General features: G+C 63.5%; 61 protein-coding genes and 1 tRNA gene (2 of these 62 cut by a window edge). 40 read left to right on the top strand and 22 right to left on the bottom strand.

The window, feature by feature from the left end; all coding sequences use genetic code 11:
* The 3 genes from AB0N72_RS20115 to AB0N72_RS20105 form a co-directional block, all read right to left on the bottom strand.
* Positions 1-457, bottom strand: partial view of an alpha/beta hydrolase gene (locus tag AB0N72_RS20115; RefSeq protein WP_363934646.1) — the 5' portion only. Its footprint begins 377 nt before the window's first position; 457 of the gene's 834 nt are visible here — the first part of the coding sequence; it begins with the start codon at positions 455-457; the stop codon falls past the left edge of the window.
* Positions 458-521: 64 nt separating this feature from the next.
* Complete coding sequence (locus AB0N72_RS20110) at positions 522-1,376, bottom strand: alpha/beta hydrolase (RefSeq protein ID WP_363934648.1); 855 nt, start codon at positions 1,374-1,376, stop codon at positions 522-524.
* A 9-nt stretch (positions 1,377-1,385) separates the two neighbouring features.
* Positions 1,386-2,282, bottom strand: coding sequence for an alpha/beta hydrolase (locus AB0N72_RS20105; RefSeq protein WP_363934650.1), 897 nt, complete (start codon positions 2,280-2,282; stop codon positions 1,386-1,388).
* A gap of 75 nt (positions 2,283-2,357) precedes the next feature.
* Here AB0N72_RS20105 and lysS point away from each other — a divergent pair, with 75 nt between their 5' ends.
* The 6 genes from lysS to AB0N72_RS20075 all read left to right on the top strand — a co-directional run bounded on the left by lysS (position 2,358) and on the right by AB0N72_RS20075 (position 10,913).
* Positions 2,358-3,887, top strand: a complete 1,530-nt coding sequence (lysS, locus tag AB0N72_RS20100) for a lysine--tRNA ligase (RefSeq protein WP_363934652.1) — start codon at positions 2,358-2,360, stop codon at positions 3,885-3,887.
* 2 nt (positions 3,888-3,889) lie between these two features.
* Positions 3,890-4,063: a hypothetical protein gene (locus tag AB0N72_RS20095; protein ID WP_363934653.1), complete on the top strand. Its 174-nt coding sequence runs from the start codon at positions 3,890-3,892 to the stop codon at positions 4,061-4,063.
* 129 nt (positions 4,064-4,192) lie between these two features.
* Entirely contained in the window at positions 4,193-4,516 is a 324-nt protein-coding gene (locus AB0N72_RS20090) for an Lsr2 family protein (RefSeq protein ID WP_363934655.1), read from the top strand.
* A gap of 347 nt (positions 4,517-4,863) precedes the next feature.
* Positions 4,864-7,356, top strand: coding sequence for an ATP-dependent Clp protease ATP-binding subunit (locus tag AB0N72_RS20085; protein WP_363934657.1), 2,493 nt, complete (start codon positions 4,864-4,866; stop codon positions 7,354-7,356).
* Positions 7,357-7,518: 162 nt separating this feature from the next.
* Positions 7,519-8,745 carry a glycosyltransferase gene (locus AB0N72_RS20080; protein ID WP_363934658.1) on the top strand — a complete coding sequence of 409 codons (1,227 nt, stop codon included), beginning with the start codon at positions 7,519-7,521 and terminating at the stop codon, positions 8,743-8,745.
* 65 nt (positions 8,746-8,810) lie between these two features.
* Positions 8,811-10,913, top strand: coding sequence for a S9 family peptidase (locus AB0N72_RS20075; protein ID WP_363934659.1), 2,103 nt, complete (start codon positions 8,811-8,813; stop codon positions 10,911-10,913).
* Between the two features lie 21 nt (positions 10,914-10,934).
* Here the strand turns inward: AB0N72_RS20075 and AB0N72_RS20070 are convergent, their stop codons facing one another.
* Positions 10,935-12,173 carry a Fic family protein gene (locus tag AB0N72_RS20070; RefSeq protein WP_363934661.1) on the bottom strand — a complete coding sequence of 413 codons (1,239 nt, stop codon included), beginning with the start codon at positions 12,171-12,173 and terminating at the stop codon, positions 10,935-10,937.
* Between the two features lie 150 nt (positions 12,174-12,323).
* Here AB0N72_RS20070 and AB0N72_RS20065 point away from each other — a divergent pair, with 150 nt between their 5' ends.
* From AB0N72_RS20065 to AB0N72_RS20025, 9 genes are all read left to right on the top strand, one after another.
* Positions 12,324-12,833: an amino-acid N-acetyltransferase gene (locus AB0N72_RS20065; RefSeq protein ID WP_363934663.1), complete on the top strand. Its 510-nt coding sequence runs from the start codon at positions 12,324-12,326 to the stop codon at positions 12,831-12,833.
* Between the two features lie 218 nt (positions 12,834-13,051).
* Positions 13,052-14,440 carry an FAD-binding oxidoreductase gene (locus AB0N72_RS20060; protein WP_363934665.1) on the top strand — a complete coding sequence of 463 codons (1,389 nt, stop codon included), beginning with the start codon at positions 13,052-13,054 and terminating at the stop codon, positions 14,438-14,440.
* Positions 14,441-14,454: 14 nt separating this feature from the next.
* On the top strand, positions 14,455-14,643 hold the full coding sequence (locus tag AB0N72_RS20055; RefSeq protein WP_363934666.1) for a hypothetical protein: 189 nt from the start codon (positions 14,455-14,457) through the stop codon (positions 14,641-14,643).
* Between the two features lie 146 nt (positions 14,644-14,789).
* A complete protein-coding gene (dhaK, locus tag AB0N72_RS20050) occupies positions 14,790-15,791 on the top strand; it encodes a dihydroxyacetone kinase subunit DhaK (protein WP_363934668.1) in 1,002 nt (333 codons plus the stop codon).
* A 2-nt stretch (positions 15,792-15,793) separates the two neighbouring features.
* Positions 15,794-16,456: a dihydroxyacetone kinase subunit DhaL gene (gene dhaL, locus AB0N72_RS20045; protein ID WP_363934830.1), complete on the top strand. Its 663-nt coding sequence runs from the start codon at positions 15,794-15,796 to the stop codon at positions 16,454-16,456.
* Entirely contained in the window at positions 16,453-17,151 is a 699-nt protein-coding gene (gene dhaM / locus AB0N72_RS20040) for a dihydroxyacetone kinase phosphoryl donor subunit DhaM (protein ID WP_363934670.1), read from the top strand. Before dhaL ends, dhaM begins: the two co-directional genes overlap by 4 nt.
* A gap of 89 nt (positions 17,152-17,240) precedes the next feature.
* Positions 17,241-17,417, top strand: coding sequence for a CsbD family protein (locus AB0N72_RS20035; protein ID WP_018780110.1), 177 nt, complete (start codon positions 17,241-17,243; stop codon positions 17,415-17,417).
* Between the two features lie 103 nt (positions 17,418-17,520).
* Positions 17,521-17,781 (top strand): DUF4235 domain-containing protein, encoded by a 261-nt coding sequence (locus tag AB0N72_RS20030; RefSeq protein WP_363934673.1) that lies wholly within the window; start codon positions 17,521-17,523, stop codon positions 17,779-17,781.
* A 2-nt stretch (positions 17,782-17,783) separates the two neighbouring features.
* On the top strand, positions 17,784-18,143 hold the full coding sequence (locus AB0N72_RS20025) for a VOC family protein (protein WP_363934675.1): 360 nt from the start codon (positions 17,784-17,786) through the stop codon (positions 18,141-18,143).
* Between the two features lie 42 nt (positions 18,144-18,185).
* On the opposite strand, the gene AB0N72_RS20020 is transcribed toward AB0N72_RS20025, so the two are convergent.
* Positions 18,186-18,698, bottom strand: coding sequence for a VOC family protein (locus AB0N72_RS20020; protein ID WP_363934677.1), 513 nt, complete (start codon positions 18,696-18,698; stop codon positions 18,186-18,188).
* Between the two features lie 164 nt (positions 18,699-18,862).
* Here AB0N72_RS20020 and AB0N72_RS20015 point away from each other — a divergent pair, with 164 nt between their 5' ends.
* The 3 genes from AB0N72_RS20015 to AB0N72_RS20005 all read left to right on the top strand — a co-directional run bounded on the left by AB0N72_RS20015 (position 18,863) and on the right by AB0N72_RS20005 (position 20,587).
* Positions 18,863-19,012 (top strand): hypothetical protein, encoded by a 150-nt coding sequence (locus AB0N72_RS20015; RefSeq protein ID WP_363934678.1) that lies wholly within the window; start codon positions 18,863-18,865, stop codon positions 19,010-19,012.
* 73 nt (positions 19,013-19,085) lie between these two features.
* Positions 19,086-20,018, top strand: coding sequence for a helix-turn-helix domain-containing protein (locus tag AB0N72_RS20010; RefSeq protein ID WP_363934680.1), 933 nt, complete (start codon positions 19,086-19,088; stop codon positions 20,016-20,018).
* A complete protein-coding gene (locus tag AB0N72_RS20005; RefSeq protein ID WP_363934682.1) occupies positions 20,015-20,587 on the top strand; it encodes a nitroreductase family protein in 573 nt (190 codons plus the stop codon). Before AB0N72_RS20010 ends, AB0N72_RS20005 begins: the two co-directional genes overlap by 4 nt.
* 42 nt (positions 20,588-20,629) lie before the next feature.
* On the opposite strand, the gene AB0N72_RS20000 is transcribed toward AB0N72_RS20005, so the two are convergent.
* The 3 genes from AB0N72_RS20000 to AB0N72_RS19990 form a co-directional block, all read right to left on the bottom strand.
* The gene (locus AB0N72_RS20000) at positions 20,630-21,985 is read right to left on the bottom strand and encodes a cation:dicarboxylase symporter family transporter (protein WP_363934683.1); all 1,356 of its coding nucleotides are present in this window, start codon (positions 21,983-21,985) and stop codon (positions 20,630-20,632) included.
* 154 nt (positions 21,986-22,139) lie between these two features.
* Positions 22,140-22,622, bottom strand: coding sequence for a hypothetical protein (locus tag AB0N72_RS19995; RefSeq protein WP_363934684.1), 483 nt, complete (start codon positions 22,620-22,622; stop codon positions 22,140-22,142).
* A 31-nt stretch (positions 22,623-22,653) separates the two neighbouring features.
* Positions 22,654-23,604 (bottom strand): A/G-specific adenine glycosylase, encoded by a 951-nt coding sequence (locus AB0N72_RS19990; protein ID WP_363934686.1) that lies wholly within the window; start codon positions 23,602-23,604, stop codon positions 22,654-22,656.
* 124 nt (positions 23,605-23,728) lie between these two features.
* Between AB0N72_RS19990 and AB0N72_RS19985 the strand changes: the two genes are divergently transcribed.
* Positions 23,729-24,424, top strand: a complete 696-nt coding sequence (locus tag AB0N72_RS19985) for a hypothetical protein (RefSeq protein ID WP_363934688.1) — start codon at positions 23,729-23,731, stop codon at positions 24,422-24,424.
* Positions 24,425-24,472: 48 nt separating this feature from the next.
* On the opposite strand, the gene disA is transcribed toward AB0N72_RS19985, so the two are convergent.
* The 5 genes from disA to AB0N72_RS19960 form a co-directional block, all read right to left on the bottom strand.
* Positions 24,473-25,549 (bottom strand): DNA integrity scanning diadenylate cyclase DisA, encoded by a 1,077-nt coding sequence (gene disA, locus AB0N72_RS19980; protein ID WP_363934689.1) that lies wholly within the window; start codon positions 25,547-25,549, stop codon positions 24,473-24,475.
* Positions 25,550-25,774: 225 nt separating this feature from the next.
* The gene (locus AB0N72_RS19975) at positions 25,775-26,398 is read right to left on the bottom strand and encodes a Pr6Pr family membrane protein (protein ID WP_363934691.1); all 624 of its coding nucleotides are present in this window, start codon (positions 26,396-26,398) and stop codon (positions 25,775-25,777) included.
* 54 nt (positions 26,399-26,452) lie between these two features.
* On the bottom strand, positions 26,453-27,826 hold the full coding sequence (gene radA, locus AB0N72_RS19970) for a DNA repair protein RadA (protein ID WP_144653216.1): 1,374 nt from the start codon (positions 27,824-27,826) through the stop codon (positions 26,453-26,455).
* 10 nt (positions 27,827-27,836) lie between these two features.
* A complete protein-coding gene (locus AB0N72_RS19965; protein ID WP_363934693.1) occupies positions 27,837-28,562 on the bottom strand; it encodes a phosphatase PAP2 family protein in 726 nt (241 codons plus the stop codon).
* A 54-nt stretch (positions 28,563-28,616) separates the two neighbouring features.
* On the bottom strand, positions 28,617-29,744 hold the full coding sequence (locus tag AB0N72_RS19960) for an FUSC family protein (protein WP_363934695.1): 1,128 nt from the start codon (positions 29,742-29,744) through the stop codon (positions 28,617-28,619).
* A gap of 249 nt (positions 29,745-29,993) precedes the next feature.
* Between AB0N72_RS19960 and pstS the strand changes: the two genes are divergently transcribed.
* From pstS to pstB, 4 genes are all read left to right on the top strand, one after another.
* A complete protein-coding gene (gene pstS / locus AB0N72_RS19955; RefSeq protein ID WP_363934696.1) occupies positions 29,994-31,115 on the top strand; it encodes a phosphate ABC transporter substrate-binding protein PstS in 1,122 nt (373 codons plus the stop codon).
* A 135-nt stretch (positions 31,116-31,250) separates the two neighbouring features.
* A complete protein-coding gene (gene pstC / locus AB0N72_RS19950; protein ID WP_363934697.1) occupies positions 31,251-32,183 on the top strand; it encodes a phosphate ABC transporter permease subunit PstC in 933 nt (310 codons plus the stop codon).
* Positions 32,184-33,287 carry a phosphate ABC transporter permease PstA gene (gene pstA / locus AB0N72_RS19945; RefSeq protein ID WP_363934699.1) on the top strand — a complete coding sequence of 368 codons (1,104 nt, stop codon included), beginning with the start codon at positions 32,184-32,186 and terminating at the stop codon, positions 33,285-33,287.
* A 61-nt stretch (positions 33,288-33,348) separates the two neighbouring features.
* Positions 33,349-34,128, top strand: coding sequence for a phosphate ABC transporter ATP-binding protein PstB (gene pstB / locus AB0N72_RS19940; RefSeq protein WP_039239203.1), 780 nt, complete (start codon positions 33,349-33,351; stop codon positions 34,126-34,128).
* A 90-nt stretch (positions 34,129-34,218) separates the two neighbouring features.
* Here the strand turns inward: pstB and AB0N72_RS19935 are convergent, their stop codons facing one another.
* Both AB0N72_RS19935 and AB0N72_RS19930 read right to left on the bottom strand, forming a co-directional pair.
* Positions 34,219-35,235 carry an inorganic phosphate transporter gene (locus tag AB0N72_RS19935; RefSeq protein ID WP_363934701.1) on the bottom strand — a complete coding sequence of 339 codons (1,017 nt, stop codon included), beginning with the start codon at positions 35,233-35,235 and terminating at the stop codon, positions 34,219-34,221.
* Position 35,236: 1 nt separating this feature from the next.
* On the bottom strand, positions 35,237-35,854 hold the full coding sequence (locus AB0N72_RS19930; protein ID WP_363934702.1) for a nuclease PIN: 618 nt from the start codon (positions 35,852-35,854) through the stop codon (positions 35,237-35,239).
* A gap of 197 nt (positions 35,855-36,051) precedes the next feature.
* On the opposite strand from AB0N72_RS19930, the gene AB0N72_RS19925 reads away from it, so the two are divergent.
* The gene (locus AB0N72_RS19925; RefSeq protein ID WP_363934703.1) at positions 36,052-36,780 is read left to right on the top strand and encodes a hypothetical protein; all 729 of its coding nucleotides are present in this window, start codon (positions 36,052-36,054) and stop codon (positions 36,778-36,780) included.
* 234 nt (positions 36,781-37,014) lie between these two features.
* Here AB0N72_RS19925 and AB0N72_RS19920 read toward each other — a convergent pair whose 3' ends face one another.
* Positions 37,015-37,674: a hypothetical protein gene (locus tag AB0N72_RS19920; protein ID WP_363934705.1), complete on the bottom strand. Its 660-nt coding sequence runs from the start codon at positions 37,672-37,674 to the stop codon at positions 37,015-37,017.
* 239 nt (positions 37,675-37,913) lie between these two features.
* Here AB0N72_RS19920 and AB0N72_RS19915 point away from each other — a divergent pair.
* A tRNA-Lys gene (locus AB0N72_RS19915) sits at positions 37,914-37,986 on the top strand.
* Between the two features lie 198 nt (positions 37,987-38,184).
* Positions 38,185-39,708 carry an alpha-N-arabinofuranosidase gene (locus AB0N72_RS19910; protein WP_363934707.1) on the top strand — a complete coding sequence of 508 codons (1,524 nt, stop codon included), beginning with the start codon at positions 38,185-38,187 and terminating at the stop codon, positions 39,706-39,708.
* 9 nt (positions 39,709-39,717) lie between these two features.
* Here AB0N72_RS19910 and AB0N72_RS19905 read toward each other — a convergent pair whose 3' ends face one another.
* Positions 39,718-40,092 (bottom strand): hypothetical protein, encoded by a 375-nt coding sequence (locus tag AB0N72_RS19905; protein WP_363934709.1) that lies wholly within the window; start codon positions 40,090-40,092, stop codon positions 39,718-39,720.
* Between the two features lie 121 nt (positions 40,093-40,213).
* Positions 40,214-41,026, bottom strand: coding sequence for a GAF and ANTAR domain-containing protein (locus tag AB0N72_RS19900; protein WP_363934711.1), 813 nt, complete (start codon positions 41,024-41,026; stop codon positions 40,214-40,216).
* 212 nt (positions 41,027-41,238) lie between these two features.
* On the opposite strand from AB0N72_RS19900, the gene AB0N72_RS19895 reads away from it, so the two are divergent.
* Together AB0N72_RS19895 and AB0N72_RS19890 are read left to right on the top strand one after the other, a co-directional pair.
* The gene (locus AB0N72_RS19895) at positions 41,239-42,243 is read left to right on the top strand and encodes a LacI family DNA-binding transcriptional regulator (RefSeq protein WP_363934713.1); all 1,005 of its coding nucleotides are present in this window, start codon (positions 41,239-41,241) and stop codon (positions 42,241-42,243) included.
* Positions 42,244-42,276: 33 nt separating this feature from the next.
* Positions 42,277-43,377 (top strand): alanine racemase, encoded by a 1,101-nt coding sequence (locus AB0N72_RS19890; RefSeq protein WP_363934715.1) that lies wholly within the window; start codon positions 42,277-42,279, stop codon positions 43,375-43,377.
* Here the strand turns inward: AB0N72_RS19890 and AB0N72_RS19885 are convergent.
* The gene (locus AB0N72_RS19885; protein ID WP_363934717.1) at positions 43,374-43,895 is read right to left on the bottom strand and encodes a flavin reductase family protein; all 522 of its coding nucleotides are present in this window, start codon (positions 43,893-43,895) and stop codon (positions 43,374-43,376) included. The genes AB0N72_RS19890 and AB0N72_RS19885 overlap by 4 nt on opposite strands.
* Before the next feature lie 197 nt (positions 43,896-44,092).
* On the opposite strand from AB0N72_RS19885, the gene AB0N72_RS19880 reads away from it, so the two are divergent.
* From AB0N72_RS19880 to AB0N72_RS19825, 12 genes are all read left to right on the top strand, one after another.
* On the top strand, positions 44,093-44,395 hold the full coding sequence (locus tag AB0N72_RS19880; RefSeq protein WP_363934719.1) for an urease subunit gamma: 303 nt from the start codon (positions 44,093-44,095) through the stop codon (positions 44,393-44,395).
* A gap of 8 nt (positions 44,396-44,403) precedes the next feature.
* A complete protein-coding gene (locus tag AB0N72_RS19875; protein ID WP_363934721.1) occupies positions 44,404-44,757 on the top strand; it encodes an urease subunit beta in 354 nt (117 codons plus the stop codon).
* A complete protein-coding gene (gene ureC / locus AB0N72_RS19870; protein WP_363934723.1) occupies positions 44,754-46,484 on the top strand; it encodes an urease subunit alpha in 1,731 nt (576 codons plus the stop codon). The genes AB0N72_RS19875 and ureC overlap by 4 nt, the downstream gene beginning before the upstream one ends.
* 7 nt (positions 46,485-46,491) lie before the next feature.
* Positions 46,492-46,968, top strand: a complete 477-nt coding sequence (gene ureE / locus AB0N72_RS19865) for an urease accessory protein UreE (RefSeq protein ID WP_363934724.1) — start codon at positions 46,492-46,494, stop codon at positions 46,966-46,968.
* A gap of 144 nt (positions 46,969-47,112) precedes the next feature.
* A complete protein-coding gene (locus tag AB0N72_RS19860; protein ID WP_363934726.1) occupies positions 47,113-47,781 on the top strand; it encodes an urease accessory protein UreF in 669 nt (222 codons plus the stop codon).
* 13 nt (positions 47,782-47,794) lie between these two features.
* Positions 47,795-48,412 carry an urease accessory protein UreG gene (ureG, locus tag AB0N72_RS19855; RefSeq protein WP_363934728.1) on the top strand — a complete coding sequence of 206 codons (618 nt, stop codon included), beginning with the start codon at positions 47,795-47,797 and terminating at the stop codon, positions 48,410-48,412.
* Between the two features lie 251 nt (positions 48,413-48,663).
* Entirely contained in the window at positions 48,664-49,365 is a 702-nt protein-coding gene (locus AB0N72_RS19850; RefSeq protein ID WP_363934729.1) for an urease accessory protein UreD, read from the top strand.
* A complete protein-coding gene (locus tag AB0N72_RS19845; RefSeq protein WP_363934731.1) occupies positions 49,365-50,411 on the top strand; it encodes a nickel transporter in 1,047 nt (348 codons plus the stop codon). Before AB0N72_RS19850 ends, AB0N72_RS19845 begins: the two co-directional genes overlap by 1 nt.
* Positions 50,412-50,514: 103 nt before the next feature.
* Positions 50,515-51,024, top strand: coding sequence for a sigma-70 family RNA polymerase sigma factor (locus AB0N72_RS19840; protein ID WP_363934733.1), 510 nt, complete (start codon positions 50,515-50,517; stop codon positions 51,022-51,024).
* Between the two features lie 50 nt (positions 51,025-51,074).
* Positions 51,075-52,076: a hypothetical protein gene (locus AB0N72_RS19835; protein ID WP_363934735.1), complete on the top strand. Its 1,002-nt coding sequence runs from the start codon at positions 51,075-51,077 to the stop codon at positions 52,074-52,076.
* A gap of 216 nt (positions 52,077-52,292) precedes the next feature.
* Positions 52,293-52,490: a hypothetical protein gene (locus AB0N72_RS19830; RefSeq protein ID WP_363934737.1), complete on the top strand. Its 198-nt coding sequence runs from the start codon at positions 52,293-52,295 to the stop codon at positions 52,488-52,490.
* Positions 52,487-52,717 (top strand): hypothetical protein, encoded by a 231-nt coding sequence (locus tag AB0N72_RS19825; protein ID WP_363934739.1) that lies wholly within the window; start codon positions 52,487-52,489, stop codon positions 52,715-52,717. Before AB0N72_RS19830 ends, AB0N72_RS19825 begins: the two co-directional genes overlap by 4 nt.
* Positions 52,718-52,790: 73 nt before the next feature.
* Here AB0N72_RS19825 and AB0N72_RS19820 read toward each other — a convergent pair whose 3' ends face one another.
* The 3 genes in view from AB0N72_RS19820 to AB0N72_RS19810 are tightly spaced (at most 11 nt apart) and all read right to left on the bottom strand, a layout consistent with a single transcriptional unit that may run on beyond the window.
* The gene (locus AB0N72_RS19820) at positions 52,791-53,825 is read right to left on the bottom strand and encodes a beta-propeller fold lactonase family protein (protein ID WP_363934741.1); all 1,035 of its coding nucleotides are present in this window, start codon (positions 53,823-53,825) and stop codon (positions 52,791-52,793) included.
* Positions 53,826-53,836: 11 nt separating this feature from the next.
* Positions 53,837-54,667 carry an aldo/keto reductase gene (locus tag AB0N72_RS19815; protein ID WP_363934742.1) on the bottom strand — a complete coding sequence of 277 codons (831 nt, stop codon included), beginning with the start codon at positions 54,665-54,667 and terminating at the stop codon, positions 53,837-53,839.
* Positions 54,664-55,642: the 3' portion of an NAD-dependent epimerase/dehydratase family protein gene (locus AB0N72_RS19810; protein ID WP_363934744.1), read on the bottom strand. Its footprint extends 47 nt past the window's final position; only the last 979 of its 1,026 coding nucleotides appear in the window; the start codon falls outside the window, past its right edge; it ends in the stop codon at positions 54,664-54,666. Before AB0N72_RS19810 ends, AB0N72_RS19815 begins: the two co-directional genes overlap by 4 nt.

Genomic DNA, 55,642 nt, shown 5'->3' with positions numbered 1-55,642 from the left:
GGGCGCGGTCGTAGTCTCCCGCCGCCGTCGCACGTTCATAATCGGGCGTCCACTCGGCTTTGACGCTGTGGTTCACTGAGACGGCGGGATCGTAAACCGCCAGCCGCTCCACGGGGAGGGTGCGTGCTGCGTGCAATGCCACTGCACCGCCGAAACTGTGGCCAAACACATCCGTGCTGGAGGTGTGCTTCATGACGGTCTCAAGATCCCGTATATCGGCTTCCAGAGTGTAATCCTCGGCCTGGGGGGATGAGTCGCCACGCCCACGCCGGTTGAACGTGTGGACCGGCCGGCCGAGTGCTTCGCTGAGTTTCTGGGCGAAGCGCGTGTAGTCCGAGGCCGTCACCATGGAGGCAGGAACCACCACGACGCCGGAACCTGCCGATGCAAGCCCAGCACCCGTGGTGAGTACTTCGAGGTGTCCGCCGTCGTGGGTCATGATGATGTCGCGCGTCATGTCTTGAGCCTAACCGAGGCACCTGACAGCGGGCCGCATGCCCACCCCGTATGTGGACAACGAATCAGCTTTTGAAGTACCCCGAAATATCCGAAACCAGTTCGTTGACGGCCGCGGGGACGGAACCGTGGAAGCCCTTGGGGGAGACTTCCAGGGTGCTGCCCGGTACGGCCCTGTTCAGCCTCGCTGCAGTGACCTTGTAGAACTGCGGGCTCTTTTTGCCCACCATGAAATGCGTATTCGAGGGAAGCACCGCAAAATCCTGGGGCGTGTCGGCATCTTCAAAGGCGGCCTTGAGCTCGCCCACGCCGGAAGCCAGGAGTTCGCGGAACAGTTTGTTCACTTTGGTCCGCGAAACCACGGCCATGAGCCCGGCAAGGATCGGCTCGGGTACGCGCGCCAGGGCTGTTCCAGGCTGCATCCCCCGCCTCATGCGCGCCATGGCACGGTTCACGTCGCCCTTGTCGACCGCATCCGCGAATCCGGCCAGCCAGTCGGTGTCCATGCTTCCGTCGATGTTGACGGCGGCGTCGTAGACAGCCAGTTTGTCAGGTTCGTGGGCAGTTCCCGCGAAGGCCTGGGCCGCGTTCAGCGCGACCGAGCCACCAAGGCTATGGCCAAGGATGTTGCGCGCACCGGTGGCGTCCATGATGGTGCGGACATCCTCTACTTCCGTGGCCATGGAGTAATCGTGCGGCTGTTCAGTAGAGTTTCCCCGGCCGCGGCGGTCGTACACGTCCACGGCCCAGCCATCACCGAGGCCCTTGGCCAGGGCAATCGAGAATGGCCGGTAGATGAGGGCCGTGAGGAACGCGCCGCCGATCAGCACCACTCTTCGTTCCCCGGGCGCCTCTTCCGCGCCGTAACTGTACAAGGCGAGCCGGCCGCCGTCGTGCGTCTTGATCCCGCGTTCCTTCACCGGAACATCCTAGGGGGTATTCACCGTTCCGGCCGGGAGGTTGTTCCCCGAAAGGAACCGGGCGATCCGCGCCGCCAGGCGACGCCCGGGGCGCAGGGGCCCCTCATGGAATTGCAGGGGCACAACCGCGAACTCGATGGCAGGCACCGCACCTGCCAGCGCGCGGCCGGTTTCAGCAAAGTACGACGGACTCCAGCCACCACTGAGCATGAGCGTGGGCGTGGAGAGTTTCTTGAAGTCGTTGAGGTGTGCGTCGGCGTCCAGGACCGCACGCATTTCCACGACGGCGGTGGGCAGCAGGGAGCGCATCTCCAGGCCGAGCCGGGTTTGGGCCGAGAGAACGCTCAGCGTACGCAGGGCCCGCATCGGAAGGTAGGAAATCGGCCCGGCAGTGCCCAGACCCTGAACCAGATGGGCCCATGCGTGGTCCAGCTGTCCGGCGGTGACAGCCTCCTCCAGCTCCGGCCGCCAGCGGCTGCTCAGGTTACCGGACAGGGAGACTGCGGCGTCGTAGGTGACCAACTTGTTGATGTTGGCCCGCCTGGCGGCTTGGAGCGCCACGAAGCCGCCATAACTGTGCGCCACAACGTCGGTGGAACCGCTCTTTTCCATGACTGCCTGGAGGTCGGCGATCTCGGTGTCAACGGAATACCCCGCGGGTTGCGGGGCAGAATGGCCGCGGCCGCGGCGGTTATAGCTGTGGACCGGACGGCCCAGCAAAACACTCAGGGTCCGGGCGAAGGGCCAGTAGAGGGAATCGGTCACCAAAGTGCCGTGGACAAGCACGACGCCGGCCGGTTCCGCAGGTGCCTGCGAACCGGGAATCGAAGCAGCCGACGCCGGCCTGAAGCTGTGCACCTCAAGCTGGCCGCCGCCGTCGTGCGTCTCAACCGTCCATGTCTCCACCGTCCGAGTCTATGCTTTTCCCCGTCGGGGAAGTCCGGAAGTGAAGGTCCGTAATCAACGGTAAACTTAAGGACTGTGACTTCCGCAAACACCCCAGCCCTGAACACCTCCGCAGAGCCCATCGATGCCAGCGAGCAAATGCGCATCCGTATGGAGAAGCGCGCCAAGCTGATCGAGCGCGGCACCGAGGCCTATCCGGTGGGTGTTGAGCGGACCCATTCCCTGGGCGAGATCCGCGAGAAATACGCGCATCTCCAGGCTGATGAGACCACCGGGGACGTCGTAGGCGTTACGGGACGCGTGGTGTTCGTGCGCAACACCGGCAAGCTCTGCTTCGCGACGCTCCAGGAAGGCGGCGTGGACGGCAAGGGCGTACGGCTGCAGGCCATGCTGAGCCTGGCGAACGTCGGCGAGGAAGCCCTTGCGGACTGGAAGGCCTTGGTTGACCTGGGTGACCACGTGTTCATCAAGGGTGAGGTCATCTCCTCGCGCCGCGGCGAACTGTCCGTGATGGCCGATTCCTGGTCCATGGCCTCCAAGGCACTGCGTCCGCTTCCCGTCCTGCACGCGGAGCTGAACGAGGAAACCCGCGTCCGCCAGCGCTACGTGGACCTCATGGTCCGTGACGAAGCCCGCGAGATGGTCTACAAGCGTGCCGCCATCACCCGTTCGGTCCGCGATACCCTGGACCGCCACGGATATGTGGAAGTGGAGACTCCCATCCTGCAGCTGGTCCACGGCGGTGCCACAGCCCGTCCGTTCGAAACGCACATGAATGCCTTCGACCAGAAAATGACGCTCCGCATTGCCACCGAGCTTTTCCTTAAGCGCGCAGTAGTGGGCGGAATTGACCGTGTGTACGACATGGGCAGGGTCTTCCGCAACGAAGGCGTGGACTCCACCCACAGCCCGGAATTCACCACCCTCGAATGCTACGAAGCATGGGCCGACCAGTTCGTCATGGCCGAGCGCATGAAGGAAATCATCCTGAATGTGGCAGACGTTGTTGGTACCCGCACCATCCAGACCGAAGCCGGTGAAATAAACCTCGACGGCGAATGGGCCTGGCTTGCGGTTTACCCGGGTATTTCAGAAGCAGTGGGCGTGGAAATTACTCCCGACACCACTGTGGAAGAGCTCTTGGCGATCGCCGCCAAGCACGACGTCAAGGTGGACCCGAAATGGGACGCCGAGAAGATCGTCGTTGAACTTTTCGGGGAAATCGTTGAACCCACGCTCCTTAATCCCACATTTGTGTACGACTACCCGCCCTCGGCCCAGCCGCTGGCGCGCCCGCACCGCGAGGATGGCCGGCTGATCGAGGCATGGGACCTCATTATTGGTGGCATGGAGCGCGGTACTGCATTCTCGGAACTCATTGACCCCGTGATTCAGCGCGAACGCCTCACCGAACAGTCGCGCCGCTCGGCCGCCGGTGATGAAGAAGCCATGCAGTTGGACGAGGACTTCCTCCGCGCCTTGGAATATGGTGCCCCGCCCATGGGTGGAATCGGGCTCGGCATTGATCGTTTGGTCATGCTGTTTACCGGCGCCGGTATCCGCGAAACCATTCTGTTCCCCTTGTTGAAGCCTGAAGGACACTGATCATGGAGTACATCGCAGTCCTGGCGCCCTCAGTGGTGGTGGGTTTGATTTTCTGGTTTGCCATGAAGTCCATCTTCAATGCGGACAAATCAGAGCGTCAGGCCGAAGCCCGCGCCCAGGAGGAGGCCAATTTGAGAAATCAGGGCCCGGCCCCGGAAGGTCCAGCCACAAAATAACCCGAAATTGGCTTCCGCTAAGCAAAGGAATCCAATTGTGCTTTGACGCGCGTGCTTGCCGTGACAGATAATCAAGAAAGAAACCCGGGGAATTTCTGATTATCCAACCCTCCGAATGAGAGGCAACTCATGGCACAGAAAGTAAAAATCATCCTCGTCGATGACCTGGATGAAGGGGCTGCGGACGAAACTGTCCGATTCGGCCTGGATGGTGTGAGCTACGAAATGGACCTGTCGACGGCCAACGCAGCTTCCCTTCGGAAAGCCCTGGAACCTTACGTCGCCAAGGCCCGGAAGACCTCTGGCCGCGCAACGCGGGGCCGTGCAACAACGGCACGCAACCAGGATTCCGCGCAGATCCGCCAGTGGGCTCGTGACAACGGTTACACAGTCAACAGCCGCGGGCGTATTCAGGCGGAAATTCAGGAAGCTTACCAAAAGGCCAATTCCTGATTCATCACTTCAATGCCCCGGCAACTGCTGCCGGGGCATTCGTTGTTTAAGCCCGGTTTTTGTGCGCCACATGGCCCATGGCTGGGAATTTTCTGTGAATCCACGGTCGCACGGAAAGACGCTTGGTGCCCTTATTGCCGTTCACCCGGACCGCAGAGGGTGGCGCCCTGGTGATCTGCTGCTCCGGCGGGCATCACGCGGGAGGGTCCCACCGCCGTCGTCCCTGGTCAAGGGCAGTCCCTGTTTTATTCCGTAAGGGCGTCATGTTTCCCCTGTGGCGAACACGCCCCAAAAGTGTTGCCCGGGCACGTAGCATCAAAGTACGTCGTAGCTAGGAGTGTGGCGAAATGTTTGAGAGATTTACGGACCGTGCCCGTCGCGTGGTCGTCCTTGCCCAAGAAGAGGCACGGATGCTCAACCACAATTACATCGGTACCGAGCACATCCTCTTGGGTCTGATCCACGAGGGTGAAGGCGTTGCTGCCAAGGCGCTCGAGTCCCTGAGCATTTCGCTCGATGGCGTTCGCGAGCAGGTGCAGGAGATCATCGGCCAGGGCCAGCAAGCCCCGTCCGGCCACATCCCCTTCACGCCGCGTGCCAAGAAGGTGCTTGAGCTTTCGCTCCGCGAAGCACTGCAGCTCGGCCACAACTACATCGGTACTGAGCACATCCTGCTTGGCCTCATTCGCGAAGGCGAAGGCGTGGCCGCCCAGGTGCTGGTCAAGCTTGGCGCGGACCTGAACCGGGTCCGCCAGCAGGTCATCCAGCTGCTCTCCGGCTACCAGGGCAAGGAAACCGCAGGCAGCGGCTCCGGCCAAGGCCAGCCCGAGGGTACCCCCGCCGGCTCGGTGGTGCTGGACCAGTTCGGCCGCAACCTGACCCAGGCTGCCCGCGAGAACAAGCTCGATCCTGTGATCGGCCGCGAGCAGGAGATGGAACGCGTCATGCAGGTCCTCTCGCGCCGTACCAAGAACAACCCCGTGCTGATCGGTGAGCCAGGCGTCGGCAAGACGGCCGTCGTCGAAGGCCTCGCCCAGGCGATCGTCCGCGGCGATGTCCCGGAGACCATCAAGGACAAGCAGCTCTACACGCTGGACCTTGGTTCCCTGGTTGCCGGCTCCCGCTACCGCGGTGACTTCGAAGAGCGCCTGAAGAAGGTCCTCAAGGAAATCCGCACCCGTGGCGACATCATCCTGTTCATCGACGAGATCCACACCCTCGTTGGTGCAGGTGCAGCCGAAGGCGCCATCGATGCTGCTTCCATCCTGAAGCCAATGCTTGCCCGCGGCGAACTCCAGACCATTGGAGCCACCACCCTGGACGAGTACCGCAAGCACATTGAAAAGGACGCCGCCCTTGAGCGTCGTTTCCAGCCGATCCAGGTCAAGGAACCCTCTGTCGCGCACGCGATCGAGATCCTCAAGGGCCTGCGGGACCGTTACGAGGCCCACCACCGCGTAACGATTACCGACGGCGCACTTGCCTCGGCCGCGCAGCTTGCCGAACGCTACATCTCGGACCGCTTCCTTCCGGACAAGGCGATCGACCTCATCGATGAAGCCGGCGCACGCCTGCGCATCCGCCGCATGACTGCTCCGCCGGAGCTGAAGGCCATGGATGAGCGCATTGCCGACGTCAAGATGGAGAAGGAATCCGCCATCGACGCCCAGGACTTTGAGGGTGCCGCCTCGCTGCGCGACAAGGAGCAGAAGCTCATTGCCGAACGCGCAGAGAAGGAGCGCACCTGGAAGTCCGGCGGCATGGATGACATCTCCGAGGTTGACGAAGACCTGATTGCCGAAGTTCTGGCGAACTCCACCGGCATCCCGGTCTTCAAGCTCACCGAGGAAGAGTCCTCGCGGCTGCTCAAGATGGAAGAAGAACTCCACAAGCGCGTGGTCGGCCAGGACGAGGCCATCAAGGCCCTGTCGCAGGCTATCCGTCGCACCCGTGCCGGCCTGAAGGACCCAAAGCGTCCCGGTGGCTCGTTCATCTTCGCCGGCCCCACCGGCGTCGGAAAGACCGAGCTCGCCAAGGCGCTTGCCGAGTTCCTGTTCGGTGAAGAGGACGCCCTCATCACGCTGGACATGTCCGAGTACTCCGAGAAGCACACGGTTTCGCGTCTCTTCGGTGCTCCTCCGGGCTACGTCGGCTACGAAGAAGGCGGCCAGCTGACCGAGAAGGTCCGCCGGCGTCCGTTCTCCGTAGTCCTGTTCGATGAAGTTGAGAAGGCTCACGCCGACCTGTTCAACTCGCTGCTGCAGATTCTGGAAGACGGCCGTTTGACCGACTCCCAGGGCCGCGTGGTGGACTTCAAGAACACCGTGATCATCATGACCACCAACCTTGGTACCCGCGATATCTCCAAGAGCGTGGCCACGGGCTTCCAGTCCGGCACGGACACCCAGACCGGCTACAACCGGATGCGTGCCCGGGTCACGGAAGAGCTCAAGCAGCACTTCCGTCCCGAGTTCCTCAACCGTGTTGACGACGTCGTGGTGTTCCCGCAGCTCACGCAGGACGAGATCATCGAGATCGTGGACCTGTTCGTGACCCGCCTGGAGCGTCGCCTCAAGGACAAGGACATGGGCATCGAGCTCACGCCTGCCGCCAAGGTGCTCTTGGCTACACGTGGGTACGACCCCGCCATGGGTGCCCGGCCGCTGCGCCGGACCATCCAGCGCGAGATCGAGGACCAGTTGTCCGAGAAGATCCTGTTCGGCGATATCCACCCGGGCGACATCGTTGTGGTGGACGTCGAGGGCGAAGGTGACGACGCCAAGTTCACTTTCGAAGGCAACGCCAAGCCGCGCATCCCGGAGATTGCTCCGACCGCGTAGGTTGAATACGGCGAACAGCTGAAGCCCCGCTCATTCCGAAAGGACTGGGCGGGGCTTTCCTTTTCCTTCCCACCCCCCGCTGGAGTTTTTGTACACCTAATGACGTTAAGGTGGCTTGATAAGGGCGTTATCTGTACAAAAACTCCAGCGGGGGAGGGACGAATGCGCGTTTTGATGGTGGCTCCCGGTACGCGGGGGGACGTCGCGCCCATGGCCGGGTTGGGCAGCCGCTTGCAGGATCTGGGTTACGAGGTAGCGATCGCTGCCAACCCTGCGTACTCGCCACTTGTCGTGGGATCCGGGTGCGAATTCCGGCCGCTTCAGGGCGACCTGGCGCAGCTCATCAAAAGGCCGGCCCCGGGAGCGAAGGCAACGTCCGGAAGCCTGGTTGCGTTTTGGCGGCAGCTTGGCGAGTACATGGACAACGCGGCCAGGGGTACGCTCGCGGCCGTTGAGGCGGGCGCTGACGTGGTCCTGGCCAACTCTGTGTCGCCCTACGCCTACGACGTCGGGGAGGCATTTGGCATCCCTGTCATCGGCGCCCATCTGCAGCCCACGGAACCGAGTTCGGCCTACCCGCCGGTGATCATGAACTCGGCCCGAAGCCTGGGCGCATGGGGCAACAGGATCATTGGGGAGCGCGCCGCCAGCGGACCTGCCCCTTACGACGGACCCAGCGCGCGCCTTCGCAAGGAACTGGGTCTGGGCAAGCAAAGCCGTGCTGCCGCAGAGCGTCGCAGGCGGAAGGCCAGGGCGACCATCCTTCATGGCATCAGCCCTACGGTTCTCCCGAGGCCGGCTGATTGGCACGACGGCCTGGTCATGGCCGGATACTGGTGGCCCGCAGCTAAACATGACTGGCATCCGCCCGTGGACCTGGTGGACTTCCTGGAAGCTGGGCCGCCCCCGGTGTTTGTCGGGTTCGGGAGCAGTTCCGACGTTGATTCGGGCATCATTCTCGAGGCCACGCGCCGCGCGGGTGTCCGGGCCGTAATCCAGGGCGCGGAGGGTGCGTTTGGCGACGATGCGGTTGGCGTCGGGGATGTGCCGCACGAGTGGCTGTTCCCCCGCATGGCTGCGGTGGTTCATCACGCGGGCGCAGGGACGACGGCGGCCGGCTTCCGGGCGGGCGTGCCTGCGGTGGCCGTTCCGGTGTACACCGATCAACCCTTGTGGGCCTCGCGGGTTGCCGCCCTGGGCGCCGGCCCTCGACCGCTTCCGCACAGGAAGCTCACTCCCGTGCGCCTCGGCGAGGCCATCGCGGAAGCCGTCACCACGCCGTCGTACCGCCTGAGATCCAAGGCAATCGCGACCGCGATCGCCGCCGAGGACGGGACAGCCGCCGTAGTGGAGGTGCTGCGGAAGCTGCCTCAACAAGGCAATATGTGAAAGTACTGTTTCACTGTAAGTGAACGCACCTGTGATGCGGAGCACATTCAGTGTTGAATCAGAGCATGGACTCTGCTGACACCCACGCCAAGGACGCCCAGCCCGAAACCCCCTTCCACGATCTGGACCACTACCTGTCCATCCCGCGGATTGGTGGCCTCACCCTCAGCCCCGATGGCCAGCGGCTGGTCACTACAGTTACCACGCTGAACGCCAAGGGGACCGAATTCGCCACTGCCCTGTGGGAACTCGATCCTGCCGGTCGCAACCACGCCCGCCGCATCACGCGCAGCTCCAAGGGCGAAGCCGGCGCCGTCTTCGCTGCGAACGGCGACCTCTACTTCACCTCCGCCCGCCCTGACCCGGAGAGCCCGGACGCGGACCCCGTCAACGCGCTGTGGCTGCTTCCCGCCGACGGCGGAGAAGCCCGTGTGATCCATTCGCGTGCGGGCGGCATCAGTTTGGTCATGACCGCGAAGAATGCAGACGCAACATTCATCAACGCCGAGGTCCTGGCCGGCTCCACCGATGAAGGGAATGACGAGGAACGCAGGAAGGCACGCAAGGACAACAAAGTCTCCGCCATCCTGCACAGCGGCTACCCCGTCCGGTACTGGGACGCCGACCTTGGGCCCGCCGAACCGCGGATCTTTGCAGTGGAACCGGGGGAGGACAAGGAACCCGGCAAGCCTTCAACGGTGGATGCCACCGCGCCGCTCCAGCTCCGGAACCTGACGCCCGGCGTCGGCGGTGCGCTGCGGGAAGCGAAAACCGTGGTGAGCCCTGACGGCAAGACCATCTACACCAGCATGGCCAAACCCTTGGCGAAGGCGGACAGCCGCGAGGTCCTGGCCGCCATCGATACCGCCACCGGCGCGGTCAAAGTGCTGCTGGACCACGAGGGAATGAGCTATTTCCCCGGTCCAGTCAGCCCGGACAACCGCACCCTGGTGGTGGAAAGCGAGAGCGACACCACTCCCACCCAGGCGCCACAGGTGAAACTGCACCTGCTGAACGCGGCGGGCGGAGAGACCACGGACCTTGAACCGTTGGCCCACCACTGGGACCGCTGGGCGACCGCGCTCGCTTGGCTCCCGGACGGCTCTGCCATCCTCGCCAAAGCGGACGACGACGGCGCGTCGCCGGTTTTCCGGATCGACGTCGCTGACGGCGGCGTGACGCAGGTGACGAAGGACGGCGCGGCGTATACCGACGTCGTGGTTTCCCCGGACGGAACCACGGCGTATGCGCTGCGCAGCTCCTACGAGTTCCCGCCCGAAGCGGTGCGGATCGACCTCGCCAGCGGTGAGGTGGTCCGGCTTCCGGCGCCGGCGGAACGGCCCGAATACAAGGGCCGCCTTGAGCGCGTGGAGACTAAGGCCGACGACGGTGCTCGCGTCCCTGCCTACCTCGCCCTTCCGGAGGGCGCCTCAGCCGGGAACCCCGCCCCGCTCTTGCTGTGGATCCACGGTGGACCCTTGGGTTCGTGGAATGCCTGGACCTGGCGCTGGAACCCTTGGCTGTTGGTGGCCAAGGGCTACGCTGTGCTGCTGCCGGATCCCGCCCTGTCCACGGGTTACGGCCAGGAATTCATCCAGCGCGGGTGGGGCGAATGGGGACGCAGGCCATTCACGGACCTGATGGCCATCACGGATGCAGTGGGGGGCCGGCCGGATATTGACCAGACGCGCACTGCTGCCATGGGTGGCTCGTTCGGTGGCTACATGGCCAACTGGGTCGCCGGACAAACGGACCGCTTCAAGGCGATCGTCACCCATGCGAGCTTGTGGGCGCTGGACCAATTTGGGCCCACCACGGATGCGGCCCAATATTGGCTGAAGGAAATGACCGTTGAGATGGCCATGGCCAACTCCCCGCACCTGAACGTGGGCAATATCAAGACGCCCATGTTGGTGATCCACGGCGACAAGGACTACAGGGTGCCGATTGGCGAGGGCCTGCGCCTTTGGTACGAGCTCCTGTCCTCATCGCAGTTGCCTGCCGATGACAACGGCCAGAGCCCCCACCGCTTCCTGTACTTCCCGGACGAAAACCACTGGGTGCTTCAACCGCAGCACGCAAAGGTCTGGTACGGAGTGGTTGAGCACTTCCTGGCCAAGCAGGTGCTGGGTGAGGACGTCGCGCTGCCAGAGGAGTTGGGCGTCTAGGCAGCTCGGGAGGCTGAGTGATCAGCCTCCCGACATCCGCCGGATGTTGGCGGCGTAGGAGTCGAGGACTTCAAGAACCCCGTGGTGCTGCCAGACGCGCTTGCGGCCGTGGCCTGAGGTCTCAGCGAGCACTCCACGACTGCTAAGCGCATCCAGCGCACGAAGTGCTGCCATCTCTCCGAGACCGAGTTCGGTCATGAGGAACTTCGTGTTGACCGCGGGCTGGCCAATAAGTGCCGGCAGGACCCGCCAGGCCGCCGCGTCGGCCCGTAGGCCTGCCAACTTCGCGCGGGACTCTTCGAGCTGGGCTGCAAGGTCGTCGACGAGCCGTGATCCGGTAGTTGCGGCGATCCGGGCTGCCCCCGCGAACCCGCGGACAATGGGTCCGGCGTCCCCTTCCCGGAATGACCCGAGTGCAGAGAAGTAGTGTGCTGTGTCGACCAGAAGGCCGGCCGAGATCGGTACGGCTGTGGAGCCGACGAGGCCCTTGTTGCGGAGAATCGACTGAGCCAGTGCCCGCCCGGTTCTGCCGTTTCCATCAGGGAACGGGTGGATAGTTTCGAACTGCGCGTGGCTGACGGCCACCTGAACGAGCACAGAGACGTCCTGGCGGCGGATGAACTCAACCAAGTCCGTAACCGCGCCGTGAATGCGGTCATGGTGCGGGGCCACGAATTCGGCGGTTCGAGGTCCGGCCTGGCCGGGGCCGATCCACACTTGCTCATCCCGGAAGCGACCGGCCCCGACCGGGTCGAATCCAGGCTGGTGGAGCATCAAGGCCTTGTGCATCGCAAGGATGGAGTCTTCACTGATGTTGTCGGCCAGCTGGAGGGCCGCCTCCATGGCCCGGACGTTTCCGACGACGGTTAGCGCGTTGGTCTTGTGGCCGGCGTCGATCTCGGCGAGGGCAAGCTGTTTCGCCGATGTTGTCAGCTGCTCAATCTGCGAACTGGATGCCGACTCCGTGCGCAAGAGGATTGCCGTCATCGGACCAAGCGCGGGGTTGTCCGTACCCAGCGTCTGCTGGGCGTGCTTGTCGAAGTTCACGAGCTGACGAGTCGCGTCTTCGACGTCGGCGGCATCTTCGCCGGAAACTTCGGGTGTCCAGTGCGCGATATTCGCCGTAACGGCGGCTTGGTAAGGGCCGGTCTGACGCTCGACCTCTGCGCGTGAGTACATCCCGGGCACGCGAGGCTTCCAGTCGAAGGTCTCAAACGAGACCGGATCAACTGCAAGGCGCGGTTGCGGAAATGCGGACATGGTCCCACCATACCAACACTTAAGATATTAAGTGTTGGTATAAGACGCACGTTTCAACACTTAGCCCCATAGATGTTGGTTACTGCCGTGTGGGGCCCACGCTTGCGTTCATGAAGGGGTCACCCCCGCGCATCTCGTTAGGATGGGGGAGTGAATTCGACCTTCAGCCTTCGCCCTGCCCGCACCAGTGACGTGGCGGCTATCAAGAGGCTCGTGGCGCCCTTGGCTGAAGAGCGGATCCTCATGGCCAAGGAAACAGTGGCCTACTACGAGAGCCTCCAGGAATTCCGGATTGCCGAGTCCAGCGACGGCGAGGTCATTGGTTGCGGCGCCCTGCACGTGATGTGGGAGGACCTGGCCGAAATCCGCACACTGGCGGCCGCCGACTCGTGGCGTGGCCGCGGCGTGGGTCATGTCCTGGTGGAGAACCTGCTGGAAGAAGCCAAAGCCCTTGGAGTCAGCCGCGTCTTCTGCCTGACCTTCGAAGTGGAATTCTTCAAGCGCCACGGCTTTGAGGTCATGGCCGACCAATCGGCGGTGGACCCACAGGTGTATTCAGAACTCCTGCGCTCGCATGATGAAGGCGTGGCGGAGTTCCTGGACCTGGCCCGGGTAAAGCCCAACACCCTGGGCAACACCCGCATGATCAAGCAGCTCTAGGCCGCACCGGCGCACTCCCTCCACGTCTGTTGGACGTGTAATTTTCCTTGCCCGATTATGGGTGATTTAAAACCTCTTCTCTTATCTAAAGTTGATGGATAAACTGATCAAGGCTTGCTGGGGAAGCTTCCACTACTCGGTCAATGTGAGAGAAGATCATGCAGTCCCACGCGTCCTTTTCAGATGTTTCAGAACTCCAACTCAGTGTTCGCGGTCCAGTGTTCACGCCTACCGATCCCGGTTTCGCCGCAGAAGTAGCGGCCTTCAATTTGTCCACACAGCACCAGCCGGACCTCGCCTTCGGCGCCCTCGACGCAGAGGACGTTGCGGCAGCGGTCCGTTGGGCTGCAGAACGCAAAATGCCCGTTTCCGTTCAGTCCACCGGACACGGCGCCACCAACGCCATTGAAGGTGGCCTGCTCATCAGTACCCGTCGGATGCTCGAACTGAGCATCGATCCCGTCGAGAAGACGGCACGCGTAGGCGCAGGTGTCCGATGGCGGGCGGTGGTGGATCACGCCGCAACCTTCGGTTTGATGGGGCTCTGCGGTTCCACAACCGACGTCGGCGTGGTGGGTTACACGCTGGGCGGCGGGCTGCCCATCCTGGGCCGCAAGTACGGTTTCGCCTCGGATCACGTCATCGCCTTTGAGCTCGTCACCGCGGACGGAACGCAACGCCGAGTGACCAAGGACGAGGACTCTGAGCTGTTCTACCTCCTGCGCGGCGGCAAGGGAAACCTGGGCATTGTCACTGCCATGGAATTCCACTTGTTCCCAAGCTCAGACCTCTTTGCCGGCGGCCTGTACTATGACGGCGAGCACGCCCCCGCGGTCCTGGAGAAGTTCAGCGAATGGGTGCCGGAGCTGCCCAAGGAGGCATCGGCGTCGTTGGCTTTCCTGCGGTTGCCGGACATGGACATCGTTCCCGAGCCGCTTCGCGGCAAGTTCGTAGTTCACCTGCGCTACGCCTACCAAGGCGATGCGGCCGTTGCCACGCAGCTGCTTGAACCGATGCGCCGGAGCGCCCCATTCATGATGGACGGAACCGGGCCCCTGGACTCCACCCAGCTGGACATGGTCCACCAGGATCCGGAGCAGCCCGTGCCCGTGCGGGAGCGCGGTTTCCTCCTGGACCGGCTCGATGAGGACGCCAAGGCCGCCATCCTCCGGCACTTTGGACCCGGGGTACCCAGCCCTGTGCTCATGGCCGAAATCAGGCTCCTGGGCGGGGCTTTGGCCGCCTGTGCCGATGGTGAAGACAGTGTCGGGGCGCGCGATGCCGCCTTTAGCTTCTTCATGGCCGGCATGATGGTCCCGCCGGTGGCGGAGCTGCTTCCGTCAGTGTTCGACGCCGTTCGCGAAGACCTGCGCGACGCCTCCAATGGCGGGACATTCGTTAACCTCCATGGACACTTCGTGGACGCTGAGGACAGGGAACGGCCGTGGGGCCCAAGTATCCGTGAGCGCCTCCGCAAGGCCAAGGCCGAAGTGGATCCGCACAACATGTTCAGCTTTGGGCACGTCGTTGGGTTGCCGGTCATCGACCAGGCCGTCCTGCTGGAAGACGTTGCCACTGCAGGCGGCGACGCCGTGCTGAACAGCTGAAGGGGATGCGGACAATGGACCATAGGGTCACGTTCCCGGATTTCTCCGCTTTCCAGATCGACCTTCCCTACGGTGCGTGGCCGCATGACGCCTCCTGGGCGGGGGACAGGCATTCCGATCCGGACCTCTACTCGGCGTTCTGGCCGGAGTTCCGGCCGAGCCAGGAGACGGGCGAAGTGACGGCGCCTCCCGGCGAGGAGTAGCGGCCCGAAAATCCACACGGCAGGGACGGTCAGAAGGGCTGTCCCTGCCGCTATTTAAGTGCCCTTCCAGCACTGGAAGACCTACCGGGGTCCCGGCCGCCGGTAGTAGGGTCAGAGCACCAGCCACAGCACGCCAGGAGCATCCAATGAAAAAGCTCATCAATGATCCGCGGGCAGTGGTGGACGAGTCCGTTGAAGGATTCGGCATGGCGCATGCCGACATCGTGGACGTCCACCCCGAGCCCAAATACGTCGTCCGCAAAGGCGCCCCGGTTGAGGGCAAAGTTGCCCTCGTTTCCGGTGGCGGCAGCGGCCACGAACCGTTGCACGCAGGTTTTGTCGGGCTCGGCATGCTCGACGCCGCTGTCCCCGGCGCAGTCTTCACCTCACCAACCCCGGACCAGATCATTCCGGCCACCGTCGCGGTCGACTCAGGCGCCGGCGTCGTGCATATCGTGAAGAACTACACCGGTGACGTCCTGAACTTTGAAACCGCAGCCGAAATGGCGCAGGCCGAAGGCGTGCGCGTCCGTTCAGTGCTGGTCAACGACGACGTCGCGGTGGAGGACTCGCTGTACACGGCCGGGCGCCGCGGGGTTGGCGGAACTGTCCTGGTGGAGAAGATTGCCGGTGCCTCGGCGCAGCGCGGAGACGACCTTGACGCCGTCACCGCCGTCGCCGAACGGGTAGTGGCCAACGTGCGGACCATGGGTGTGGCCCTGTCCGGTTGCACAGTGCCACACGCGGGAACACCGAGCTTTGAGCTGGCCGATGACGAAATCGAAATCGGCATCGGCATCCACGGAGAGCCTGGCCGGCACAGGATTGCCATGGAAAGCGCGGATGCCATCACGGACCGGCTGCTTGATCCCGTGCTGGAGGACCTCGGCCTGGCTTCGGGCGAGAAGGTGCTGTTGTTCGTCAATGGCATGGGCGGGACCCCGCAAAGCGAGCTGTACATCGTCTACCGGAGGGCTGCGCAGGTCCTCGCCGAGCGGGGCGTCACGGTGGAGCGCTCGCTGGTGGGCAACTATGTGACGTCCCTGGAAATGCAGGGCTGTTCAGTATCCGTGCTGCGCCTGGACGAAGAGATGACCAGGCTTTGGGATGCTCCCGTCCACACAGCAGCCCTGCGATGGGGGGCCTGAGCATGGGCCTGGGCACCACGTGGGCACAGGACTGGTTGAGGTTGTCGGCCGAGGCGATGGCCGAGCACAGGGTGGAGCTCATTGAGCTGGACCGTGCCATCGGCGACTCCGACCATGGCGAGAACATGGACCGCGGATTCCAGGCAGTGCTGCAGAAGCTCGCTGAAACTCCGCCCGAAACTCCTGGTGCTGCGTTGAAGGCCGCCGCCATGGCGCTCATGTCCAAAGTAGGCGGCGCTGCCGGTCCCCTGTACGGAACGGCCTACCTGAGGGCGGCAACATCGTTGGGGGATACCGCCGACGTCGACGCGGACGCGCTCGCGGCAGCCCTCACCGCTGCACGGGATGGCGTGGTGGCGCGCGGCAAGGCTGAGCTCGGCGACAAGACAATGATCGATGCCTGGACTCCTGCGGTGGAGGCTGCCGTGAAGGCGGCGCAGGGCGGCGCGGAGCCCTCGGCCGTGCTGGAAGCTGCTGCGCAAGCTGCCGAGGCAGGGGCCAAGGCGACGGATCCGTTGGTGGCGCGCAAGGGCCGGGCCAGCTACTTGGGGGAGCGTAGCGCCGGCCATCGTGATCCGGGGGCGGCGTCAACCGCGCTGCTCTTGCGGGCGGCTGCTGACGCAGCGGCCGGCTCTCCCGGCCGGACGGGAGCAGACGCCGGATGACGGTTGGGATCGTAGTTGTTTCGCACAGCAGCAAGATCGCTGAAGGAGCTGTTGAACTCGCCGCACAGATGGCGCCCGACGTCGAACTCGTCGCCGCCGGGGGCACTGACGACGAGCGGATCGGGACCAGCCTGGAGAAGGTGCTGGCCGCCGTCGAGCAGTCGTTGGTGGATTCCGGTGGTGACGGTGTGGTGGTCTTGACCGACTTGGGTTCGGCGGTGATGACGGCTGAGTCGGCGGTGGAATTTGCCAGCAATCCCGACGCCGTGCAGCTGGCGGATGCACCCTTGGTGGAGGGGCTCGTGGCTGCTGCAGTCGCCGCGCAAGGAGGTGCCGGCGTCGACGATGTGCGCAAGGCGGCCGAGGCTGTCAGCTTCGGCGCCGTGCCTGAACCGGCCCGACGCGCTGACCTGCCCGAAGCGTACGGCCAGGATGAGCCCGATGCGAGCGGCGACTTCGAACTGATCAACCCCATGGGTATCCACGCGCGGCCCGCGGCGAAGATCGCCGGCGGCCTATCCGGGCTGGACGCCGAGGTGACGGTGAACGGCGTCGACGGCATGTCCATCATGGCGCTGATGGCGCTCGCTGCAGGGCAGGGGTCCAGCCTCCACGTGGAAGCCCGCGGCAAGGACGCCTCCAAAGCGGTTGAATACGTGGGGCGGCTGGTGAAGGAGGGCTTCGGAGAGCTCTAGTTTTCAGCGATTTTCGTCCAAATATTGCTAAGTACACTGATTAGTGATGTTGTAGAGGTACAAGGTTCCTACGACGAAAGAGGTGCGACATGGGTGCTGACGACAAGATGGAGAATGCAGGCGAGAAGCTTGGCGGCAAGGCCAAGGAAGCTGCCGGCAAGCTGACCGACGACAAAGGCCTCGAAGCTGAAGGCAAGGGCGACCAGGTCAAAGCAGACCTCAAGGGCGCTGGCGAAAAGGTGAAAGACGCATTCAAGAAGGACTAGGAATGTGGACAGGGCCGCTGCGGTTGCAGCGGCCCTGTCTTGTTTTATGAACTTCTTGTGCGAAGCGCCGCTCCGGCGGTGCGCTGATTGATGGAGGACTTTCGTGAACATAGTGGTAAAGCTGCTTGGACTCGCCGTGAGCCTGGGCGCTGGAGCGATCGCCAACAAGACGCTGGAGGGCCTTTGGGAGAAGAAGACCGGCAAGCCAGCGCCCAAGGACGGCACTGACCTCAACGACTCCTTGCCAGGTGTCCTGGTGTTCGCCATTGTGTCTGCCGGCGTTGGCGCAGTGGTTCACGTCCTTACCCAACGGGGCACCAAGAGCGCCCTGGCCCGCATGAAAGAGACCGCAGACGAGGTTTAACCATGGCTATAGCTAAATTCCCGAGTGTTGTCATCGATTGTCCCGACGCTGCCGCCTTGGCCGGCTTCTACAGCGAGCTTTTTGGCTGGGAAGTAGAGGACAAGGGCGATTGGTTCGACATCCGCCCCAGCGACGGCAGCAACTGCATCTCGTTCCAGCAGGTGGATGTGTACCAGGCCCCCGTGTGGCCCGGGCAGACCATCCCGCAGCAGATGCATCTGGACATGGTGGTGGAGGACCTGGACAAGGGCGAGGAAGTCGCACTGTCCCTCGGTGCGACCAAGGCTGACCACCAGCCGGGTGAAACATTCCGGGTACTTCTTGACCCGGCCGGACACCCGTTCTGCCTCTGCCTTAGCTAGCCGCTGGGCCAGCTAGCTGCTGGGCCAGCCAGCTGCTGGCCGCTAGCCCTGCTGGGCGGCCCATTCCTCCACCCGGCGGTTGCTCTCCTCCTCGGAAAGGTCTTCTACGCGCGTCATGATGGACCAGCGAACGCCGAAGGGATCGCGGATGCTGGCGTACCGGTCACCTGAAACGAATGTGGTCAGAGGCTCGCGGACGGTTGCTCCGGCTTGCTCTGCCTTCTGGACCAAACTGTCCGCGTCGGCGCAGTAGAGCCCCATGGAGTAGCAATCGTCCTCGCCGTCCGGTGCCGGAACCAGGTGATAGCCGGGGTTTGGCTCCCCGAGCTGAAGGTGGCCGTTTCCGAAGTCCAACTCAGCATGGACCACCACGCCTCCCATCTCGGTCTCGCCCACGACGCGGGCACCGAAGACGTCGCGGTAGAACATGATGGCTTCCTTCGCGTTGGGCACGGCGAGGAACGGCGTGAGGCTGGTCAGGCCGTTGGGTACGCCATGGGTGGTGTGCTGGCCGTGGGCGGCAGTGGTTGATTCTGTGTTTGCTGTATCCGTCATGGCTATGACGCTACGCGCCCCGGGTGCCGTGACGCTTGCAGATTTGCGACAGCTTCCATCCCCGGGGTACACCCGGCACCGACCAAATACACGCGCGGAATGAAGGGACAACGGTGATGAAGGACCCACGGCGATCAGCTCGGAATCTTCTCCGGCGGGACACCGTGACGATTGAACGGTTGTGGATGAGCTATTGGGCCGAAGGCGGAAGCGCCGGCCTCCTGGAGCTGGATGCCTACGTGCATGAAGCGTTGAGGCCCCCTGCTTTCGAGCTGAAGCTCATCGGATGGGCCACGGAAGAACTTCAAGGCTGACAGCTGCAGCGTGTGCCCATTGCGCGGGAGGGGTATATTCGTCGCTGACACCGGCACGCGGAAGGGGGTCCTGGTGGAGAGCTCCTTCAAGGGCATCCTTTATCCGGCGCGGTTGCCCACCTTCCATCGCTTTGCGGCCCCCGACGCCGTTGCCCACCTGGTCCAGTGGTTTTGGCTCCCGGAATGGGATATCGAGCCGGGCCGGTCGTCCCGTCAGCACGTGATCGCCTACCCAGCCTCCAATCTGGTGGTCCAGGGCGACGCCGTCGAGTTCTCCGGCCCCACAACCCGGGCCGCGCACCGCGACCTCACCGGCAAGGGTTGGGCAGTGGGCGCCCTGCTCCGCCCCGCCGCCGTGCCGCTCTTCACCGACGACCCCGGTGCCCTGCGCGACCAGGAAACAGCGTTGCCGTTGGAGAAACTTCACGCCGCCGTCTCGGCGGCCATGGATGCGCCTCCCGATGAAGAAACGCCCGACGGCGGCTCCCGCCGTGAGCGCGCAGTGGGCGCCTACGTTGGGTGGTTGGCTTCCCTGGAAGTTGTCCCATCCGAGGAAGCGCTGCTCGCAAACCGTATGGTGGACGTCATTGCTTCCGAACCGGACGTACTCCTGATCGAGGACGTGGCGCGTCGTTTGGCGGTCTCACCGAGGACCCTGCAGCGGGTCGCGAAGAAGTACGTGGGACTCAGCCCATCGGCGCTGATCCGGCGTCGAAGACTGCAGGATGCTGCGGAGCGCGCCCGGTCCGATCCATCAGCGGACCTGGCCGCGATCGCCGTCGAACTTGGCTATGCAGACCATGCGCACCTGAGCAACGACTTCCGGAGGTACCTGGGGTTCACGCCGAGTATGTACCGGAGGACAGCGGGGGAGCGGACCCCCCGATGCCCCGATGACTGGACAGGTGTAGGGGTCGGCAGATCGGCGGTGGCAGTTCCCCTTCAGCATCGATGCCGGTGTCGAAGGATTTGTTCGGGCAAGGGATGCCACAGACTGTATGCATGACGGTCTGTGAAGTGCCTTCCCATCCAGAGGTCCATCCCGCCTTGCTGAGCCGGTTCAGCCCCGTCCGGTTTGATCCGGCGGCGACGGCCACATCGGCACAGCTCGACACACTGCTCGATGCCGCACGCAAGGCACCTTCGGCTGGAAACTCCCAACCTTGGATGTTTATTGCGGGCCTACGTGGAGACGGGGTGCATTCACGGATCGTGCGGCATCTGGCCCGGAGTTCATTGGTATGGGCTCCGTCAGCGTCGCTACTAGTTGTAAACGTTGCCCATGTGCTCGTTGAGGACACCAACGACTGGGAGTATTCGGAATTCTCTCGATACGACCTCGGCCAGGCAGTAGCGCACATGACCATCCAGGGGCTGTCGATTGGGTTGGATGCGCACCAATTCCGCGCCTTCGACCGCGCAGCGGTAGCCGCGGAGTTCGCGGTACCGCCGCACTGGGAAGTCACGTCGATGACGGCGTTCGGCGTCGCTGCCCATGCGGCTGGTGACGTCACCTCGCCCGGCACAAGCAGGGACCGTGCCAGCAGAAGCGAAATTACCTGGGCACGCGCTTAACTGATCATGAGTGGACGCGGCGCCGCCCGTTCCGCTTCTCCGTCAGGACGCCGGAACCGTTGCCGCGGACCCGGCCGGAACCGTTGCGGGGGACACGGCCGGAACCCTGCCCTCAAATGCCTCCAGCATGGCCTGCCTGTCGAACTGTCCTTCCCACTTGGCAACCACGAAGGTGGCGACGCAGTTGCCGAGCAGATTGACCACAACACGCATGGAGTCCATCAACCGATCAGCTCCCAGCAGGAGGGCCACGCCGGCAACGGGGAAGATGCCCAAGGCGCCCGCCGTCGCGGACAAGGCAAGGAAAGCTGACCCAGGCACGCCGGCCATGCCCTTGGATGTCAGCATCAGTACCCCGAGTGCAGCCAGCTGCTGCCCGAGGTCCAGGTTGTGGCCGAAGGCCTGGGCGAGGAAAAGCAGGGAGATGGACAGGTAGAGCGCTGCGCCGTCGAGGTTGAAGGAGTATCCGGTAGGAACCACCAGTCCCGTGGTTGCCCGGGAGCAGCCCGCGTTGGTCAGCTTGGTCATGATGCGGGGAAGCACGGATTCCGTGGAGGCCGTGCCCAAGGCCAGAAGGAACTCCTCGCGGGAGTACTTGATGAACTTCCACAGCGGGACACGAGGATAAACCCAGGCCACGACGAACAACAGGGCGATGAAGACCAGCGCGGAGCCGTAACATGCCGCGATCAGGAGGGCATAAGTGCTGAGCGAACTGAGGCCGTACTGGCCGATGATGAAGGCCATGGCACCGAAAGCACCCACCGGGGCCACCCGCATGACCCACGCCATGATCTTGAAGAAAAGCTCCAGGGTCGTCTCCATGACATCAATGACGGGCTTGCACTTCTCGCGGCCCACCACCACGATGGCCGCTCCAAAGAAGACGGCGAAGCACAGGACCTGAAGCAATGAGTTTGAGGCGAAAGCCCCCACCACGCTGGTGGGGATGATGCCCAGCAGGAATTGTCCCGCATCCTTGGGCGGTGCGGTGGTGGTCTTGGCGTTCACGGCGTCCGCGCTCAACGTGGCGGGATCGATGTTCAGGCCCGCGCCCGGCTGCACGATGTTGGCCACCACAAGGCCAAAGGCCAACGCGAAGAGGGTGGCGGCGGTGAAGTAGACCAGGGCCTTCACGCCTACCCGGCCTACGGCCTTTACGTCTCCCACTGCCGAGATTCCCGTAACGATGACCAGGAAGATCAGCGGGGCGATGATCATCTTGATGAGCTGGATGAAGCCATCGCCAAGTGGGCGAAGAGCGGATCCAAGGTCAGGCCAGAGGTAACCTATGGCGATCCCCAACACGACCGCCAGCAGGATCTGGAAGAACAAGGACTTGTACAAAGGCTTCTTCGCCGCTTGGCTCACGGGGGAGCCGGATGTTGGGATCTTCAAAATGGCGCCTATCTGTGCGATGGCCGTGCAGGGTCACGGCCCGGGGTCACACAAGACGCTATGGAAGGGTTGTTTCCGGAATGCTAATTCCAAGGTCCGGCTGTGTTTAATATCGGAATGAAGTTTCCACAATGTGGAAGTAATAGATTGAGGATCACCGCTGCCGCAACCCCGTAGCATCCAGCAATACGCCAGCCGAAATAAACCGCCCACACTGCTCGCCGAAGGGGTATCGGCCTTGGGGCGTGAACTCCACGGTGCGGACGGGAAGCACGACGCCGGACGGCGAGGTGCCGGTCACCGTCACCTCGAGCGGAGACTCGCTGATTGCCGGCAGCTCAAGGAAGCCCTGGAGGGTTCCATCAGGAGACGACCTTGCCGAGCACACCCCATCCGGTGTGCAGCTTTCGTCCGCGGTCACTGCCCCGGGATTCAGCATGACGTTCTTTTCGGTGCAGGCATCGTACTGGCAGGCTTTCAGCCGCAACGAGCCAACCTGGTTGGCGTAGTCGGCCGCGACGGTCACAGACACTCCCGCCACCTGCCCGACAGCCGGGCACGCAACGGGTTCAAAGACGCAGCCGGAAAGCAGCGCCGCAGCGCCCGAAAGGGTCAAGGCCACCCCGATTCTGCCCATGCTTCAGCGTAGGACGGCAACCCCCGTGCCGCTAGGCAGGAAGCCGCAACCCGTCGTCGTGCAGTTCCGCCAGGCCGTCAGCCAACAGGCCATCCAGCGCACGCTCAAGTTGCTCCGGCGCTGAGTTGAGCCGGTGCAGGGCGGCCAGCGGAACTCCGATGCCCGACGCCGCGAACCCCAGATCTGCGGGCGCCCGCTCAAACATCTCGCGCGGAACAGGATGGGCTGCCTCGCGCAGGACTGCCATCACGGCACCGCGGACCTGGCGGTCGGTGCCGTGCCAGGACTGCCCCTTGGGGGTGTACGACGGCGGCGGCTCGCCAGCCGCCAGCCAGGCGCAGCTGGAGCGGACCGGGCAGTCAGCGCACTTGGGATTCCGGGCCGTGCAGACCAAGGCGCCGAGCTCCATGACAGAGGCGTTCCAGCGAACGGAGAGGCCCTTATCCTCTGGGAGAAGGGCATCGGCGAGCCGCATTTCAGCCGCAGTGAGGGCCGGCGCAGGCAAGGCGTGCCCGGAAACCAGGCGCGCGTGGACGCGCCGGATGTTGGTGTCCACCACGGTTTCCCGGCGGCCGAAGGCAAAAGCGGCGACGGCGGCAGCTGTGTAGCTGCCCACGCCGGGAAGCCCAAGGAGCTCGGGATACGTGTCGGGAACGTTGCCATCGTGCTGAACGCAAATGGCGACGGCGGCTGCGTGCAGTCGCAGGGCGCGGCGCGGATAACCCAGGCGGCCCCAATGGCGGACTGCTTCCCCGGATGGTTCCGCAGCGAGGTGGGCCGGAGTGGGCCAGCGTTGCATCCAGTCTAGCCACACCGGAAGTACGCGAACAACGGGGGTCTGCTGGAGCATTATTTCGCTGACCAGGATGCCCCACGGGCTGCAGGCCGGCCGGCGCCACGGAAGGTCCCGGGCTGTCTCGGCGAACCAGCGGTCCAGGGCGTCGTGGAGCCGGGCAAGCTCATCGGAATCGGGGACAGTCATACTGCCTCAACTCTAGTGGAATTACGGGTTGCAGCTGCCCATGTCAGACGTCACACAGGCCGGGATTGGCCTCCTGCGGCGTGTAGGTTAGGTGCCCCGACGGCCACGAGCCTAGCCTAGAAGCATGGCCACCAACGGTAAGCAACAGTCGACCGCGCGCTCAAAAGCGCCGGCGAAGGGTGCTGCCCGCGGCTCATCCGCAACCAAAGCGAGGCGGCCCAGCCCAGCCGTGTACCGCCGTCGGCGACAGGTCGTTTTTGGTGGCCTGCTGCTGGTGATCGTCCTGGTGGTTGCCGGCGTGGTGGCCCTGACCGGCATGTTCGCCGGAAATCCTGAGCCTGAAGCTGTGCCCACCTCCCAAGCTGCGCAAGCGCCCACCCAGGGGAGCGTGCCGTCAGCATCGCCGTCGCCGTCGGCCTCGCCAACCCCCGTTTGCGACTTCAACTTGATGACCGTCGCAGCAAAAACCGACAAGCCTGCCTACGGTCCCGATGAAAAGCCGCTGCTGACCATGACCATCACCAACGGCAATGCAGCCCCGTGTGAGGTCAATGTGGGCACGTCGCAAATGGAATACCTGGTGATGAGCGGCTCGGACCGGATCTTCTCTTCCAAGGACTGCCAGACCGGCGGCGTGGACCTGGTCAAGACCATCCAGCCCGGCAAGAGCGAAACCGCCAACTTCCCGTGGGAACGCAACAGGTCCTTGGAAGGCTGCGGCGTGATCAACGCCAAACCCGGCGCCGGCGGCGCCTATTACACGTTCGAGGCCCGGTTGGGGAACAAGGCGAGCCCTAAGGCCGTCTTCCAGCTGAACTAGGGGCCCGAAAGCATCGTCCGCGGATAACGCCCGACGGCGGCAGGCGGCTTAGAGGAACCGGTCCAGCAGGCTGGCCTCGGCCATGCGGCTCAACCCTTCACGCACGGTGCGGGCACGCTGGTCACCGATGCCGTCCACGGTCATGAGGTCATCGATGGTGGCTGCCATGAGGTTCTGCAGCCCACCGAAGTAGTCCACCAGGCGATCGGCTACTGCCTTGGGCACGGACTTGAGGCCGGACAGCAGGCGGTAGCCGCGGGGCTGGACCACTGCGTCCAACTGCTCCACGCCGCCAGCGAATCCGATGATGTGGGCGATCCGACCGAGGTCGATCAGTTCCGTCGGTCCGAGGTTGAGGAGGGCCTGGACCGCTTCCTCGATGTCCTCGGGAGTGGCATTGGGATCCGAGTAGTCGCGGATGATGACTTCGCTCCCCGGTCCGCGCCCGACCGTGAGTTCCTCCACCTGCAAGGACAACAGGCGGCCGTCTTCGCCGAGTTCAAGCACGTACTGGGCGATTTCTTCGGAGATGCGGCGGACCATTTCCTGGCGTTGCAAAGTGACAGCAACATCCCTGACTGTCACCAGGGCCTCGATTTCCAAGGCCGAAAGCGAGCTGGTGACCTGGTCCAGCCTTGCGCTGTAGCGTTCCAGCGTCGCCAGAGCCTGGTTGGCGCGGGCCAGGACTTTCTCGGATCCTTCAAGGACGTGGCGCAGGCCGTTCACATACAACGCGATGATCTGCATTGACTGGCTCACCGAAATGACGGGGACACCCGTTTGGATGGCCACGCGCTCCGCGGTGCGGTGCCGGGTGCCCGATTCCTGGGTTTCGATGCTGGAGTCCGGGACCAGTTGGACGGCGGCGCGGACAATGTTGCTGGCGTCCTTGTCGCAAATGATGGCCCCGTCCATCTTGGCCAGTTCGCGCAGTCGCGTGGGGGAGAAGTCGATGCCGATATCGAAGCCACCCGAGCAAATTGAATCGATGGTGCGGTCGTAACCCAGCACAATCAGTGCGCCGGTGCGTCCGCGGAGAATGCGCTCCAAACCGTCGCGCAACGGAGTTCCGGGTGCGACTCTGGCCAGAGTCGCCTTGAGCGATTCTTCCGGGCTCCGGGCCATAGGGTTTCCCTTCAAAGGTGCAAGCCACGGCTCACAGACATGCTGAATCCGGCATCAGCTGGCGCATCCGAAAAATGGCCATGTGACGCCAAGCTCAATAATAGGGCTTCATTGCACCGTTAACCGCACCAGCAAGCCCCAAAGTGGGTCATTTCGTTATGTTCCGAGGTGCTCCGAAGGTGGGATTTGCAGGATGCCCGGCAGCTGCACTTTGTGAATCGCAGGTCAGTAATCCACGTTGCGCTTCAACTTGTTCCCCAACCACATCATCGCCAGGCTCACCAGAAGGAAGCCAACAGCGATTGCCAAGGCGAACACCACCACACCGCCCCAACCACCTGCGCGCGCCGGGTCGATGAACCAGTAGGGGTACCAGTTAGCGAAGGCGCCCCGGACGAGGCTGTAGACCAGATAGAAAACGGGGTAGATCAGCCAGTACCAAAGGTGCCTGGGCTCCAGGCGGGTCCGCGGCGGCTGGAAGAGCCAATCCGCCACCATCACCACCGGGATCACGTAGTGCACCACGATGTTGACCCAGGGAACCATGGAGCCCAGGTCCTGCCCGGTTAGCAGGAGGCCGAAGACAATGCCCACAATCGCCATGGCAATCGTGGCAGTGCCGCGGGTGACGTCGTCGGCCTCGCTGGGGCGCTTGCCGATCAGGACCCTGTAACCACTGATGAGCAACACTATGGCGGCGAAGATATTGGAGAGATTGGTGAAGTAGCTGAAGAAATTCCAGACGTCGTAATTCAACCCCACGTGGACCGCCATCTGCGTCCCGACTGCTACCAGCGTCAAAAGGCCGAAGAAGAAGCGTCCCCCGATAAGAAGATTTCTCTTGGTCATGGGCCAATCCTTGCCGATGGTCAACACAGGCGCGCGCCCAACACCCCGAAAGTGTTAAGTGATCAGCAGTTCAAGCGCTTCAGCCAGATGGCCAACCTCCCGGACGGAGAAGCCGTCCGGAATGACCCCCGCTCCGGCAGGGCTGGCCGGAACGATCGCGTGCGTGAAGCCCAGCCGGTGGGCTTCCTGGATGCGCTGGTTGATCCCGGGAACCGGCCGGACCTCACCGGCCAGGCCCACTTCACCGAAAGCTATCAGCCGCTGGGGGAGTGCCTTGCGGGACTTGGCGGAAGCAACCGCCAGTGCGACGGCGAGATCTGTGGCGGGTTCGGTAAGTTTCACCCCGCCCACCGTTGCCACGTAGGAGTCATCCTTGTGCAGCATGCAGCCGGCACGCTGCTGCAGGACTGCCAACAGCATGGCCACGCGGGAACTCTCCAAGCCGCTGGTAGCGCGGCGTGGTTGGGAATTGGGGCTCTCCGCAAGGAGCGATTGGACCTCGGCGAGCAGGGGACGGCGGCCCTCCATGGTGACCGTGATGCAGGTCCCCGAGACCGGCTCCCGGGTGCGGGAAACGAACAGCCCACTGGGGTCGGCCAGTCCCTCGATGCCTGCCTCGTTGAGATCGAAACACCCGACGTCGTCAGTGGCGCCATAACGGTTCTTGACGGCCCTGAGCAGGCGGAGGCGCGAGTGGCGCTCGCCCTCAAACTGGCACACGACGTCCACCAGGTGCTCCAGCAAGCGCGGCCCGGCGATGGTGCCCTCCTTGGTCACGTGGCCCACCAGCAGCGTTGTCATGTTCCGCCTCTTGGCTGCGGCAATGATGGAAGCCGCAACCTCGCGGACCTGCGAAACACCGCCTGCACTGCCCTCGACGTCGGCGCTGCTCAACGTTTGGACGGAGTCCACGATGAGGAGTTTGGGCTCAAGCTTCTCCACTTGTCCCAGCGCCTGGCCCAGATCAGTCTCTGCCGACAAATAGAGCGTATGGGCGACGGCGTCGATCCGTTCGGCGCGCAGCTTCACCTGCGCCGCCGACTCTTCTCCCGTGATGTACAGGACGTCCTGGCCGGTGCGGGCAAACTTGGCTGCGACGTCCAACAGCAGGGTGGATTTTCCGACGCCGGGTTCCCCAGCCAGCAGGATGACGGCACCCGGTACCAGTCCTCCTCCAAGGACACGGTCCAGCTCGTCCACGCCCGTGGGCAGGAATGCCGCTGTTGTCCCATCCACCTCCGCGATACGCCGGGCGGGTTCCAAAACGGTGGCGGCCGCCGTCGTGCGTGCAACAGTGGCGCCGTATTCCTCAACGGTTCCCCAAGCCTGGCACTCGCCGCAGCGGCCCACCCACTTGATGGCTGTCCAGCCGCATTCGGCGCACTTGTAGGCGGGGGTCTTGGATGCGCGGGAGGTCTTTGAAGCCATGGGTTCCAGATTAGTCGGGGGGACTGACAGGATTAGCGCGGCCGTAGCGAACCGCGTCAACAAACACCGCCAAGCCAAGCACACCGAGCGCCACGCCGATCGACGCCACCACGTCGGTGAGCCAGTGATATCCCAGGTAGAGCCGGCTGTAGGCGACCAGCAACGCCAGCACCGCGGCGCCTGCATAGGCAAGTACCGTCGTCGTCCGTTTTCCCGCACGGGACACCAGCAAATAGGCGAGGACCGAAGCGAAAACCGCTGCCCCCAGCGTGTGGCCGGACGGGAAGGAGAGGGCGTCGTCGGGACCCAGGAGGAAGTCCGCGGACGGCGGCCGCGACCTCGAAACTTCGAACTTGATTACAGCCGCGAGCACCACGGAGAGCCCCATGGCACCGATCAGGACGGCCGGACGCCACAGTTCCTTCTTCCACACGGCCCAGACCATGGCTACCAGCCCGCCAACCACCGACATGACGGTTGGGGAGGTGATCGCCGAGACGCCGGCCAGGAGGCCGGTGGGCACGGCGCTGCGTGAATCCACCATGAACGAGTGGACAGCGCCGTCGAGCGTGGCCAGGCCGCTTGAGGACAAAACGGCCGCGAACATCAACCAGAAGATCACGTCCCCGGCCACAAACAGGGCGGCCGCCCAGAGGAACAGCACCCTTTGCCGTAAGCGAAGGGCAGGGGCCGGTTTGGCGCGCAGGGACAACCGTGTGGAGGGGACGGAAAGCATCGACCCATTATCCACACTGCATATGTGACCCCGCTGGGAGCGGCCCGGGGGGCGTTACAGGGCTGGAAGTACCGCCCGGGCTTCCTCCGGTTCCATGCCGCTGGCCTCGAGCAGGTCCACCATGAGCGGCCGGAAAAGCATCACAACGGTTTCGCCTTCAAGCCTCTGGACATCCAGGATCTTGGGATGCAGCCGCGCTGCGATATCAGAGAGGTCGTTCCGGGCGCGCCTCAGGTGGACCCTGCGCGTGCCTTCGCTCTGTTCGGACAGCCCAATGGTCATCTCGTCAATTGCCGCCGCGGTTTCCTGCAGCACCTCCGAGATGCTGTCTATCGCTTCGTCGGACAAGGCGGCGTGGTTGATGGCGCTGGTCAGGCGGCGCGCGAACACCCGGCTGTTACGGAGCGCGAGGTCGATGTACTCCAGCGAGTGCTCCAGGCTGGCCAGTTCATCGCGATGCCTGCGATGCGCGGGGGCCAGCGTGGCCACCTCCCCGGACGCCCGCAAGGTCTGCCGCATGCGGTCCACCAAGGGCTGGCAATTCCTGCCCCGGATGAGGGCATGCCAGGCAGTTGTGGAATCACTTTCGATCATGGCTTTGGCACACTCGCGCAATACCTCGGCGAGTTCGTGCAGGATCTTTTGGACATCCTTGCGGGGTTCCCTCCGCGGATCCTTCGGCACCAGGATGGTCACCAGCAGCGCGAAAACACCACCAACCACGGCGTCCAGGCTCCTGGTGAACGGACCGCCAGCCGGCGCCGACAGCAGCACCACAAGCAACGACTGCAACCCCAGTTGGGTGGTAAAAATCGTGCCGCTGTCCAGGAACCTGGCCAGCAGGATGGAGAAAAGAAGCACGACGGCGGCCTGCCAGATCCCGGCGCCCAGCCAGTGAAGCAGCAGATCACCAACAACGATGCCCAGTGTGCAGCCCAAGCCAACCTCAATCACCCGGCGCAGGCGCGGGTCGCGGGAGAAGCCGAGGGCGATCAAGGAAGAAGTTGCCGCAAACAGTGGGCCTTGGTGGCCAAGGACGTACTCGGCGAAGGCGTAGGCGCCTACAGCGCACACGGTCATCTGGATGGCCGGGGTCAACGAATTCCGGCTGCGGACCAGGCCGGTCCGGACCCTTGCACGCAGGAACCTCTTGCTTGCGTTCAGTCCCTTAGCGTCAGCCATGCCCTTCAGTCTATTTGCCCGGCCGCGTTCAACCGAAGAACGACGAGCCCAACCCGGGTGCCACTCAAGGTGGCACGCGCCACATAACCCAATGGTCCGCCGTCGTTCATCTTCCGTTCACCTGCCACCGCCGATCCCGTTACCTGCGCTCCTTACCTTCAGTAAGGGAACAAAACGGTCCACAGCTCGCGCACGCCGAAATCTCCGTTCGGAACGCACCTGAGAAATCCCTGGAAGGGGCACATCCAAGTGAAGGCAACTCGCTTCGGCCGCAACGCGGCACTCGCGGTCATCGCAGCAGGCGCACTCGCGCTCACCGCTTGCGGTTCTGACAACGCAACCGGCACCACTGGCGGCACCCAGTCCGCAGCAGCCGGCACCAAGGTGACCGGCACCCTAACCGGCATTGGCGCCTCCTCCACCGGCGCAGCCATGGACGCCTGGAAGGCCGGTTTCGCCACCGCAAACCAGGGCGCCACCGTGCAGTACTCCCCGGACGGTTCCGGCGCGGGCCGCAAGGCCATCATCGACGGCTCGGCACAGTTCGCTGGCTCCGACGCTTACCTCAAGGACGAAGAGCTCGACGCTTCCAAGGCCAAGTGCGGTCCCGAAGGCGCCATCAACATCCCGGTGTACATCTCCCCGATCGCCGTCGCCTTCAACATCCCCGACGTCAAGGAACTGAAGCTCGACGCCGTAACGGTCGCCAAGATCTTCCGCGGCGAAATCGCCAACTGGAACGACCCCGCCATCGCTGCCCTCAACGCAGGCGTCACCCTCCCGGACCTCAAGGTCACCCCGGTGAACCGCTCCGATGACTCCGGCACCACCACCAACTTCACCGACTACCTCGCATCCGCTGCTCCCGAGGTCTGGACGGACAAGGCCGCAGGCGTATGGCCCGCAAGCCTGAAGGGCGAGAACGCCAAGGGGACCTCCGGCGTCGTCAAGACCGTCACCGACACCCCGGGCGCCGTGACCTACGCTGACGACTCCGCAGTTTCGGGCAAGCTGGGCACCGCCTCCATCAAGGTCGGCGACGAGTTCGTCAAGATCTCCGCCGACGCTGCAGCCAAGGCCGTCGAAGCCGGCAAGCCCGTTGACGGCCGCGCCGCCAACGACGTTGCCATCAAGCTGGACCGCAAGACCACGGCATCGGGCGCCTACCCGGTAGTCCTCGTCTCTTACCACGTCGTCTGCACCACGTACGAGACCAAGGCAGTCGCTGACCTGGTCAAGGCCTTCGAAAGCTACGTGGTTTCCGACGAGGGACAGAAGACCGCCGCTGACGCCGCGAAGTCCGCACCGCTTTCCAAGACGCTGCAGGACAAGGCCAAGGCCGCCATCGAAACCATCAAGGCGAAGGCCTAAGGTTTCCGGCGGGTTTGCTGAACCCGGCTGAACACTGAAGTTCCCTGTCCCGCTCCCGTAGCCCTTAGGCCGCCGGAGCGGGGCAGGGAACTTAGCCATGCAAGACCAGTTCACTCCAGACTGAAGGACCGTGAAGTGACCACCAACTCCCTGACAACCTCCCAAGGCGCCGGACGCGCCGGGGACAAGGTTTTCTCCGGGGCCGCCATGGCCGCAGGGTGCCTTATTCTCGCGGTTCTCTTCGGAGTCGCGTTGTTCCTCGTGGTGCAGGCCATCCCCGCGCTCACCGCACCGCCCGCAGACATCCAGGGCGGGCACGGCTTCTTCGCCTACATCGCCCCGATCGTGGTGGGTACGCTCATCGCCGCTGTGATCGCACTGGTTATTGCCACCCCCGTGGCGATCGGCGTGGCCCTGTTCATCTCCCACTACGCCCCGCGCAGGCTAGCCGCCGGCTTGGGCTACGTGGTGGACCTCCTGGCCGCCATCCCCTCCGTTGTGTACGGTGCCTGGGGTGCCGCGTTCCTGGCCAAGGAAATCTCCCCCGCCTACGACTGGCTGGCTACGTACCTTGGATGGATCCCGATTTTCGAAGGACCAGCCTCCGCCACGGGCAAGACCATCCTCACCGCGGGCATCGTCCTGTCCGTCATGGTCCTCCCCATCATTACCTCCCTGTCCCGCGAGATCTTCCTGCAAACCCCCAAGTTGCACGAAGAAGCAGCACTGGCACTGGGAGCCACCCGATGGGAAATGATCAAAATGGCCGTGCTGCCTTTCGGCCGTCCCGGCATCATCAGCGCCATCATGCTTGGCCTGGGCCGTGCACTTGGCGAAACCATGGCCGTCGCCTTGGTGCTCTCCTCCGGCGTCCTCACCGCCAGCCTGGTCCAATCCGGCAACCAGACCATCGCCGCCGAGATCGCCCTGAACTTCCCCGAAGCCAGCGGCCTGAAGGTCAACACGTTGATCGCCGCCGGACTGGTGCTGTTCGTCATCACCCTCGGCGTGAACATGATCGCCCGCTGGATCATCACGCGGCACAAAGAATTCTCGGGAGCCAACTAAATGACCGCCACAGTAGTCCGCAAGCGCTCTGCACTCACCAAGGGCCAGCTGCCCAAGTTCGCGCCCTACATCGTCCTGGCCGTAGCACTGGTTGTTGGCGCAGCCATACTGGCATTGATCGGCTTCAACGCCTTCGGCTGGGGGATTGTCTCGGCGATCCTTTTCGCCGTGGGCCTGGTTTCCTGGAGCGGCGCTGTTGAAGGCTCCCGCAAGGCCAAGGACAAGTTGGCGACCTGCCTCGTGGTGGGAGCCTTCCTGATCGCGCTCCTGCCCTTGATCTCGGTGATCGTCACGGTGTTGGTCAACGGCATCCCCGGGCTCGTCACCCCCGGCTTCCTGGGCACGTCCATGAACGGCGTCACCGGAGCTTTCGACAACAAGGCAGCCGAAGATGGAGCCCCGGTCCTCGGTGGCATCTACCACGCGCTGCTGGGCACCATCCAGATCACGCTCCTGGCCACCGTCATCTCGGTGCCTGTAGGCCTGCTCACCTCGATCTACCTGGTGGAATACGGAAACGACCGTCCGCTGGCCCGCGCCATCACCTTCTTCGTGGATGTCATGACCGGCATCCCGTCGATCGTGGCCGGCCTCTTCGCGGCAGCGTTCTTCTTCGCCATCGTTGGCCCCGGCACCAAGACCGGTGCGGTAGCCGCCGTCGCGCTTTCAGTCCTGATGATCCCGGTGGTGGTCCGCTCCAGCGAGGAAATGCTGAAGATCGTCCCGAACGAGCTCCGCGAGGCCTCCTACGCGTTGGGCGTGCGTAAATGGCGCACCATCACCAAGGTGGTTATTCCGACGGCGATCTCCGGCATCGCGTCCGGCGTCACCTTGGCGATCGCCCGCGTTATCGGCGAAACCGCACCCATCCTGGTGACCGCAGGGTTCGCCACCACCATCAACAACAATGTGTTCGGTGGCTGGATGGCCTCGTTGCCGACGTTCATTTACACGCAGATCCTCAACCCGACGTCGCCGTCCAACCCTGGTCCTTCGGACCAGCGTGCCTGGGGCGCCGCGCTGGTGCTGATCATCCTAGTGATGCTCCTGAACCTCGGAGCCCGCCTCATCGCCCGCATGTTCGCTCCCAAGACGGGCCGCTAACCGGGCCGGCAGCCCGGCTGCCCCACAAACTTCCAGAACCCCCAAGGAACAAAGGAACACCATGTCCAAGCGCATCGACGTCAAAGACCTGAATGTCTACTACGGCAATTTCCTGGCCGTCGAGGACGTCAACATCAACATCCAGGCCAAGTCCGTGACGGCTTTCATTGGCCCGTCCGGCTGCGGCAAGTCCACCTTCCTCCGCACGCTGAACCGCATGCACGAGGTCCTTCCCGGCGCCCGCGTGGAGGGCGAGGTCCTCCTGGATGGCGACAACCTTTACGGGCCCGGCGTGGACCCCGTGACCGTCCGTACGCAGGTGGGCATGGTCTTCCAGCGGCCCAACCCGTTCCCCACCATGTCCATCCGGGACAACGTGCTGGCCGGCGTGAAGCTGAACAACAAGAAGATTTCCAAGGGCGCAGCCGATGCCCTGGTGGAGAAGTCCCTAGTGGGCGCCAACCTCTGGAACGAGGTCAAGGACCGCCTGGACAAGCCCGGTTCCGGCCTTTCCGGTGGCCAGCAGCAGCGTCTGTGCATCGCCCGCGCGATCGCCGTGGAGCCCCAGGTGATCCTCATGGACGAGCCGTGCTCTGCCCTGGACCCCATCTCCACGCTGGCGGTCGAGGACCTCATCAATGAGCTCAAGGACCAGTACACCGTGGTCATCGTGACCCACAACATGCAGCAGGCCGCCCGCGTGTCGGACAAGACCGCGTTCTTCAACATCGCGGGCACCGGTAAGCCGGGCAAGCTCATCGAGTTCGCGGACACGACGTCCATCTTCAACAACCCGTCCCAGAAGGCCACCGAAGACTACGTCTCCGGCCGCTTCGGATAAGGGTTCTGCAGGTTCCGGCTTTCATGGGGGGAGTCGGCACATAACGACGGCGGCCGTCGCCTTGGGGGTACGGCCGCCGTCGTTTTTTCGTCAGAGGCGGGTGAGAGGGGAGAACGCGAGTTCCAGGATGAACGCCGCCGCGGCAGTGACAAGCGGCGTCGCTACCCAGAACAACAAGATCCTGCGGACAAGGCGCCGGTTGACGGTGTGGAACCGCTGGTTGACCCCACCGCCCAACACTGATGCCGTGAGCGTGTGCGTGGTGGAGAGCGGGAGCTGAAAGCCGATGGCCCCGACAAACAGCATGACGGACGTCAGAGTCTGGGCCACGAATCCACGCAGCGGATCCACCCGGATCAGTTTGTGCCCCAGCGTGTGCGAGATCCTCCATCCGCCCAGGAGGGTCCCCGCCGTGAGCATGACGGCCGTGAGCAGCAGGATCCACGGGGGCACGTCGTCGCCGCCCGACAACCCGGCGGCCACAATTGCGAGGAGAATGACGGCCGCGGTGCGCTGCCCGTCCTGAAGGCCATGGCCGAACGCAACAGCCGCACTGGAAACAGCCTGTGCACGGCGGAATCGCCTGTCCACCACGTTCGGCTGCGTATAGCGGGCGGCCCAGGTTACGGGCCACACCAACAGGTAGGCCGCGCCGAAGGCCAACAATGGGGAGAGCACCAGCGGGAGCACCACTTGCGTGGCAACGATGCCGTCCACGCCTCCGATGGAGCTTCCCCCCACCACGAGACTCGCGCTGCCGGCACCAATCAAGCCGCCAACCAGCGAGTTGGTGGAGGACAACGGGATGCCCCGCCACCACGCATAAATCCCCCACAGTATGGAGGCCGCCAAGGCCGAGGCGAGCATGGTGAGCCCGCTGGTGCCTTCGGGCAGGGTGATCCATGACTGCGTGAAGGCAAGGACGAACGTGCCACTGAGCATGGCACCTACAAAGTTGAAGACAGCAGCCAGGAGAACGGCAACGGACGGCGTCAGGGCCCGGGTGCGTGTGGAGAGAGCGACGGCGTTGGAGACATCGCGGAAGCCATTGAGGAACGCGAAACCGGAGGCCAAACCAACTACCAGGACCAGGATGGCAGTGGTCACGTCAGGATTCCTTGACGATGATGCTGCCTACCTGGGTTGCAATCTTCCGCATGTCCTTGGTGACTTCCACCAACTGGTTGGCGATGTCCCGGTGACGGGCGTACTGCGCGGACTTCATGTCCTTGAGCATCTCGGCCACCCAGATACGGTGGGTCCTTTCTGCGCGCTTGGTGAGCCGGAGGATTTCGATCCAGTAGTCCTCAAGTTCATCCAGGTCTTCCAGTTTCCGCATGGCGTCCACCGTCAGCTCGGCCTGGCGGCTGATGATCTCCAGCTGGTCAGCTGCACGTTTGGGAAGCCGGTCCAGCTTGTAGAGGGCCACCAGGTCACCGGCGGCATCCAGCTTCTCCATGGCCTCGTTGAGGTGTCGGGACAGCGTGTACATGTCCTCACGGGGGAGGGGGTTCACGAAACTCGTGCGCATGTGCGTCAGCAGGGCGAAGTGGAGGTCCAGGGATTTGGACTCGTGCTCGTGCAGTTCCTCCGCGAGGCGCTCGTGCTCAGTGGCGGGAGCGCCAAGAATTTCGGAGAGTGTTCCGGTGGCGGCCACGATGACGCCGGCCATCTGTGCGAGCAGCACGAGCCCGGCAGGTTCCTGGGGGAAAAGGCGCAGCTTCATGTCGCTTCCGGGGTGGGGACGGGTGGGCGCGGACCACTTGACTTGACGCGGTCCGTTTCGCTCCCAACTTTACCGGTCCGGGGGAGTGGCGCGGGCAGCGCGCAGGGACGTGGCGGGAAGTTGTCCCCATCGCGGGGCGCTTCACTTCCGTGCGAGACTTGGCAAGTCAAATAATTAATCAATTCAATGGGGGAACTGTGCGTCTCAACAATGTAGTAAAGATCTCCGGCCTGGCCGCTGCCGCGATGCTGGCCCTGAGTGCCTGCGGCCCCGCAGCGTCAAGCCCGACGGCGGAAGGTTCCGGATCGTCGTCGTCCTCCTCTTCGGCTGCCTCGTCTTCCACGTCGTCGTCCGCTTCCAGCTCGTCTTCCTCGTCGGAAGGTACCTCCTCTGGGGCCTACAAGGTTGCCTCCTGGGCGCTCCCCATCTCGGATGCGGGCGACAAGCTGGGCAGCATGAAGGGTGACAGCTTCTCCGTCGACGTCTTCCAGGTGGCCACGGATGTCGCCTCCAAGGACAGCATGTTCGTGGACAAGGACACCAAGGAGAACCTGCTGAAGAAGGGCGCTCCGATCGTCTATGTGAACTACGTGGTCACCAACACCTCATCGGCGGACATCCCCCTGAGCCACTCGCTGGTGACGCCCAACGCCAAGTACACGGACTGGAAGTACCTTGGTGGCATGCCGTCCGATTCCAGCAGCGACGGCTTCAAGAAGCACGGCCTCACCAGCTCCGGAATCAAACTGAAGGAAAAGGACCCGTTCGTGCTGAAGCCAGGTGAGTCGTTCAACATCGCCGAGAACTTCGCCTACACGCCAGGCAAGGAAGCAGAGATCAGCGCCACGATGACCCCGCAGCACGCGTCCGGCGACCTCGACCACGACAAGAAGGAAACGGCCGAAACCACGGTCACACTGAAGTAGTTCCACGCCGCGGGTGCCCGGGCTGTCTCAGTACAGGCCCGGGCGAACTGCGTTCGGGCATAAAAATGGTGCCGAACCGGATACGCCTCTCGGCGGTAGGCCGCTCGAAGCGGCTATAAGTTGAAGCCCGGGGGTTTCGCGGTTCGACACCAGTTTTAGTTTTCCCCGGATGGCTGGCGAAGTCAACATTGACAGTCCGGGCCGCACGTGGGTAGCTTTCAGCCCTTTTGCCGGCTAGTCCAGCTCGCCCAGCCGCCATGCGTTGGCCGCGTGCTCAAGGTCTTCAGCCGTTTTCACCAACTGGTGGGAGTTGCGGGTGAGCTTGCTCGCGTGGCCTTCATTGCTGTGCTCGGCACCGTCGGCGAGGGTCGCCTGGCCGAGTGCCACGACGCGGCAGAAAGCGGCGGAACGTTCCAGCGCGACGTCGAACTCGCCGTCGAAAGCGCCGGACAGGATGGCGTCCGCCATGGTCTTCATTTCTTCGGCTCCCGGCGGCTCCGCGGCCCCAGCCACGACGTTGGAAACCTGCGCCGTGTCGCGGCCGGCCCTGAAGTAGACGGAGATTCGCTCCGGGTTCTGGATGGTCGCGGCGCGAAGGGCGTACAGCCTCCAGAGCGCACCGGGCAGGCTGCGCGCGGGGCTCTCGGCCCACATCTCGGCGATGGCGTCCAAGCCCTGTTCGTCGGCCAGCTTCACCAGCCGGCGCGTTACTTTGGGGTCGTCGCTGTCACGGCCGCGCTTCACCAGGGCTTGCGCGGCCAAATGTGCAGCTTCGGATACGCGTGCCGGATCCGCCCCGCCTGCGAACGGTTCGAAATCGATGGGCGCGAAGGGCTTGGGCTTGTGATGCCGGTTTGCTCCGCCGTACGCGCGTGATCCTTGCTGTTCGCTCATGAGTTCACCGTACTCCTGTGCTTTGGTGGGGTCGAGTAACGGTTGTTTGGCCGCAGGCTTGGGCGCGGGTGCACCTTCACCACCCGCTTTGCCACCGCCGGTGGCCCGACACGCCGCCGTTGCCGCGCGCCGTCGTCGGACTCGCGCCCAAAGAAGGTCACGACGGCGCACCGCACCTTGGGTTCCTTACCTGCCTTGACGTTGGGGTACAGTATTCATGGCTGTTTCTACAGCTGGAGGGGCCTTTAGCTCAGTTGGTAGAGCATCGGACTTTTAATCCGTGGGTCGTGGGTTCGATCCCCACAGGGCCCACCCTCCAAGACAGGCCGGAGACGTTGAGTCTCCGGCCTGTTCTTATTTCCCGCCGCACAGGGGCTGCCCGGAGAACAACGGCACGGCCGAAGCAAAGAAATCTCTTGACTCTGAACCCTCCGTCCCCCCAGCATGGTTTCTATAACGTTGTAAATTGACTCATGCACCCGGAAGACCCAGCAGACAAGGACCCACGCTTTGGGAGACCAGAACAACACCGCCAAAATCACCATCGACCCCGCATTCGTCATAGGCCCGGTCCGGAGGAAAACCTTCGGGGCTTTCGTCGAGCACCTGGGCCGCTGCGTCTACACGGGCATCTTCGAGCCCGAGCACCCCAAAGCCGATGAGGACGGATTCCGTACCGACGTCCTGGAGCTCACCAAGGAACTCGGGGTCTCCACCGTCCGTTACCCGGGCGGCAATTTCGTCTCGGGCTACCGCTGGGAGGATGGCGTAGGCCCGAAGGAAGGTCGCCCCACCCGCCTGGACCTGGCCTGGCACTCCAGCGACCCCAACCTGGTGGGCGTGGACGAGTTCGCCAAGTGGTCAGCGAAGGCCGGCGTGGAACCCATGATGGCAGTCAACCTGGGAACAAGGGGAACGCAGGAAGCCCTGGACCTGCTGGAGTACTCCAACATCAAGGGCGGCACGGCCCTGTCCGAGCAGCGCAAGGCGAACGGCGCCGTCGCACCCCACAACATCACCATGTGGTGCCTCGGTAACGAGATGGACGGCTTCTGGCAGATCGGTCACAAGACGGCGGCCGAATATGCCCGCGTGGCGGCAGAGACTGCCCGGGCGATGCGTATGGTGAACCCCGACCTGGAGCTGGTTGCCTGTGGGAGCTCCGGACCCACCATGCCCACGTTCGGTGAATGGGAGCGGGTTGTCCTCAACGAAACGTACGAACTGGTGGACCTGATCTCCGCGCACCAGTACTTCGAGGACTTCGGGGACCTGCAGGAACACCTGTCCTCCGGGCACCGGATGGAAGCGTTCATCAAGGACATCGTCTCCCACATCGACCACGTGAAGTCGGCCACCAAGTCCGAAAAGCAGGTCAACATTTCCTTTGATGAGTGGAACGTGTGGCACATGTCCCGCGACGAATCCAAGGCACCCACCGGCGATGACTGGCCGGTTGCGCCGGTACTGCTCGAGGACCGCTACACAGTGGCCGACGCCGTCGTGGTGGGGGACCTGCTCATCACCCTGCTTCGCAACACGGACCGGGTCCATTCTGCGAGCCTCGCGCAGTTGGTCAACGTGATTGCACCCATCATGACCGAGCCCGGTGGCCGCGCGTGGAAGCAGACCACGTTCCACCCGTTCGCCCTCACGTCCCAGCACGCCTCGGGCGCGGTGCTGAACCTGGCCGTCGAATCGCCGGAACTGAGCAGCGACAAGACAGAGGGTTTCAGTGCGTTGTCAGCGGTGGCAACCTACGACGCTGACGCCAACCAAGCCGTCGTCTTCGCCGTGAACCGCTCGGCGACCGACACGCTGACCCTGGACGCCGCCGTCGGAAGCCTCAAGGCGAGCCGGGTCATCGAAGCCGTGACCTACACGAACAAGGACCCTTACTGGCAGGCGACAGCCGACGATTCGACGTCGGTCCTGCCGTCCGAAAACGTCAGCGTAAAGCTCGACGGCGGCAACCTCACCGCCGGGCTTCCGGCCGTGAGCTGGACCATGATCAGGCTGGCCCTGGAGTCCTAGGGCAACCGGCTAGGCGATCTGCTGCGTTCCGTCGTGGAAGGTGGGGAACGCGGAGATGGGCGTGACGACGGCTGCGGGAGCCGGCTTTGGTGCTTGCGATGCCGGCACCGGAGCCGGCCCCTCAACCGTGATGATCTCCATGGAATCCATGTCCAGCAGCCGCCGGGTTCCGGTGTGGTCATTGAGCCAAAAAAGGTCCGTGCCCGCCACGGTCTTGACCACGGTGCCCTGGTGGTAAAGCCGACCGTTGTGCCACGCCTCGATGTAGTCGCCCTGGTTCAGGGGGTGTGGTTCCTCCTGGCTGCCGGGCATGGCGCCGAAGGCCTGGGCCAGGGTGGCCTGTGTCTTCAGCGCCTGGAAAAGGTCCCTGTTTGCAATGCTCATGTTTGCCTCCTCAGCTGGCTCCGCCATTTGCTGGTTCCACCTTCCCGCAACTATGTTGCGGGCGCGTTGCAGGGGTATGAGCGACGTGTGACGGCTACAGGAGCGTCCACATCCGGCAGGGTCACTCCTCAAACGAGGCACAGATGTGCCGGTCACCGGCTATCCGCGCGATGACGCCCTCTGCCACGGCCCTGAGCTTGATGTTTCGATGGCTGGATGCGTTCACCAGGATCTGGAAGGCACCGTCCCTGCTGCACCTGTTTTGCGCCATAATGATGCCCACGGCCGTATCGATGGTGGTCCGGGACTCCAAGGCTGCCGCGAGGTTTTCGCGGGCATCCCGCAACTGGGATATTTTCAACGCGAGGTGAAGTGCTTTTGCTCCCGTGGCGGTTACCCGCTGAGCGGCAAGAACGTCTTCCTCGCCGAAGCCATGGGGATGCGTCGAGTAGAGATTAACCACGGCTTCCGCGGTGCTGTTCAACTCCATGGGCAACGCGAGAATGGAGCCAACGTCGGTGCGTGTTGCCGCTTTCATGTAGTCCGGCCAGCGGCTTTCCTGCCGGATATCGGGCACATGGGTAATTGTCCGCGTCCGAAGGGCCGTGAGGCAGGGCCCGTCGCCGAAACTGTTTTGGATGTCATCCAGTTTGCGGGCCAGGGGGTCGCTGTCCGCGATGGCAACCGGCTTTTTCTGCCGAATGACAGTCACCCCACAGGCAACCGTATTCGTTGGAGTGGTGAGTTTCTCCGCCGTCATTTCGGCGAAGTCTTCAAGGAATTCACGGATGTCGGCATTCTCGACAAGCAAATCCTGGAGGCGTTCCAAAAAGTTCGTCAGATCCACTTGGGGGTGAACAAACGCGGAACCAGGGCTGTCAAGGAGTGGATACTCCAGATGGTCGGAGGTCGGTACTGCATCGTTCTGGGCCATGAGGCCTCAATTCGAAAGACCGGACGTCGCGCATTTCCGGCTGGGCGGCGGTGCGCTCGTGTTCGCGCACTGCCCGGATATTCAACCCCGGACCGTCACCACCCGAAATCTCCTACATCAGACACTACGCTTGTGGCTGGCAACAAGATACAGCCCACCGTGCGTTCTTTGTTTGCAACGATGTAGTCCACCAGCAGTTAAGGAGTGCCCGCATGGCCGTCACCATGAACGACGTCGCGAAAGCTGCCGGGGTCTCGTTGAAGACAGTTTCCAATGTCATCAACAACTACGAGTTCATTCGTCCCGCAACCAAGCAGCGCGTCCTCGATGCGATCGACCAGCTGGGCTACGAAACCAACCTGACGGCCCGCAGCCTGCGCTCCGGAAAAACCAACATGCTTGGCCTGGTCCTGGCAGACCTCTCCATCCCGTACTACGCGGAGCTTGCCTCGGACATCATGAAGGCAGCATGGAACCGCGGCTACCGCGTCCTGGTGGAACAGTCCGGCAACGAGGCAGGCCACGAGAAAGCAGCAATCCAAGGGCAATTCCGCAGCCTCACCGATGGACTCCTTTTCATCCCCTTGGCCCTGGACGCGGAGGAAATCATCCAGGCAGCCGGAAGCAAGCCTCTGGTCCTCCTGGGCGAGTCCGTGGAGGACCCACGCCTGGACATGGTCCTGATCCAGAACTCCGAGGCCGCCGCCGCGGTCACCACGCACCTGCTGGCGGGCGGCCGCCGTCGAATAGCTGTCCTGGGAGCGGACGACGGCGACACAACCGGCAGCGGTGGCCTGCGCCTGACCGGGTACAAGGCTGCGCTCGCTGACGCCGGCGTGGAATACGACCCGGAGTTGGTGGTGCCGTGCCAGTGGCGGCGTGATGGGGGAGCCGAGGCCGTGGCGAAACTGCTGGACAGCGGTGCGGATTTTGACGCCGTGTTCGGACTCAACGACGCCCTGGCCCTGGGCGCCCTCCATGAACTCCTGGTCCGTGGCAAGAGCGTGCCGGAGGAGATCGCCGTGGCCGGTTTCGACGACATTGAAGAGGCACGGTTCGCGTCGCCGTCGCTGACTACTGTGGCGCCGGGGCGTGCGGAAATTGCGGAGCGCGCCGTCGAGCTCCTGATCGAGCGGATCGAAAGTAACCAGGCCGCTCCCGCGGTACGGCAGCTGGAGGCTGCCTTTGAGCTGCGCGTCAGGAAGTCCGCGCCGTAAAACGTTGGTGTCCGGGGAGTTAGTGTTTGAGGAATGAACGTGATCCCAGCGGACATCCGCACACCCGCCGTCATGGTCGACGTCGACATCCTTGACCGCAACGTCCAGCGGATGGCTGCAAGCGTGCAGGGCCGGGGGCTAGGGCTCCGCCCGCATGTGAAGACGCACAAGACGTTGGAGATTGCCCGTAAGCAGTTGGCGGCGGGGGCTGTGGGGATCACCGTTGCCACTATTGGCGAGGCCGAGGTCTTCGCGGCCGACGACGTGAAGGACATCTTCATCGCCTACCCGCTCTGGGTCGAAGCCGATCACGCCGACCGCCTCCGGGCGTTGGCCGCGACGGCCCGCCTTGCAGTGGGCGTGGATTCGGCGGAAGGCGCGACGGCGATGGGTCGCCAACTGGGACCGGACGCCGGCACCATTGAGGTGCTGATCGAAGTGGACAGCGGACACCACCGCAGCGGCGTAATGCCGGACGAGGCAGTGGACGTGGCCCGCGCTGCGGCAGCCGCAGGGCTCAGCGTGGCGGGGGTTTTCACGTTCCCTGGTCACAGCTACAAGCCAGGCATGCCCACGGGTGCGGCCAACAACGAAAACGAGGCACTGGGGCAGGCTGCTGCGGCCCTGGACGCAGCGGGGTTTGAGGTACGGACCATCAGTGGTGGTTCCACGCCCACGGCCCTGCTGGCTGGGGAAACGGCGGCAACTGAGCTGCGTCCCGGCGTCTACGTCTTCGGCGACGCCCAGCAACTGGAACTCGAACGGTGCGCGTGGGACGACATCGCACTGACGGTTGCAGCGACTGTGGTCAGCCGCCATGAGGCCCGCCACGGTAACGTCCGGCGCGTAGTGGTGGATGCCGGCAGCAAGGTCCTGGGCAGCGACCGTCCCGACTGGGCCACAGGCTACGGCCGGCTTCCCGAGTTTCCGGAAGCGAGGATCACAGCGCTGTCCGAGCACCACGCCACGGTGGTGTGGCCGGACTATGCGGAACTGCCGGCGCTGGGCACCAGGCTTCGGGTCATCCCAAACCACGTCTGCCTCACCATGAACCTCGTGGATGAGGTCTCAGTGGTGCGCGGTGGTGCCGTGGTGGACACGTGGACTGTGGCGGCGCGGGGCCGGAACAACTAGCCCAGTACCGGGACGCTCTCCAAGAGGGTGTGGAACATCCGGTTGTGGTAAACCAGCGGCGCCGACGGTCCCGGGGTGGCGCGGATGTCCTGAACGGTAGCCGCCAGGAGCACGGAACCTCCAAGCGGCGCCCGGTGAATAATCTCGCAACGCAACGCCCACTGGGCTTCCAGGAGCACGGGTTCACCCGTGGGCAGCCACTTCCAGTCCATGTCTTCGGTGAACCGGGGAGCCGAAGGGTCGGCAAAAGTGCGTGCGAGTTCCAGCTGGTCGGCACTAACAAGGTGCACCACGAGCGATTGCGCCGCCGCAACGACTGAAGCTGAACGGCCACCAGTGACGGAGAAGGCAAGCGTCGGCGGATCCACGGCAACGGACGCCACCGAGGACGCCGTGAGCCCCACCGGTCCCTCGGGCCCTGAGGCAGTGACGATCGCGACTCCCGCCGGGTGCGCGCGGAACGCGGCCCTGAAGAGCTCGCCGACGGCCGGGGACGGCAGGGGATTGTGCTGGGTCATTGCTATACCTTTGGTGGAGCGTGATCGAAAACGGCGCCGCTGGAGGCACCGTAACCGATGCTAGGACCTCAACATTAGTTGAGGTCAATTCGGGCCGATTCGACCCCCTGCCGAGACGGATCGGAAATGTGGCTGTAACGTCCGCTCCTTACGCTGGTCACATCAGTGCCAGCTGTGCCCAGCCATAAGGAGATGTCGTGCACCTTTTGCCCCGTGAGCAGGAGAAACTCATGATCGTGGTGGCCGCCGACCTCGCGCGGCGCCGCCAAGGCCGCGGGCTCAAGCTGAACTACCCCGAGGCCGTGGCCATCATCAGCTACGAGCTCATTGAAGGCGCCCGGGATGGCAGGACCGTCGCTGAGCTCATGAGTTACGGAACCACCCTGCTCACCCGCGAAGACGTGATGGAGGGTGTCCCGGAGATGATCCACGACGTCCAGATCGAGGCCACCTTTCCTGACGGCACCAAGCTCGTCACCGTCCACAACCCCATCCGTTAGGAGCCCCCATGATCCCCGGTGAATACAGGCTCCGGCCCGGTTCCATCGCCTGCAACAGCGGCCGTGAGGCGATCGCCGTCGAGGTTGTGAACCGTGGCGACCGGCCCGTGCAGATCGGCTCCCACTACCATTTCGCCGAGGCGAACCGCGCCTTGGAGTTCGACCGCGATGCCGCCTACGGCCGCCGCCTGGACATCCCGGCGGGCACGGCCGCACGCTTCGAACCGGGGGACAGGAAGACTGTCCAGCTGATCGCCCTGGTGGGGGAACGCGAGGTTTACGGCCTCAGCAACGCAGTGAACGGAAAGCTCGACGGCGGCACCCGGCCAGGCGGCACTGTCACCGAAGGAGTAAACAAATGAGCTTCGAGATCTCCCGCAAGCAATACTCCGAGCTCTACGGGCCCACCACGGGTGACGCCATCCGACTGGCCGACACCGAACTGTTCCTTGAAATCGAAAAGGACTACACGGTTTACGGCGAAGAAGTGGTGTTCGGCGGGGGCAAGGTGATCCGCGACGGCATGGGCCAGAACGGCCAGCTCACCCGCGCGGAAGACATTCCGGACACCGTCATCACCAATGTCGTGGTCCTTGACTACAGCGGCATCTACAAGGCCGATGTTGCCCTCAAGGACGGTCACATCTTCAAGATCGGCAAGGCCGGGAACCCGCAGATCACCGATGGCGTGGATATCGTCATCGGAGCCAGCACCGAGATCATTGCTGGCGAACGGAAAATCCTCACCGCCGGCGGCATCGATACCCACATCCACTTCATTTCGCCGGAACAAGTCCCCGCGGCGCTGTGCAACGGCGTTACCACCATGGTGGGAGGCGGCACCGGTCCGGCCGAAGGGACCAAGGCCACAACCGTCACGCCCGGCGCCTGGCATATCTCCAGGATGCTGATGGCCGCCGAGGGATTGCCTGTGAACATCGGCCTCTTCGGAAAGGGCCACGCATCCGCCGTCGAGCCGCTCGCAGAGCAGATCCGCGCCGGCGCCGTCGGGCTGAAAGTGCATGAGGACTGGGGCTCAACAACGTCATCAATCGACATGTCCCTGCGCGTCGCCGATGAATACGACGTACAAGTGGCCATCCACACCGACACCCTCAATGAATGCGGGTTCGTCGAGGACACCATCCGGGCAATCGACGGCCGCGTCATCCACACCTTCCACACCGAAGGCGCCGGCGGCGGGCACGCCCCCGACATCATCAAAATCGCCGGACTGCCCAACGTCCTCCCCGCGTCCACCAACCCCACGCTGCCCTACACGAAGAACACCCTCGAAGAGCACCTGGACATGCTCATGGTGTGCCACCACCTCAACCCGGACATCCCCGAGGACGTGGCCTTCGCCGACTCCCGGATCCGCGCCGAAACCATCGCCGCCGAAGACGTCCTCCACGACCTCGGCATCTTCGCCATCACCTCCTCCGACTCCCAGGCCATGGGCAGGGTAGGCGAAGTCGTGACGAGGACCTGGCAGGTGGCCGATGCCATGAAACGGCAGCGAGGAGTGCTGCACGACCCCACCGGAGCCGTGCACGGTTCCCCGGATAGCGACAACTTCAGGCTCAAGCGCTACGTGGCCAAATACACCATCAACCCGGCCATCGCCCAGGGCATGGCAGATTCCATAGGCTCGGTGGAAGAAGGCAAATTCGCCGACCTCGTCCTGTGGGACCCGGCCTTCTTCGGCATGAAACCCGAACTTGTCATCAAAGGCGGGCAGATCGCCTACGCGCTCATGGGCGACTCCAACGCCTCCATCCCCACCCCGCAGCCACGCACCATGCGGCCCATGTTCGCCACCTACGGGAAGGCGCTCCAGCAGACGTCCATCACCTTCCTGTCCCAGGCGGCCATCGACGCCGGCGTCCCGGCCGAACTCGGCCTCGAGCGCATCATCAAACCTGTCTCCGGCATCCGCAACCTCACCAAAGCGGACCTGAAATACAACGGCGAAACCCCGGACATCGCCGTCGACCCCGAAACCTACCAAGTGACGGTCGACGGCGAAGAAGTCACCTCCCAGCCCTCCGACGTGCTGCCCATGGCACAGCGCTACTTCCTCTTCTAGGAGCCACATGATCATCGAACGCATCCTGGGCAACATCCACGAACAGCCCGCCGGAGCCCACTCAGGCCTGCACAAGGAAAAAGTGGTCCTCCCCAGCAACCTCCTGGTCAAACGCATCCAACGCGTCACCACCGACCACGGCAAAGAACTCGGCATCCGCCTGCCCAGCGGCTCCGGCGACCTCCGCGACGGCGACATCCTGGCCCAGGACGACCGCAACGTCATAGTCATCTCCGTGCTGGCGACCGACGTCCTGGTCATTGCCCCGCGTAGCATCCACGAAATGGGGGTCGTGGCGCATTCACTCGGCAACCGGCACCTGCAGGCACAGTTCTTTGATGCTTCTTCTGAATACGGGGCCGACGTGATGGTGTGCCAGTACGATCACACGGTCGAGGACTACCTGAAGAGCGTCAACGTCCCCTACGACAGGCAAGAGCGGGTCATGCCGGTGCCGTTCCGCCATGCTGAGCATTCGCACTAATTCAGCGGTCATGTCGCGTTTCGTGGGTGACCGTGGCTGGGGCGCCGTACCGGGATTTGGGCCGTGCCCGCTTCGCGATGCCCGCCACGCCGCGGCCCAAAATCCCGGCACGGCTCCGGCTTTTTGGCTCACCTGCGAGGCGGCATGACCTCGTATCAGCTGGCTCTTCAACAGTTGACCGACTCCGCGTTGCCTACCGGGGCGTTTGCTCATTCTTTGGGGTTTGAGGGCTACATCGAGCGTGGGCTGGTTGGTGATGAGGAGAGTTTTGAGGTTTGGCTTTCGGCGTTTGTGGGGCAGCAACTGACTTATTCGGATGGGTTGGCTATCCGCTTTCTTTATGAGGGGGTGGATGTTGGGCTGCTGGATGGGGTTTTGTCTGCGCAGCTGTTGGCCCGGGAGGTTCGGGAGGCTTCTTTGAAGATGGGTGGGCGTTTGCTCGAGATCGGCGGGGAAGTGTTTCCTTCCGGGGAGTTGGAGGCCTACCGGGAGTTGGTTGGCGCGGGGGCGGCCGGGGGACATCAACCCTTGGCTTTTGGGCTTATTGCCCGGTCCCTGGGCGTTCCATTTGAAGAGGCACTTTCCGCCTATTTGTTCGCCACGGTCACTTCACTGACGCAGAACGCCGTGCGTGCCATTCCGCTGGGACAGAACGCCGGGCAGCGGGTACTTCGCCAAGCGCACGACGCCGTTGCTGCCGCCCTCCGGGATGTAGCACAGCTGTGCTGGGACGACTTTGGGGCTGTGAGCCCCGGGCTGGAAATTTCACAAATGCGGCACGAACGGCAACGCGCCCGCATGTTCATGAGCTAAAGCAGGAGGACACATGACTGAACCCATCAAGATCGGCATCGGCGGACCCGTAGGAGCCGGAAAGACCCAGCTCGTGGAGCGGATCACCCGCCACATGAGCGGCGACATTTCCATGGCCGCCATCACCAACGACATCTACACCATCGAAGACGCCAAAATCCTTGCGGCCAACGGAATCCTGCCCGAAGACAGGATCATCGGCGTCGAGACCGGCGGGTGCCCGCACACCGCCATCCGTGAAGACACCTCCATGAACACCGCCGCGATCGAGGAACTTAAAACCCGGCACCCCGACCTGCAGGTGATCTTCGTCGAATCCGGCGGCGACAACCTCTCCGCCACCTTCAGCCCCGAACTGGTCGACTTCTCCATCTACATCATCGACGTCGCCCAAGGAGAGAAGATCCCCCGCAAGGCCGGCCAGGGCATGATCAAGTCCGACCTGTTCATCATCAACAAAACGGACCTGGCACCCCATGTGGGAGCGGACTTGTCCGTCATGGAACGGGACTCCAAGGAATTTCGCGGTGATAAGCCGTTCTGCTTCACGAACCTCAAGACCGATGAGGGGCTGGAGAGTGTGCTCAACTGGATCCGCCGCGACGTCCTGATGCTCGACTTGGCTCAATGAGCGTAACCAAGTCCGCGCTGTTCTCACCTGGGGCGGCGCCCGCGGATGAAGGGGGCCGTGCCCGCTTCGCGATGCCCGCCACGCCGCGGCCCCCTTCATCCGCGTCCGCTCACCGCCCAGTGCGGGGGCGGTTGCAGCTCGGAGTTAGTGTGCGGGGCGGGAAATCCGTTGCCTCGCATCAGTTTCATGAGGGGGCTTTGCGGGTGTTGCGGCCGCACTACTTGGATGGGTCCGGCCAGGTTTGTTATGTCATGGTCAATCCGGGCGGGGCTTATCTTGGGGCGGATTTGTTTGTTGTTGAAGTCGAGGTGGAGGCCGGGGCGGATCTGTTGCTGACCACGCAGTCGGCTACCAAGGTGTATCGGACTCCGGGGTCGTTTGCTGAGCAGCGGATGAACATCAAACTGGGGGAGGGCGCCAGGTTGGAGTTGCTGCCGGACCAGTTGATCGCCTACCGGGAGGCCAGCTATCGGCAGAATTCGCACATCAGTCTCCATCCGACGTCATGCTTTGTCATGGCCGAAGTCATCACGCCGGGGTGGTCGCCGGACGGCGGGGCTTTTCGCTACGAGGAAGTGCGGTTGCGGAACGAGATCCGTGTGGAAGCCGCCCACGGTGAAGAGCTGCTGGCGTTGGACAATCTCCTGATTCGCCCACCTGTCAGCGATGTGGCGGGGTTGGGGTTCATGGAGGGCTTCAGCCATCTGGGATCGCTGGTGGTGGTGGACCCGAGGGTGGACCAGGTGCTGGCTGATGAGCTGGCGCGAAAGGCCGCGGAGTTTGAGGCGTACAGCGGAGTTTCCTTGACCAGGACTATTGCCGGGACCACAGGGCTTGTGCTGCGATCGTTGTCGAACAGCACTGAGGAACTGAACACGCTGCTGGGTGCCTGCACTGGGTTCCTTCGGGAACGTTGGTACGGGCAGGAGCCCCTGAATCTGAGGAAATATTAGTGACTGCCCTGACCGATTTCGCCGCCATGTACCGGGAGCGGGACGCCCTGTCGCTCCGGACCCGCTTGCTGTTCACCTTCGGTGCCGTGGGCGCATTGCACCTTGCCGCCGTCGTGCTTTTGTTGATCGGTACGGTCGGTGCGGCGCAGCCGTTGGCGCTGGGGCTGGTGGTCACTGCGTATGTTGCAGGCATCAAGCACAGCTACGACTGGGACCATATCGCGGCGATCGACAACTCCACCCGGAAGTTCGTTGCCCAGCGAAAGGACCCGGTGAGCGTGGGGTTTGCGTTCAGCCTGGGGCACAGTTCGGTAGTCATTCTGGCAGGACTGCTGGTGGTTGCCGGGGCAACGCTGATCGGGCAGTTCATGGAGGACGGCACCACCGGTAACACGGTCCTTGGCTTGATCGGCAGCGGTGTCTCCGGTCTCTTCCTGCTGGCGATGGGCCTGTTCAATGGCTCCGCGTTCCTCCGCGCCACGCAGGTATACCGCAAAGTGCAGGGTGGCGGCGAGCTGCGCCCCGAAGACCTGGAGGCCAAAGGCTTCGTCGCCCGGCTGCTGGCCAAACCCCTGTCCAAAGTGGAGCGGCCCAGGAACATCTATGTGATCGGTTTCCTGTTCGGCCTGGGGTTCGATACCGCCACCACCATCGGGCTGCTGGTCATCACCACGACGGCGTCACTCGCCGGGGTTTCGCCGCTCGCCCTGATGGCGCTCCCGCTCGCTTTCACCGCCGCCATGACCCTGTGCGACTCGGTCAACGGTGTCGCAATGATGAAGATGTATAAATCCGCCATTCATAATCCCCGGCGAAAGCTGGGCTTCAACGCGGTGATTACCGGCATCTCGGCGGTCTCGGCATTGTTCATTTCCGTGATCACCCTGGGCGGGTTCTTCAATGCCGCGTTGGGACTGAATGATCCGCTGACAACCTGGCTTGGCGAAATCGACCTGGGTGACGCCGGCCTGATCCTGGTGGCATTGTTTGTCATCGTTTGGGCCGTGTCTGTGTGGCGGGGGAGGGCCTCCCGGCGCGGGACGTAGGCGTCGAAGGAAAATACTTCCCGCGCCATGTAACCCTGGTCGGGCAGCCGGAAACAATACAAGTATCCTGCAGGTCCGGGCTCTACATTTCAGGGGGAAAATCGTGCTTTCCGAGCGCGAATTGGCGTTCATCGCCATTCATAAAGACAGCTATCCAGCCGTATTCAAGTTTGTTCGTCGACGCGTGGAGTCGGTGGAGGTAGCCGAAGAGATTGCCGCGGATGTTTTCCGGGTTGTCTGGCAAAAGTGGACCGACGATTCCACGCCGGAGCTCCCGTACCTTCTGACAGTTGCCCGCAACCTGGTGGGAAATGCATACCGGAGCCGTGACAGGCGCCTCGCACTGCAGGAGAAGCTGCGTACGACGGCGGTTCAGCGCTTTGGGGACGACTCCGAAAACGTCGCTGTCCAGGATGCTATGGAGCGCATGCGGGAAAAGGACCGCGATATTTTGCAGCTGGCCTACTGGGACGGCTTGAGCACAGCTGAGATTGCCGGAGTCCTTCAATGCAGCGAATCGGCGGCAAAAGTTCGCCTGCACCGCGCACGCACAGCCTTCCGCAAACAGATGCCTGCGGCGGCGGAATTTACTACACAGAAGTTGGGGGCCTGAAGATCATGGATCCTATCAAGAACCAAATTTCAGCAATTGACCCGTGGGATATGAATGACGCTCCGGAACCCAACGGTGAGGAGGCGCTCCACAAGATCCTGTCTGGGACCACGGTCTTCAGTGATGCGGATTCGCTGGCCAAGGTGACTTCCCTTGATAAGCGCAGGGAACGGAAGTTCCAGATTGCCGGCGGACTGTTGCTTGGCGCTGCTGCCGTCACTGCGGGTGTCCTCGTGGCAGCCAACTTTGGTCCAGTAAGTTCAACGCCGGCGCCGGCCGTGACGGTGACATCGCCTGAAGCAACGCCGACGCCCAGCGCATCCGCCACACCGACACCAACCCCGACGCCCTCGGTGACACCGTCGGCGGCGCCCACGGTTGCCGCGCCCGTGACTACTCCGCCCGAAGTTCCTACTGCTCCGGCGGCTGCACCAACAACCACCCCCTCCCAGGCGCCTGTGGCGAACCCTCAAAAGTTCACCTTCCCCGACGGGCACTTGTCTTTCACTCTTCCTGTTGGCTGGAGTGTCAGGACCGAGCAGGGGCCATCCGCGACCGAGGCGGAGGAGGCTACCTCGACCATCGCCAAGGTACTGGACAGTTCCGGCACCGAGGTTGCAGTGATATACAGCGGCACCTATGGGGACGGCACCGGGGGAGTGGTGGACCGAACCATTTTCGATCGGGCCGTGGTACCCGGCGTCCGCGACAATTCGGGTGAGCTGGTGGAGCTCGGTTTCGTGTCGTACCAGCCGCAGTACATTCCCTACGAAGGGCCCCCCTACGAGGGAATGCCATCACCCCGGACGGGTCCTGTTGAAGGTCCTCCGACGTACGTCATGGATGCGCGGGTCTCCTCGGAACTCAAGGCCGGAATCAGCTCCTCAGGAACCAACCAGGTCAGGGTTCCCAACGGCATCATGAGCGCCTACGTGCTCTTTGACCAGTCGAAGCAGCCCACCTTCGCTACCCCCGAAGCTGCAAAGGCTTGGATGGGCACTACCCAGTACGCCCAGCTGAAGGCCCTGCTGCTGAGCTTGAGCTACAAGTAATCACCCAAGTAGGTCGCAGATCAGGCCGTTCTGAACGCTCAGAACGGCCTGATCTGCGACCTAGTTGGGTTAGCGGCATGTTGGCACTGTACCCGTGCATGGCTTCCGGGGAAAACGCTGTGCATCTGTCCATAACGAAGCTCGGTTGGCTTACATAGGGTTGAAGAGATCTGCTTCACAAAGCACCCCCGAATCAACCAAGGATGAGTTTCAACGATGAAGAGCATCGCCCTCCTGCGCGAACGAGCCACCCGCGTCATGCCCACCGGTTCACACTGCCCGGCATCGGGTCTGTGGAGCCCGGATTGTGAACCGGACGCTGTCCAGGTTTTCGCTGAAGGCCACGTGCTGCCGGCCCACAACGGCGTCCCTACGGTGTGGAGGCGGCGGACTTCCGTCGACGTTTCGGCATGACCAGCTCCATCCTGAACAGGCCCGCGGACTACCGCCACGTGCCCTCTTCGGAGTGGGCCGAGCTGAGCACCGGTGATCCTGTATGGATTTACGACGTCGCGTGGGGCGCCGGCACTGGCCGCGTGGACGATGTTTCCAAGCACCAGGAACTGCTGTGGGTAGTCCTCGAACCGACCGGCCGCAAGCTCATTTGCGGCACGGACGACGTCGAGGTCTGGGCCGCCTGAAAAGCTCGCCGAGATGGCAGATAATGACAATGTCTGAGCGGATCATTGTCATTAAATGCCATCTCGGCGTTAACTAATTGGCCACGAGCAACATGCTCGGTGAGCCTGTCTCCACGCGGGCCACGGGACCATCCGGCATCCCGGTTTCCGGGTCCAGCCTGAAGCTCACGACGTCGTCGGAGCCTTCGTTGGCCACGTACAGCCAGCCTTCACGGACCAGGTGGTGGCGTGGCCACTCGCCGCCGCACGGAACCTCGCCGACCGGCTCAACTCCGGTGCCGTCTCCGGAAACTTCCAGCACGCAGATGCGGTTGGTTCCCCGCACGCCCACGTAGGCGAAGCGGCCATCCGGAGACAACGCAATCTCCGCCCCGGCGTCGCCGTCCTTGGCCCCTGTGGCACTCGCCGGGACCATGGATTTCAGTTCGTAAGTACCGTCCGGTTCCATGCGGACCGCTGCCACTTCGACGGAGTACTCGGTGTCCACGAAGACCGTCCCGCCCTGGTGGCGGGCCATGTGGCGCGGACCCGAGCCCATGGGCAGGATCACTTGGTGGTCCGGCTGCAGGCCCTCGCCGGGCACGTACTGCCACACGCGAACCAAGTCATGTCCCAAGTCAGTGGTCATCACCCGACCGTCAGGAAGCATCAGGCTCGAATGCGCCCGGCTGGGCCGCGCATCGTCCGCGGACGTCGCAGTGTGAGGATCGACGGCGGCTGCCGCACTGGCGCGCGAGGTGATGGCGCCGTCGTCGTCAAGTTCAAAAAGGATCACCTGGCCGTCGCCCCAGCAGGTGACCACAAGGAAACGGCCCTGCGGATCAGCGGCCACATGGCAGGTCGCTTCTCCGGTGGGCCATGGTTCACCAAAGGCCTCCAGTGTGGATCCGCCGGTGCGCCGGTAAGCCTGCACGTGCCCGGCTTCCTCGGCCACGGCGTAGAGCACCGGGAGAATGGGGTGCAGCGCCAGGAACGACGGCGAGTCGGCTGCAACGGCGAGTCCCAGGGACGTGAGCTTTCCCTCGGAATCGGCGGAGATTGCCCCGATTCCCTTGCCTTTGGCATTCCGGTCAGCCGTATAGGATCCGGTCCAGATAACGGTTTCCATATCAGTCCTCCCTAGTGTCCCTGAACGTCGGAGTCGACGCCGGCGTCCGGTCCGGCGTCGAGTGTTTGCAGTTTGCTGAGGTCGTCCTGGTCCAGTTCGAAGTCGAAGACGTCCAGGTTCTCCCGCATGCGCTGGGGGTTGGCCGTCTTCGGGATCGCAACAAGTCCTTGCTGGACATGCCAGCGGAGCACCACCTGGCCTGGCGTCTTCCCGTACTTTTCGCCGACGGAAGCCAAAACCGGGGCGTTCAACAAGTCGCTGCTGGCGCCCAACGGGCTATAGGACTCAGTGACGATGCCATGCCGCTCGTTATACGCGCGCGCCGCCGGACGCGGGATCGAAGGGCTGACTTGGATCTGGTTCACCGCAGGCACTACCTGCGTCTCCCGGAACAGCTGATCCAGATGGGCCGGCTTGAAGTTGGACACCCCAATGGAACGCACTTTGCCTGAAACCTGAAGTTCCTCAAACGTTTTCCAGGTGGAAACGAACTCGCCGCGGCGCGGAAGGGGCCAGTGGATCAAGAGAAGGTCAACATACTCCAGCCCCAGGCGTTCCAGCGATCCGTTCAATCCGTCCACGGCCTTGCCGGAACCCTGGAATGCGCCGTCCAGCTTGGTAGTGATGAAGAGTTCCGCGCGGTCCACCCCGCACGCAGCGATCCCTTGGCCTACGCCTTTTTCGTTGCCGTACTTCACCGCTGTATCAATGTGCCTGTAGCCGCAAGAGACAGCCTCCACCACGGCGTCGGCAACCTGGGCATCGTTCAAAGGCCACGTGCCGAGGCCTAGTTGCGGGATCGTATTGCCGTCATTGAGTTCGATAACTGGGGCAGGTTTCATGGGCGCACATTCCTTTCGTAAAGCCGATCGCTCAGCTCCATGTAGTCCTCACCCACCACCTGGAGCCCGGGGTGCTGGTCATGCCATTGAACGATCTCCCGTGCACCATCGGCAAAGGGGATGGTTGCCCGGTAATCGGGAACGAGTGCCTTGATCTTGGAATTATCAAACACTACGGAGTGCGAGCGATCGCCCAACAGGTTGGGGCCCAACTCCGGGCTGTGGGCCGCGATGGTTTCGGAGGAAACATGGAACAACTCCGGCTCGTCCACTCCCGCCGCCCGCGCAAACAGGCGGTAGATCTGGTTCCAGGGCAAGAACTCGTCAGAGGTAATGGTGTAGCTCTCGCCTATGGCTTGCGGCCGGCCCAGAAGGCCTGCAAAAGCCTTGGCAAAATCACGGCTGTGGGTCAGCGTCCAAAGGGAGGTCCCGTCCCCGTGGACCATGACCGGCATTCCGGAGCGCATCCTGTGGATGTCAGTCCACCCACCCACCATGGCGATCTTGGTCCTGTCATAGGTGTGGGAAGGCCGCACCACGGTCAGCGGGAAGTCCTGTTCGCGGTAAGCCTCGAACAATAACTCCTCGCAGGCAATCTTGTCTTGGGAGTACTTCCAGAAAGGGTTTTTCAGCGGTGTCGATTCCCGGATGGGCAGCGTGGTCGGCGGCTTTTGGTACGCCGAAGCGGAACTGATGAAAACGTACTGGCCGGTCCGCCCGCGGAACATTTCCAACCCGGCCCGCGCGTGATCCGGCGTGAAGGAGATGAAGTCCGCAACGGCGTCGAACTCCCGTCCCTGAAGAGCCCCACGCACGGCATCCGGGTCCCTGACGTCCGCGTGCAGTACTTCGGCACCGTCGGGAACCGGCCGACCGGCTGACCGTCCCCTGTTGAGGATGGTCAGCCGGTGGCCCAGTGCGACGACGCGTTCAGCCGCCGCCGCGCTGATGACCCCGGTCCCGCCGATGAACAGG

The sequence above is a fragment of the Paenarthrobacter sp. NPDC089307 genome, from assembly GCF_040685055.1.
GTDB lineage: Bacteria > Actinomycetota > Actinomycetes > Actinomycetales > Micrococcaceae > Arthrobacter.
The sequence above is the reverse complement of the archived record's forward strand: the minus strand, read 5'-3'. Positions and strand labels throughout refer to the sequence as shown.

Coding starts and splice junctions, on each gene's coding strand:
- AB0N72_RS20095 (WP_363934653.1), top strand. CDS start 3,890: ATGGAGTACATCGCAGTCCTGGCGCCCTCAGTGGTGGTGGGTTTGATT.
- AB0N72_RS20090 (WP_363934655.1), top strand. CDS start 4,193: ATGGCACAGAAAGTAAAAATCATCCTCGTCGATGACCTGGATGAAGGG.
- AB0N72_RS20085 (WP_363934657.1), top strand. CDS start 4,864: ATGTTTGAGAGATTTACGGACCGTGCCCGTCGCGTGGTCGTCCTTGCC.
- AB0N72_RS20080 (WP_363934658.1), top strand. CDS start 7,519: ATGCGCGTTTTGATGGTGGCTCCCGGTACGCGGGGGGACGTCGCGCCC.
- AB0N72_RS20075 (WP_363934659.1), top strand. CDS start 8,811: ATGGACTCTGCTGACACCCACGCCAAGGACGCCCAGCCCGAAACCCCC.
- AB0N72_RS20070 (WP_363934661.1), bottom strand. CDS start 12,173: ATGTCCGCATTTCCGCAACCGCGCCTTGCAGTTGATCCGGTCTCGTTT.
- AB0N72_RS20055 (WP_363934666.1), top strand. CDS start 14,455: ATGGACCATAGGGTCACGTTCCCGGATTTCTCCGCTTTCCAGATCGAC.
- dhaK (WP_363934668.1), top strand. CDS start 14,790: ATGAAAAAGCTCATCAATGATCCGCGGGCAGTGGTGGACGAGTCCGTT.
- dhaL (WP_363934830.1), top strand. CDS start 15,794: ATGGGCCTGGGCACCACGTGGGCACAGGACTGGTTGAGGTTGTCGGCC.
- dhaM (WP_363934670.1), top strand. CDS start 16,453: ATGACGGTTGGGATCGTAGTTGTTTCGCACAGCAGCAAGATCGCTGAA.
- AB0N72_RS20035 (WP_018780110.1), top strand. CDS start 17,241: ATGGGTGCTGACGACAAGATGGAGAATGCAGGCGAGAAGCTTGGCGGC.
- AB0N72_RS20025 (WP_363934675.1), top strand. CDS start 17,784: ATGGCTATAGCTAAATTCCCGAGTGTTGTCATCGATTGTCCCGACGCT.
- AB0N72_RS20020 (WP_363934677.1), bottom strand. CDS start 18,698: ATGACGGATACAGCAAACACAGAATCAACCACTGCCGCCCACGGCCAG.
- AB0N72_RS20005 (WP_363934682.1), top strand. CDS start 20,015: ATGACGGTCTGTGAAGTGCCTTCCCATCCAGAGGTCCATCCCGCCTTG.
- AB0N72_RS19995 (WP_363934684.1), bottom strand. CDS start 22,622: ATGGGCAGAATCGGGGTGGCCTTGACCCTTTCGGGCGCTGCGGCGCTG.
- AB0N72_RS19990 (WP_363934686.1), bottom strand. CDS start 23,604: ATGACTGTCCCCGATTCCGATGAGCTTGCCCGGCTCCACGACGCCCTG.
- AB0N72_RS19985 (WP_363934688.1), top strand. CDS start 23,729: ATGGCCACCAACGGTAAGCAACAGTCGACCGCGCGCTCAAAAGCGCCG.
- disA (WP_363934689.1), bottom strand. CDS start 25,549: ATGGCCCGGAGCCCGGAAGAATCGCTCAAGGCGACTCTGGCCAGAGTC.
- AB0N72_RS19975 (WP_363934691.1), bottom strand. CDS start 26,398: ATGACCAAGAGAAATCTTCTTATCGGGGGACGCTTCTTCTTCGGCCTT.
- radA (WP_144653216.1), bottom strand. CDS start 27,826: ATGGCTTCAAAGACCTCCCGCGCATCCAAGACCCCCGCCTACAAGTGC.
- AB0N72_RS19965 (WP_363934693.1), bottom strand. CDS start 28,562: ATGCTTTCCGTCCCCTCCACACGGTTGTCCCTGCGCGCCAAACCGGCC.
- AB0N72_RS19960 (WP_363934695.1), bottom strand. CDS start 29,744: ATGGCTGACGCTAAGGGACTGAACGCAAGCAAGAGGTTCCTGCGTGCA.
- pstA (WP_363934699.1), top strand. CDS start 32,184: ATGACCGCCACAGTAGTCCGCAAGCGCTCTGCACTCACCAAGGGCCAG.
- pstB (WP_039239203.1), top strand. CDS start 33,349: ATGTCCAAGCGCATCGACGTCAAAGACCTGAATGTCTACTACGGCAAT.
- AB0N72_RS19930 (WP_363934702.1), bottom strand. CDS start 35,854: ATGAAGCTGCGCCTTTTCCCCCAGGAACCTGCCGGGCTCGTGCTGCTC.
- AB0N72_RS19920 (WP_363934705.1), bottom strand. CDS start 37,674: ATGAGCGAACAGCAAGGATCACGCGCGTACGGCGGAGCAAACCGGCAT.
- AB0N72_RS19905 (WP_363934709.1), bottom strand. CDS start 40,092: ATGAGCATTGCAAACAGGGACCTTTTCCAGGCGCTGAAGACACAGGCC.
- AB0N72_RS19900 (WP_363934711.1), bottom strand. CDS start 41,026: ATGGCCCAGAACGATGCAGTACCGACCTCCGACCATCTGGAGTATCCA.
- AB0N72_RS19895 (WP_363934713.1), top strand. CDS start 41,239: ATGGCCGTCACCATGAACGACGTCGCGAAAGCTGCCGGGGTCTCGTTG.
- AB0N72_RS19890 (WP_363934715.1), top strand. CDS start 42,277: ATGAACGTGATCCCAGCGGACATCCGCACACCCGCCGTCATGGTCGAC.
- AB0N72_RS19885 (WP_363934717.1), bottom strand. CDS start 43,895: ATGACCCAGCACAATCCCCTGCCGTCCCCGGCCGTCGGCGAGCTCTTC.
- AB0N72_RS19875 (WP_363934721.1), top strand. CDS start 44,404: ATGATCCCCGGTGAATACAGGCTCCGGCCCGGTTCCATCGCCTGCAAC.
- ureC (WP_363934723.1), top strand. CDS start 44,754: ATGAGCTTCGAGATCTCCCGCAAGCAATACTCCGAGCTCTACGGGCCC.
- ureE (WP_363934724.1), top strand. CDS start 46,492: ATGATCATCGAACGCATCCTGGGCAACATCCACGAACAGCCCGCCGGA.
- AB0N72_RS19860 (WP_363934726.1), top strand. CDS start 47,113: ATGACCTCGTATCAGCTGGCTCTTCAACAGTTGACCGACTCCGCGTTG.
- ureG (WP_363934728.1), top strand. CDS start 47,795: ATGACTGAACCCATCAAGATCGGCATCGGCGGACCCGTAGGAGCCGGA.
- AB0N72_RS19850 (WP_363934729.1), top strand. CDS start 48,664: ATGGTCAATCCGGGCGGGGCTTATCTTGGGGCGGATTTGTTTGTTGTT.
- AB0N72_RS19835 (WP_363934735.1), top strand. CDS start 51,075: ATGAATGACGCTCCGGAACCCAACGGTGAGGAGGCGCTCCACAAGATC.
- AB0N72_RS19830 (WP_363934737.1), top strand. CDS start 52,293: ATGAAGAGCATCGCCCTCCTGCGCGAACGAGCCACCCGCGTCATGCCC.
- AB0N72_RS19825 (WP_363934739.1), top strand. CDS start 52,487: ATGACCAGCTCCATCCTGAACAGGCCCGCGGACTACCGCCACGTGCCC.
- AB0N72_RS19820 (WP_363934741.1), bottom strand. CDS start 53,825: ATGGAAACCGTTATCTGGACCGGATCCTATACGGCTGACCGGAATGCC.
- AB0N72_RS19815 (WP_363934742.1), bottom strand. CDS start 54,667: ATGAAACCTGCCCCAGTTATCGAACTCAATGACGGCAATACGATCCCG.